Annotated in this window: 52 protein-coding genes (1 of these 52 running past the window's edge); 36 read left to right on the forward strand and 16 right to left on the reverse strand. The window is 53.5% G+C overall.

Features of this window, described 5'->3' with window-relative positions; translation table 11 throughout:
- Positions 1 to 164 precede the first annotated feature (164 nt).
- The 5 genes from hsdR (at position 165) to RJ53_RS05320 (ending at position 7535) form a co-directional block, all read left to right on the forward strand.
- Positions 165 to 2471: an EcoAI/FtnUII family type I restriction enzme subunit R gene (gene hsdR / locus RJ53_RS05300; RefSeq protein WP_211530578.1), complete on the forward strand. Its 2307-nt coding sequence runs from the start codon at positions 165 to 167 to the stop codon at positions 2469 to 2471.
- A gap of 9 nt (positions 2472 to 2480) precedes the next feature.
- Entirely contained in the window at positions 2481 to 3944 is a 1464-nt protein-coding gene (locus RJ53_RS05305; RefSeq protein WP_211530579.1) for an HsdM family class I SAM-dependent methyltransferase, read from the forward strand.
- A gap of 182 nt (positions 3945 to 4126) precedes the next feature.
- Entirely contained in the window at positions 4127 to 4327 is a 201-nt protein-coding gene (locus RJ53_RS05310) for a hypothetical protein (protein ID WP_211530580.1), read from the forward strand.
- A complete protein-coding gene (locus RJ53_RS05315) occupies positions 4324 to 6045 on the forward strand; it encodes a restriction endonuclease subunit S (protein ID WP_211530581.1) in 1722 nt (573 codons plus the stop codon). The genes RJ53_RS05310 and RJ53_RS05315 overlap by 4 nt, the downstream gene beginning before the upstream one ends.
- A 383-nt stretch (positions 6046 to 6428) precedes the next feature.
- On the forward strand, positions 6429 to 7535 hold the full coding sequence (locus RJ53_RS05320; protein WP_211530582.1) for a DUF362 domain-containing protein: 1107 nt from the start codon (positions 6429 to 6431) through the stop codon (positions 7533 to 7535).
- A 1-nt stretch (position 7536) separates the two neighbouring features.
- Here the strand turns inward: RJ53_RS05320 and thiC are convergent, their stop codons facing one another.
- From thiC to RJ53_RS05335, 3 genes are all read right to left on the reverse strand, one after another.
- Entirely contained in the window at positions 7537 to 8907 is a 1371-nt protein-coding gene (gene thiC, locus RJ53_RS05325) for a phosphomethylpyrimidine synthase ThiC (protein ID WP_211530583.1), read from the reverse strand.
- 27 nt (positions 8908 to 8934) lie between these two features.
- Positions 8935 to 9414 (reverse strand): HEAT repeat domain-containing protein, encoded by a 480-nt coding sequence (locus RJ53_RS05330; RefSeq protein WP_211530584.1) that lies wholly within the window; start codon positions 9412 to 9414, stop codon positions 8935 to 8937.
- A gap of 104 nt (positions 9415 to 9518) precedes the next feature.
- Positions 9519 to 11450 carry a PAS domain S-box protein gene (locus RJ53_RS05335; RefSeq protein WP_211530585.1) on the reverse strand — a complete coding sequence of 644 codons (1932 nt, stop codon included), beginning with the start codon at positions 11448 to 11450 and terminating at the stop codon, positions 9519 to 9521.
- Positions 11451 to 11707: 257 nt separating this feature from the next.
- Here RJ53_RS05335 and RJ53_RS05340 point away from each other — a divergent pair, with 257 nt between their 5' ends.
- Entirely contained in the window at positions 11708 to 12856 is a 1149-nt protein-coding gene (locus RJ53_RS05340; RefSeq protein ID WP_211530586.1) for an iron ABC transporter substrate-binding protein, read from the forward strand.
- Positions 12857 to 13040: 184 nt separating this feature from the next.
- The gene (locus RJ53_RS05345) at positions 13041 to 14183 is read left to right on the forward strand and encodes an iron ABC transporter substrate-binding protein (RefSeq protein ID WP_211530587.1); all 1143 of its coding nucleotides are present in this window, start codon (positions 13041 to 13043) and stop codon (positions 14181 to 14183) included.
- 35 nt (positions 14184 to 14218) lie between these two features.
- Here the strand turns inward: RJ53_RS05345 and RJ53_RS05350 are convergent, their stop codons facing one another.
- Positions 14219 to 14974, reverse strand: coding sequence for an ABC transporter permease (locus RJ53_RS05350; RefSeq protein WP_211530588.1), 756 nt, complete (start codon positions 14972 to 14974; stop codon positions 14219 to 14221).
- Positions 14971 to 15921: an ABC transporter ATP-binding protein gene (locus RJ53_RS05355; RefSeq protein ID WP_211530589.1), complete on the reverse strand. Its 951-nt coding sequence runs from the start codon at positions 15919 to 15921 to the stop codon at positions 14971 to 14973. The genes RJ53_RS05350 and RJ53_RS05355 overlap by 4 nt, the downstream gene beginning before the upstream one ends.
- Positions 15922 to 16094: 173 nt before the next feature.
- Between RJ53_RS05355 and RJ53_RS05360 the strand changes: the two genes are divergently transcribed.
- Positions 16095 to 17246 (forward strand): iron ABC transporter substrate-binding protein, encoded by a 1152-nt coding sequence (locus RJ53_RS05360; protein WP_211530590.1) that lies wholly within the window; start codon positions 16095 to 16097, stop codon positions 17244 to 17246.
- Between the two features lie 43 nt (positions 17247 to 17289).
- Here RJ53_RS05360 and RJ53_RS05365 read toward each other — a convergent pair whose 3' ends face one another.
- Positions 17290 to 18327, reverse strand: a complete 1038-nt coding sequence (locus RJ53_RS05365) for a radical SAM protein (RefSeq protein ID WP_246496002.1) — start codon at positions 18325 to 18327, stop codon at positions 17290 to 17292.
- A gap of 300 nt (positions 18328 to 18627) precedes the next feature.
- On the opposite strand from RJ53_RS05365, the gene RJ53_RS05370 reads away from it, so the two are divergent.
- From RJ53_RS05370 to RJ53_RS05430, 13 genes are all read left to right on the forward strand, one after another.
- A complete protein-coding gene (locus RJ53_RS05370; protein ID WP_211530647.1) occupies positions 18628 to 19698 on the forward strand; it encodes a FecCD family ABC transporter permease in 1071 nt (356 codons plus the stop codon).
- Positions 19695 to 20522, forward strand: coding sequence for an ABC transporter ATP-binding protein (locus tag RJ53_RS05375; protein WP_211530591.1), 828 nt, complete (start codon positions 19695 to 19697; stop codon positions 20520 to 20522). The genes RJ53_RS05370 and RJ53_RS05375 overlap by 4 nt, the downstream gene beginning before the upstream one ends.
- Positions 20506 to 21141, forward strand: coding sequence for an FmdE family protein (locus RJ53_RS05380; protein WP_211530592.1), 636 nt, complete (start codon positions 20506 to 20508; stop codon positions 21139 to 21141). Before RJ53_RS05375 ends, RJ53_RS05380 begins: the two co-directional genes overlap by 17 nt.
- A gap of 85 nt (positions 21142 to 21226) precedes the next feature.
- Positions 21227 to 22159: a glycine betaine ABC transporter substrate-binding protein gene (locus tag RJ53_RS05385; RefSeq protein WP_246496003.1), complete on the forward strand. Its 933-nt coding sequence runs from the start codon at positions 21227 to 21229 to the stop codon at positions 22157 to 22159.
- Between the two features lie 89 nt (positions 22160 to 22248).
- Positions 22249 to 23325 carry an ABC transporter ATP-binding protein gene (locus RJ53_RS05390; protein ID WP_343221841.1) on the forward strand — a complete coding sequence of 359 codons (1077 nt, stop codon included), beginning with the start codon at positions 22249 to 22251 and terminating at the stop codon, positions 23323 to 23325.
- Positions 23326 to 23336: 11 nt separating this feature from the next.
- Positions 23337 to 23972: an ABC transporter permease gene (locus tag RJ53_RS05395; protein ID WP_211530593.1), complete on the forward strand. Its 636-nt coding sequence runs from the start codon at positions 23337 to 23339 to the stop codon at positions 23970 to 23972.
- Entirely contained in the window at positions 23966 to 24577 is a 612-nt protein-coding gene (locus RJ53_RS05400) for an ABC transporter permease (RefSeq protein WP_211530594.1), read from the forward strand. Before RJ53_RS05395 ends, RJ53_RS05400 begins: the two co-directional genes overlap by 7 nt.
- An 80-nt stretch (positions 24578 to 24657) precedes the next feature.
- A complete protein-coding gene (locus tag RJ53_RS05405; protein ID WP_211530595.1) occupies positions 24658 to 25851 on the forward strand; it encodes an META domain-containing protein in 1194 nt (397 codons plus the stop codon).
- Between the two features lie 539 nt (positions 25852 to 26390).
- Positions 26391 to 28463, forward strand: coding sequence for a formate dehydrogenase subunit alpha (gene fdhF, locus RJ53_RS05410; RefSeq protein WP_211530596.1), 2073 nt, complete (start codon positions 26391 to 26393; stop codon positions 28461 to 28463).
- A 5-nt stretch (positions 28464 to 28468) separates the two neighbouring features.
- A complete protein-coding gene (locus tag RJ53_RS05415) occupies positions 28469 to 29623 on the forward strand; it encodes a Coenzyme F420 hydrogenase/dehydrogenase, beta subunit C-terminal domain (RefSeq protein WP_211530597.1) in 1155 nt (384 codons plus the stop codon).
- A gap of 408 nt (positions 29624 to 30031) precedes the next feature.
- Positions 30032 to 31207, forward strand: a complete 1176-nt coding sequence (locus tag RJ53_RS05420; protein WP_211530598.1) for a hypothetical protein — start codon at positions 30032 to 30034, stop codon at positions 31205 to 31207.
- Positions 31208 to 31243: 36 nt separating this feature from the next.
- On the forward strand, positions 31244 to 31516 hold the full coding sequence (locus RJ53_RS05425; protein WP_211530599.1) for a DUF4405 domain-containing protein: 273 nt from the start codon (positions 31244 to 31246) through the stop codon (positions 31514 to 31516).
- The gene (locus RJ53_RS05430; RefSeq protein WP_211530600.1) at positions 31509 to 31796 is read left to right on the forward strand and encodes a hypothetical protein; all 288 of its coding nucleotides are present in this window, start codon (positions 31509 to 31511) and stop codon (positions 31794 to 31796) included. The genes RJ53_RS05425 and RJ53_RS05430 overlap by 8 nt, the downstream gene beginning before the upstream one ends.
- Before the next feature lie 31 nt (positions 31797 to 31827).
- On the opposite strand, the gene RJ53_RS05435 is transcribed toward RJ53_RS05430, so the two are convergent.
- The gene (locus RJ53_RS05435; protein WP_211530601.1) at positions 31828 to 32706 is read right to left on the reverse strand and encodes a proline iminopeptidase-family hydrolase; all 879 of its coding nucleotides are present in this window, start codon (positions 32704 to 32706) and stop codon (positions 31828 to 31830) included.
- Between the two features lie 133 nt (positions 32707 to 32839).
- Between RJ53_RS05435 and RJ53_RS05440 the strand changes: the two genes are divergently transcribed.
- From RJ53_RS05440 to RJ53_RS05485, 10 genes are all read left to right on the forward strand, one after another.
- Positions 32840 to 33463: an SdpI family protein gene (locus tag RJ53_RS05440; RefSeq protein WP_211530602.1), complete on the forward strand. Its 624-nt coding sequence runs from the start codon at positions 32840 to 32842 to the stop codon at positions 33461 to 33463.
- The gene (locus tag RJ53_RS05445; RefSeq protein WP_211530603.1) at positions 33456 to 34700 is read left to right on the forward strand and encodes a RecQ family ATP-dependent DNA helicase; all 1245 of its coding nucleotides are present in this window, start codon (positions 33456 to 33458) and stop codon (positions 34698 to 34700) included. Before RJ53_RS05440 ends, RJ53_RS05445 begins: the two co-directional genes overlap by 8 nt.
- Before the next feature lie 108 nt (positions 34701 to 34808).
- Complete coding sequence (locus RJ53_RS05450; protein ID WP_211530604.1) at positions 34809 to 36167, forward strand: TrpB-like pyridoxal phosphate-dependent enzyme; 1359 nt, start codon at positions 34809 to 34811, stop codon at positions 36165 to 36167.
- Positions 36167 to 37297 carry an ATP-NAD kinase family protein gene (locus RJ53_RS05455; RefSeq protein ID WP_211530605.1) on the forward strand — a complete coding sequence of 377 codons (1131 nt, stop codon included), beginning with the start codon at positions 36167 to 36169 and terminating at the stop codon, positions 37295 to 37297. Before RJ53_RS05450 ends, RJ53_RS05455 begins: the two co-directional genes overlap by 1 nt.
- A gap of 58 nt (positions 37298 to 37355) precedes the next feature.
- Positions 37356 to 38888 (forward strand): class I adenylate-forming enzyme family protein, encoded by a 1533-nt coding sequence (locus RJ53_RS05460; RefSeq protein WP_211530606.1) that lies wholly within the window; start codon positions 37356 to 37358, stop codon positions 38886 to 38888.
- A complete protein-coding gene (locus tag RJ53_RS05465) occupies positions 38885 to 39409 on the forward strand; it encodes a hypothetical protein (protein ID WP_211530607.1) in 525 nt (174 codons plus the stop codon). The genes RJ53_RS05460 and RJ53_RS05465 overlap by 4 nt, the downstream gene beginning before the upstream one ends.
- 3 nt (positions 39410 to 39412) lie before the next feature.
- Positions 39413 to 40813, forward strand: coding sequence for an ABC transporter ATP-binding protein (locus tag RJ53_RS05470; RefSeq protein ID WP_211530608.1), 1401 nt, complete (start codon positions 39413 to 39415; stop codon positions 40811 to 40813).
- A 2-nt stretch (positions 40814 to 40815) separates the two neighbouring features.
- Positions 40816 to 41598 carry an energy-coupling factor transporter transmembrane component T family protein gene (locus RJ53_RS05475; protein WP_211530609.1) on the forward strand — a complete coding sequence of 261 codons (783 nt, stop codon included), beginning with the start codon at positions 40816 to 40818 and terminating at the stop codon, positions 41596 to 41598.
- 6 nt (positions 41599 to 41604) lie between these two features.
- The gene (locus RJ53_RS05480) at positions 41605 to 42186 is read left to right on the forward strand and encodes an RAD55 family ATPase (RefSeq protein WP_211530610.1); all 582 of its coding nucleotides are present in this window, start codon (positions 41605 to 41607) and stop codon (positions 42184 to 42186) included.
- A gap of 398 nt (positions 42187 to 42584) precedes the next feature.
- On the forward strand, positions 42585 to 44252 hold the full coding sequence (locus RJ53_RS05485) for a PKD domain-containing protein (protein ID WP_211530611.1): 1668 nt from the start codon (positions 42585 to 42587) through the stop codon (positions 44250 to 44252).
- Between the two features lie 126 nt (positions 44253 to 44378).
- Here the strand turns inward: RJ53_RS05485 and RJ53_RS05490 are convergent, their stop codons facing one another.
- The 7 genes from RJ53_RS05490 to RJ53_RS05520 all read right to left on the reverse strand — a co-directional run bounded on the left by RJ53_RS05490 (position 44379) and on the right by RJ53_RS05520 (position 50799).
- Positions 44379 to 44666 (reverse strand): type II toxin-antitoxin system RelE family toxin, encoded by a 288-nt coding sequence (locus tag RJ53_RS05490; protein WP_246496005.1) that lies wholly within the window; start codon positions 44664 to 44666, stop codon positions 44379 to 44381.
- Positions 44663 to 44863, reverse strand: coding sequence for a hypothetical protein (locus RJ53_RS05495; RefSeq protein ID WP_211530612.1), 201 nt, complete (start codon positions 44861 to 44863; stop codon positions 44663 to 44665). The genes RJ53_RS05490 and RJ53_RS05495 overlap by 4 nt, the downstream gene beginning before the upstream one ends.
- 66 nt (positions 44864 to 44929) lie before the next feature.
- Positions 44930 to 45814 (reverse strand): methionine synthase, encoded by an 885-nt coding sequence (locus tag RJ53_RS05500; protein ID WP_246496006.1) that lies wholly within the window; start codon positions 45812 to 45814, stop codon positions 44930 to 44932.
- A gap of 30 nt (positions 45815 to 45844) precedes the next feature.
- Entirely contained in the window at positions 45845 to 47137 is a 1293-nt protein-coding gene (gene aspS, locus RJ53_RS05505; RefSeq protein WP_211530614.1) for an aspartate--tRNA(Asn) ligase, read from the reverse strand.
- Positions 47138 to 47228: 91 nt separating this feature from the next.
- Positions 47229 to 47885 (reverse strand): response regulator, encoded by a 657-nt coding sequence (locus RJ53_RS05510; RefSeq protein WP_211530615.1) that lies wholly within the window; start codon positions 47883 to 47885, stop codon positions 47229 to 47231.
- A gap of 39 nt (positions 47886 to 47924) precedes the next feature.
- Positions 47925 to 49628 carry an adenosylcobalamin-dependent ribonucleoside-diphosphate reductase gene (locus RJ53_RS05515; RefSeq protein WP_211530616.1) on the reverse strand — a complete coding sequence of 568 codons (1704 nt, stop codon included), beginning with the start codon at positions 49626 to 49628 and terminating at the stop codon, positions 47925 to 47927.
- Between the two features lie 4 nt (positions 49629 to 49632).
- Positions 49633 to 50799: a hypothetical protein gene (locus RJ53_RS05520; protein WP_211530617.1), complete on the reverse strand. Its 1167-nt coding sequence runs from the start codon at positions 50797 to 50799 to the stop codon at positions 49633 to 49635.
- A gap of 59 nt (positions 50800 to 50858) precedes the next feature.
- Here RJ53_RS05520 and RJ53_RS05525 point away from each other — a divergent pair, with 59 nt between their 5' ends.
- The 3 genes from RJ53_RS05525 to RJ53_RS05535 are packed head-to-tail and all read left to right on the forward strand — an operon-like array spanning position 50859 to position 52937.
- A complete protein-coding gene (locus tag RJ53_RS05525; RefSeq protein WP_211530618.1) occupies positions 50859 to 51725 on the forward strand; it encodes an MBL fold metallo-hydrolase in 867 nt (288 codons plus the stop codon).
- Positions 51726 to 51750: 25 nt separating this feature from the next.
- Positions 51751 to 52296 carry a pyruvoyl-dependent arginine decarboxylase gene (locus RJ53_RS05530; protein ID WP_211530619.1) on the forward strand — a complete coding sequence of 182 codons (546 nt, stop codon included), beginning with the start codon at positions 51751 to 51753 and terminating at the stop codon, positions 52294 to 52296.
- A 38-nt stretch (positions 52297 to 52334) separates the two neighbouring features.
- Positions 52335 to 52937 (forward strand): DUF2179 domain-containing protein, encoded by a 603-nt coding sequence (locus RJ53_RS05535; protein ID WP_211530620.1) that lies wholly within the window; start codon positions 52335 to 52337, stop codon positions 52935 to 52937.
- A 4-nt stretch (positions 52938 to 52941) separates the two neighbouring features.
- Here the strand turns inward: RJ53_RS05535 and RJ53_RS05540 are convergent, their stop codons facing one another.
- Both RJ53_RS05540 and cofD read right to left on the reverse strand, forming a co-directional pair.
- Entirely contained in the window at positions 52942 to 54117 is a 1176-nt protein-coding gene (locus tag RJ53_RS05540; protein ID WP_211530621.1) for a HEAT repeat domain-containing protein, read from the reverse strand.
- Between the two features lie 75 nt (positions 54118 to 54192).
- Entirely contained in the window at positions 54193 to 55098 is a 906-nt protein-coding gene (cofD, locus tag RJ53_RS05545; protein WP_211530622.1) for a 2-phospho-L-lactate transferase, read from the reverse strand.
- A gap of 26 nt (positions 55099 to 55124) precedes the next feature.
- Here cofD and RJ53_RS05550 point away from each other — a divergent pair, with 26 nt between their 5' ends.
- Together RJ53_RS05550 and RJ53_RS05555 are read left to right on the forward strand one after the other, a co-directional pair.
- A complete protein-coding gene (locus RJ53_RS05550) occupies positions 55125 to 57533 on the forward strand; it encodes a PAS domain S-box protein (protein ID WP_211530623.1) in 2409 nt (802 codons plus the stop codon).
- Between the two features lie 8 nt (positions 57534 to 57541).
- Positions 57542 to 57671, forward strand: the 5' portion of a protein-coding gene (locus RJ53_RS05555; protein WP_211530624.1) for an HD domain-containing protein. The gene runs 1121 nt beyond the window's last position; the window shows 130 of its 1251 coding nt (coding positions 1-130); the start codon lies at positions 57542 to 57544; its stop codon lies beyond the right edge, outside the window.

Here is a 57671-nt window from a genome sequence, read left to right on the forward strand (position 1 = left end):
ATGTGTGGAAAAGTTTGGGTTAAATGATTCCCTCTGGGGGATCAGTATCATCGTTCTTAATGATCCATGGATGATCGATTGGATCCGGTTCTGTTCCGAATCCCGGAGAAGAAATCTAATAGAAAACTATTAGATGATTGTCCGTCAAAGTCTGAATTGAACCAATGGACAAACCTGATAAAAAGAAATTAAGTGAGAGGGATATCTGTACGAAATTCATCACTCCTGCCCTCATTCATTCGGGATGGGATATTCAGTCACAGATTCGTGAAGAGGTGAATATCACGGATGGCCGTGTCCTCGTCAGTGGCGAGACGGTGAGCCGGGCAAGACCGAAGAGGGCGGATTATATCCTCTCCTATAAACAGAATATTCCGATCGCTGTCATCGAAGCAAAGGATAATACACATATTGTCGGCTCCGGCATGCAACAGGCGCTTGTGTATGGAGAGATGATGGATATCCCGTTCGTCTTCAGCTCCAATGGGGACGGCTTTTTGTTGCATGACCGCTCCGGCACATATGAGCCTATGGAGCATGAGCTCTCACTCTCCGAATTTCCTTCTCCTTTTAATCTCTGGAGCCGGTACCGGATATGGAAAGGCCTTGATGATACGAAGGAGCGTATCATAACAGAGAGCTATTATTCCACAGACTTCAGGAAGACTCCCCGGTACTACCAGCTGAATGCGATCAACCGGACTGTTGAAGCGATTGCGAATGGGAGGGATCGGATCCTGCTCGTTATGGCGACTGGAACCGGCAAGACATATACTGCGTTTCAGATAATCTGGAGGCTCTGGAAGTCCGGGACAAAGAAACGTATTCTCTTCCTTGCGGATCGGAATATCCTTGTTGACCAGACGAAAACGAACGATTTCAAACCGTTTGGATCGGCGATGACGAAGATCACCAACCGTCAGGTGGACAAGAGTTATGAGATTTATCTCTCCCTTTATCAGGCAGTTTCCGGAAACGATGAGGAGAAGAATATCTATAAGCAGTTCTCACCCGACTTCTTTGACCTGATAGTCGTTGATGAATGCCACCGGGGGAGTGCGGCCGAGGATGCCATGTGGCGGGAAATTCTCGACTATTTTACCAATGCAACTCAGATAGGGCTGACAGCGACCCCGAAGGAGACGAAGTACGCCTCAAACATCCATTACTTCGGGGAACCGGTGTACGTCTATTCCCTGAAGCAGGGGATCGAGGATGGTTTTCTCGCACCCTATCGGGTCTATCGGATCGATCTTGATAAGGATCTCCAGGGGTGGCGGCCGAACAGGGGGCAGGTTGACAAGTATGGTACCCTCATCGAGGATAGGATCTATAACCAGAAGGACTTTGACAGGAGCCTTGTTCTGGAGAGGCGGACGGAACTGGTTGCCAGGAAGGTATCGGAGTTCCTGAAAAATACCGGCAGGTACGACAAGACGATCGTCTTCTGTGAGAATATCGATCATGCGGAACGGATGCGGCAGTATCTTGTGAATGAGAATGCGGATCTGGTGCAGGAGAACAGCAGGTATATCGTCAGGATCACCGGGGACAGCCCGGAGGGGAAGGCCGAACTCGATAACTTCATCCTCCCGGATTCACGATATCCGGTGATAGCGACCACCTCACGACTGATGGGTACCGGGGTGGATGCCCAGACCTGCAAGCTGATTGTAATCGACAAGCGGATCGAATCGATGTCCGAGTTCAAGCAGATCATCGGGCGCGGAACACGGATCAACGAGGATTATAACAAGTACTTCTTCACGATCATGGACTTCCGGAAGGTGAGCGAGCTCTTCGCTGATCCTGACTTTGATGGTGAACCGCTGGAGAACACCGAGTTTGACCCTGTTGCCTCACCGCCTTCGATAAAGCCCGTGGTCCCGGCCTCCTCAGGAGGGAATCGGTATGTGGTGAACGATGTTGCGGTTGAGGTGATTGCCGAGCGTGTCCAGTACTATGGTGCGGATGGGGCATTAATCACTGAATCGCTTGAGGATTATACAAAGAAGCACGTCACACGGCAATATGCGACCCTGAACTCTTTCCTCACATCATGGACGAAGGCTGAACAGAAGACGGCGATCCTGGAGGAGCTGAAGGAGCAGGGGGTATTGTTTGATGCCCTCCAGGAACAGGTCGGAAAGGATTACGATCCCTTCGATCTGATCTGCCATGTCGTCTTTGGACAACCGCCCCTCTCCCGGAAAGAGCGGGTTGAAAAGGTACGGAAGGCCGATTATTTCACGAAGTACGGAGGCCCTGCCCGAAAGGTACTGGATGCCCTCCTCTCGAAGTATTCTGATGGCGGAATTGCTGATATTGAGAGTATGGAGGTGCTCCGGGTGGATCCATTCACAGCGATTGGAACCCCGATGGAGATTGTGAACACTATTTTTGGAGGGAGTGCCAACTATATATCAGCAATACGGCAACTTGAGCAGTGTCTCTACACGGCTGAGTGCTAAACAGAGAGGATGAAAGGGCAGATTAGTATGGCAGTCGGAACGACGATCAAAACGATTCAGGATATCATGAGGAAGGATGCGGGTGTCGATGGCGATGCCCAGCGAATCAGCCAGTTGAGCTGGATGCTCTTCCTGAAGATCTTCGATGATAAAGAGATGGAGTATGAGCTCTTCCAGAAAGGGTACAGGTCACCGATGCCGGATCGCCTCAGGTGGCGGAGCTGGGCTGCTGATCCGGAGGGGATTACGGGCGAAGCGCTCATGAAGTTCATCGATGATGATCTTTTTCCAACGCTCCGTGACCTCTCTCCCGATGCCGGATCGAATGGCTCGGCAATCCTGCTCCGTCGGGTCTTTGAGGATTCATACAACTACATGAAGAACGGAACACTGATCCGGCAGGTAGCAAATAAGATCAATGAGATCGACTTCAACAAGACCGAGGATCGCCATCTCTTCGGCGAGATATACGAGAAGATCCTCAAAGACCTTCAGAGTGCCGGGAATGCAGGTGAATATTATACACCCCGTGCCGTTACCCAGTTTATGGTGGATCAGGTGGATCCCAAACTCGGCGAGCAGGTTCTCGATCCCGCCTGCGGAACCGGGGGATTCCTTGCCTGTGCGATTGAGCATATCCGGAGGTCCGTGAAGACGGTCGATGACGAGGTTCTCCTCCAGAAATCAATCCACGGTGTCGAGAAGAAACCGATGCCCCATCTCCTCTGCGTCACGAACATGATGCTTCATGGCATCGATGTTCCGATCCAGATCAAGCATGACAATACCCTCGCCCGGCCGCTGAAGGATTATACGGTTCGGGATCGGGTGGATGTGATCGTCACGAACCCACCGTTTGGGGGGGTGGAGGAGGACGGGATTGAGACAAATTTCCCGGCATCTTACCAGACACGGGAGACGGCTGATCTCTTCCTCGTCCTGATCATGCATATCCTGAAAGATGGTGGCAGGGCGGCGATTGTCCTCCCGGATGGAACGCTCTTTGGTGAGGGGGTGAAGAGCAGGATCAAGGAGAAGCTCCTGACCGAATGCAATCTCCATACGATCATCCGACTCCCGAACGGGGTCTTCGCTCCTTACACCAGTATAAAGACGAATCTGCTCTTCTTTGAGAAAGGAAAGCCAACCAAAGAGATCTGGTATTACGAGCATACCTATCCCGAGGGCTATAAGTCGTACTCAAAGACAAAACCGATCCGGATCGAGGAGTTCGATGCTGAGAAGGCATGGTGGACGAACCGGATCGAGAATGAGCATGCATGGCGGGTTCCGGTTGAGCAGGTGATTGAGAACGGGTTCAACCTGGATATCAAAAATCCGAATGTTGCACCTGAAGAGAACGGTGATCCTGTGGAGATACTCCGTGAGTACGAGCGGATACAGGCAGAGGCGGCAGCCACACGCGAGGCGCTGAAGCGGGAGCTGATGGCGTCCCTTTCAGTAGGGAAGTAATTCTGGTGGGGATTTTTGATGAGCGAAGAGGTGTCTGATGTTGGATCTGTGCCGGGGCGGAGTTGGATTTATTTCCTGCCTTTGCATGCTTCTGATCACTGAATCATCTCGAATACAAGTGAATTCTATATTTTAGTTGGAAATTAGTTGGATAAATGTTGGATAATCTGAAGGTTTGAACGATGGAAGAAAGAACATATATTCCCGAATCTGAAAAAGAGGCAAAACCGCTTTACGCCGATGTCCGGAATGGTTGTACCGGGGGTCTATTGGGGATCGATTGGGGAAATATAGCCCCCATCCCCGGCTGCTTTTGTGAATTAATCAGAATAAAGGCGGGAATCGCATTCTTCGATGCGGCTCCGATTGGGGAATTACCATGATGACAGAGACAACCACACAAGAAACGGATCTTCTCTTCCAACACTTCGCCACCCTCGCCACCGGACCGGATGGGATAGCCCGGCTGAGGGAATTGATCTTGCAGCTTGCAGTGCAGGGGAAGCTCGGGACGCAGGATCCGGGGGATGAGCCGGCTGGATTTCTGATGGATAGAATCAATTTAAAAAAAGCGAGACTCGACATAAAAACAAGGAAAAAAACACAGAATGATTTCCCTCCATTTTCTGATGAAGATTCCCCATTTCATATTCCTAATAATTGGATATGGACACAATTAGGTGAACTTTTTGAAATCACATCGAGTAAACGAATTCACGAAAGTGATTGGAAAAGTAGCGGAATTCCATTTTTGCGAGCGAGAGAGATCGTTTCTTTATTAAAAGGCGAAGTCTTCAGCTCCCCAATCTTTATTTCCGAAGAATTATACGAAAAAGTAAAGCTACAAACCGGAGTACCTGAGCCAAACGATATTCTTGTCACTGGCGTTGGAACTGTCGGCATTCCCTACATTGTAACCGGAAAAGAGAAATTCTATTTTAAAGATGGAAATGTTGTCTGGTTAAAAAATTCATTTTCTATTTACGCAAAATTCATCGAATTGGTGGTAAAATCCCCGTATATTTCTAATGTTATTAATGAAACTCATGGAACAACCGTTAAAACATTTACAATAATTAAAGCGAAATCGCTTGTAATCCCCCTCCCCCCTCTCGCCGAACAGCACCGTATCGTCGAAAAAGTTGACCGGCTCATGGCGCTCTGCGATGAGCTTGAACGACAACAGCAGCAGGAACGTTCAACCTGCCTTCGACTCGGCACCGCGAGCTTTGCGGGGTTGCAGAACGCGGAGAGCCCGGGAGAGTTCGGGGGGCAGTGGGCGCAGATCTGCGATACATTTGACCTGATGCTGGACTGCCCGGAGAATGTGGCGGTGCTCAGGCAGACGATCCTGCACCTGGCGGTGCAGGGGAAGCTCGGGACGCAGAATGAGAGGGATGAGCCTGCGAGTGTGCTTTCAAAAAAAATTCTCGATGAAAAAAAGAAACTTCAAAAACAAGGAATTATTTCAAGGTCGCGTTCATTTCCTGAAATAACATCCGAAGAAAAAACATATGCCATACCAAAAAAATGGCTTTGGTTGCGCCTTGATGACATTGGACATAATTGGGGGCAGAAAGAGCCAAATAATTCTTTTACTTATATCGATGTTGCTGCCATAGATAATAAGAAAGGGGAGATCGGTGACTATGTTGATGTACTATTACCAGACGAAGCACCTTCAAGGGCTCGAAAACTTGTGAGAAAAGGAACTTTGATCTATTCGACAGTTCGCCCGTATCTTTTAAATATCGCAATTATTGAAAAAGAGTTCAATCCAGAGCCTATTGTTAGTACGGCATTTGCTGTCTTACATCCATTTGAGGGTATCTCCAATCGATACCTATTCTATTATCTCCGTTCCAAGCCTTTTATCGCTTACGTGGAGTCACAGATGAAAGGGATGGCATATCCTGCAATTAATGATCAAAAATTCCATATGGGACTTATTCCAGTTCCACCAACTGCCGAACAGCACCGAATCGTCGAAAAAGTGGATCGGCTTATGGCACTCTGTGATCAGCTTGAAGCGCAGCTGAAGGGGCGGGCAGGGGTGCAGGAGCGCTTTGCGAAAGCTGTTGTGGGGGGTATTACTCCATAATCGCTTAATATTGAGGGTTTAAGCAAGAGATCAATCTCAAATAGACTTAGATTGCCTTCTCAATCGCCAGTTGTTTCCAAAATGGAAATAACTGCCTCACACTCCAATGATTCTAATCTCTCCTTAAGATATCGTAAAGATAATTTTCTCGTAGAATATCCGCTAAAAATTAAAAAAGGGGCGAAATATTTGCGCTTGAGTGTCGGTACCCTGCTCTCCTTTAGATAGTATTGGATAATTTTTTGCCAGTGGGTGGTGGATATGCGTAAAACCCTTGCGTTACTATTCCCCTCCTTCCGGACGAACTGTTTCCTAATTGGAAATAGTTGCCACCTCACCCCCCTCCCCAAGTATCTTCTCCCATGAACGCCTCACCTTTCTCCATGGCTGCGAAGGTATGGTTCGCCTCGTCTGAGGCGGGATGTTGTGGCGAGAGCCTCCAGGCAAAGATCCTCAGGATCCTTGACGAGGCCGGGCTGAAGGAGATAATCCCGGAACAGGGGCTTGTTGCGGTGAAGACCCATTTCGGCGAGGAGGGCTGTGACAGCTTCGTCTCCCCCCTCTATATCCGGCAGGTCGTCGAGAAGGTGAAGGAGGCGGGCGGGGTGCCGTTTGTGACCGATACGAACACCCTCTACCGGGGGATGCGGTTTGATGCCGTCTCCCATCTCGCCCTTGCGATCCGGCATGGGTTCGGCTCCGAGGTGATCGGTGCTCCGGTCTTTATCGCAGACGGGCTTCGGTCAAAAAATGATGTGGTGGTGGAGATTCCGGGAGTACACCATAACGAGACCCGGATTGCTGCGGGGATCGCCGAGGCGGATGCTTTGATCGTCGTCTCGCACCTGAAGGGCCACGCCGTCGCCGGGTTTGGCGGTGCGATCAAGAACCTTGCGATGGGATGTGCCTCCGCAGAGGGGAAACGCGAACAACACCGGGCGATGCCGGCCATCGTCAGGGATGAGGAGTGTGTCGGCTGCGGCGGCTGCATCTCTGCCTGCCCGGAGGGGGCGATCAGGTTCGAGGGCTTTGCACTGGTTGATTCGCACCGGTGTATCGGGTGCGGCATCTGCGTTGAGGTCTGCCCGGAGTCTGCGATCTACTTCGATTACAAACGTGATGCGGCACGCTTTTCAGAACACCTCGCCGAGTACGCCCTCGGTGCCGCCTCCCTCTTCCCAGAAAAGGCATTGTACCTGAATGTCCTCCTTCGGATCACCCCGGACTGTGACTGTGCTCCCTTCAGCGACCGGCCGATCGTCCCGGATATCGGCATCCTTGCTTCAACAGATCCGGTCGCAATCGATGCAGCAAGCCTTGATCTCGTCGATGGCCAGCAGGGATTTACCGGGACGAGACTTGCGGCACATCATCGCCCCGGCGAGGATAAGTTTTCCGGGGTCTGGCCGGAGATACCGATCAGAACCCAGATTCGCCATGGGGAGCGGATCGGGCTTGGAAGAAGTGAGTATGACCTGATCCGGATCTGAATCAGCGGGAGAGTGACTCCCGCATGATCTTGATGGCACAATATTCGCCGCACATCGAGCAGGGGCCCTCATCCGGGATCCGTGTAGAGAGTCCATCCGGATCAATGGCTTTTCCGATCTGTCCTTTCCAGTCGAGCTCTGCCCGGCATGCCGAGAGTTCTGCATCCAGATAATCTGATCCGATTCTGACCGTGTCGCCGATATGAGCTGCTATCTTAAAGGCGATCAGCCCCTCCACCACCTCTTCTTCGGTCGGAAGACCGATATGTTCTGCCGGAGTGATCGCACAGAGGTAGTCTGCCCCTGCCGATACGGCGATGCTCGCACCGATTGCCCCTGCAATCTGGTCATGACCGACGGCCCGGTCGGTTGCCAGGGGTCCGGCGACGAAGAGGGGGTACGGGCAGGCATCCTTGTACAGCTGGACACAGAAGGGGATGCGGTCGATTCTGACATGACCGCCGCAGCCTTCAATGATCACTTGAACACCATGCTCATGACACCTGCCTGCGATCTCAATATTCTGTTTCCGTTCAACCGTGGCGGCTGCATCCCCTCCATCCACTATACTGCCGCCTCGCATGGTATTTCCAAGTGAGATGACGATTTCGTGCCGCCGTGCGATTTCCACCACCTCATCGAAATATTCGAGGAACGGGTTTTCGCGCCCGGTATGGAGCATATACGCGGCGGTCATGGAGCCACCTTTTGAGACGACGCCGAGGATTCGCTGGCTCCTCCCGAGTGCTGAGAGGGTTTTCTGATCCGTCATGTGAAGGACACAGGAGCTCACCCCTTCAGCTGCATGAGCCCTGAATGTATCAATCAGATCATCCGCGCTCAGGCAGTCGATCCCCCCTGCATCGACGACCGCCTGGTAGATCGGCACGGTGGTGAGGGGAAGCGCTGTTTCTCTCAGGATCGCGGATCGGATCTCTCTGATACCACCTCCCATTGAGAGGTCGGTTAAGGTGTCTGCCCCATACCGCCCGGCTACCGCTGCCTTCCTCAACTCGGCTGCGAGATCAGACCGGACGGTTGAGGTGCCGATATTGACATTCACTTTTGTAGTAAATCCTTTGCCTATCCCAACAGCCCTTTTCTTTCCAACCATCACGGTGGTGCGCCCCTGGGCGATGTTTTGGATGAGATCATAGGGATCGAGCTCCTCCCGCTCTGCTGCAGCCATGACGGCGGGTGCAATTCGCTCCTCTCGTGCCTCTTCAATGATTGTCCCCATCTGCTGGATCCTCCGGTTTGTACATATCTTCTGCACCAATCCTGAATGAAGGTACGTATTATACTCCCGGATCTCTCGTTTCATCTCGCGGATGAGTAACCGGTTCTTCGGAAAGGGGAGATATCCCCGCATGCCAGAAAAATAAGATTGTGCCCGATCTCAGGTGCCATGCAAAGCTACTGAGACGGTATCCTGGAATTCCGGATCCGCGGCCTGCATCTTCCTTTCAACAGCGGCCACTGCGGCCGGAGTATGAATCCTGAGAAGTGCAGCTGCGGTTAATGCCTGACAGGACTCTGAGGAACTGCAATTGAGATTCTCAATGAGGCAGTCAACACAGCGTTCATCTCCGATCTCAGCAAGAGCCCATACCGCAGCTGTTCGCAACTGTTCGTCATCCCTCTTCAGAGCGTCAATCAGTGCCGGGACAGCCGGGCTCCCCACCCTGGCAAGTCCCATCACCGCTCTCCAGCGGGCGGCGGTCTTTCCTGAGGCAAGCTCCTCCATAAGCGGACTGACTGCCGGGGTGCCTATCTTCCCAAGCTCTGCTGCCTCCATAAGGCTGTGGTATATGTCCCGTTGCATCAGGTTCTTTACATGCGTTGAGACCTCATCCTGCTTCTCTTCTCCATCTGCCATCTTTCATCACCTCCTGTATAGTTCCTCATTAATATTAATTATAAAAGTAAATTTATAAATCAACGACGATCTGCGATAGAGATTTACATACATTTATTAATATATTATGGAAGTTCTCTTCCATCGGGAACCTTTGATCGTCTTCCGATCGTATTATCCAAACCCTCTCCTGCATTTCTTCTCCTTTGGAGTGATGCGATTTCACTGACCAGAATCCTGTATGCAGTCCTCTCTTCCGTGACATCCGTATAGGTGATGTATTCGGTGCCATCGGAGAGCTCGACCGGCTGGAAGAGGATCATCCGTGTATCGCCATCCTTGCACCGGACCGGATATGTCCGGGGCCTCACCTCGCCCCGGCGTATCCGCTCATGATCCTCCTTCCATGAGGTGATCACGGTCTGCCGTGTTTCAGGGTCCGGAAATGCCTTCTCAAACCAGTCTCTTCCGGTTGGTATATCCTCAGGTGTGTACCCGAATATCCGGGTGAACTGGCGGTTGACAAAGATGTACGTCCCGTCGGCATCGATGATAGCGGTCGGGAAGGGTGAGAGATCCACGATCTCCCGATACAGCCTCTCACTTCTCCGGAGCTGATCCTCTGCATTCATCCGGTTGATAGCAGCCCCAAGCTCCCTCCCGATGGAGAGGAGTATCTGCTCTTCGTGTGGTGTAACTCTCCTCTTTGTTCTGCTTGCAACATTGAGGGCGCCAATGATGCCCCCTCCGGCAACAAGGGGGGCACATACAAGAGATGAAAATCCGGAGAGGCTTCCATGAAGAGGGCAGACATCAGAGTAGGCGTCTGTTATCAGTGGTTCGCCGTTGAGAAAGAGGATGCTGTTTGGAGGATCATGAATCCTGATGGTTCTGACGCGGGTGAGAAACTCTTGTGGCAGATTATCTGAATGAATGATTGAGGCTGTCTCTCCACCGGGATCGAGGAGATAAATTCCCCCGGCATCATACCCAAGGAGCTGGATCGTCATCGTCAGAAGTCTCTCCAGTATCTCCTGGATATTCTTACACCTGTTTGCGGTGATTATAATATCATTAAGGATGGAGAGTGCAGCTGACTGCTGGTGCAATGTCTCTTCAGCCTCTTTCTGGATTGTGATATCACGGCCGACAGACTGAAATTCAGTGACCTTTCCTGATGAGTCAAAGATGGCACGGTCACTCCATTCCTGCCACCGGATAGAGCCATCAGGCATGATGATCCGGTGTTGTATCCTCCCGACCGCCGTCGCTTCTGTCAGTGAGGTGAAGAAGGTCCGGAGCCGATCCCGGTCCTCCGGAGGGATCACCGGATGATACCCATGCTCGAGGATAGCATCCCTCTCAAGGCCGAAGTACCGGCAGTAGGCTTCATTGACGAAGAGATATCTTCCATCCGGTCTGAAACGGCAGATGAACTCTGTCTGATCCTCAACAATATTCCTGTACCGCTCCTCCCCCTCCCGCAACTCCTCTTCCATCCGTTTCCGTTCGGTAATATCCTCTAAAATGATGGTTATTCCCTTCTCTCCATCCTCAAAGGTCGTGGGGATGACCTCCATCCGGAAGATGAACCCTCCACCATCTCGTGTAAACCGGATCTCAGTGACGGAATGCTCATCAGCTCCATTCCTCTCAATCATCGCCAATGCCCCGGGTGTGGTGATCACAGGAAGGGCTGTATCCTGTATCGAGAGGCCGATCAGATCCGGAATTGAAGCAGAGAAGGTTTCTGCGAACTGATCATTGGCATGGACGATCCTCTTCTCACTGTCAAGGACCAGGATCAGGTTCCTGGTAAAACAGAGGAAGGCGGAGAGTGGAACCCGCCTGGCGATCGAGTAGAGCTTTGCATTGCCGATGGATCGCATCTCAACCCTTCCAGTGATCCGGAGGATCTCCAGGTGCTTTGAGACCGAATTCCGGGTTGCACCGATACGCCTGGCCACTTCGGTGATGGTCATCCCCTTCGGTCGGAAATGGAGTCCACGCAGGACTCTTGCCTGCAGGTCATGCTCTTCTTCCCGGCGGGGTTGCATATTGTTTCTATAGGGATATAATATATAAATTGATGGCTATCAAAAATCTCCTCTGCTTTCTGCCTCTTGTTTGTTGTTAACCCGTACATCCTCTTGTACGATCCCGCTTCCCGTTTGATAGTCCCGACTATTCTGTGTGCGATCTGCTGAAAAACCCGGATATTTTATGGAAGAAATTTCCTATTTTGAACGTGATTTATACCATAGGCTGTTATAAAGCGATATCTTCATGTATGCTGATATCTAACTAAAAAATAATGGATTATAGTAAAATTAACTTTGTCTTGGGGGGAATTCCCCTCCTGCTCCTGGCAATTCTGGCATTCTGCGCAGCAACCGGATGTGTTGCGGATGTCTCCTCTGAGAATACGGTCACCATCACCGACCAGTATGGACGGGAAATCTCAGTTCCATCAGATGTGGAGTCAGTCCTCTGCTCGGGTGCAGGATCGCTCCGGTACCTTGTCTACCTCCAGGCAGAGGATCTGGCTGTCGGGGTGGATTCTGCCGATAAAGTACAGAATGATGTCCTCGGCAGGCCATATTCCATTGTACATGGTGAGAAGTTCTCCGCTCTTCCGCTCTTTGGCGAGTGGCGGGGCAACGATGATCCTGAGAAGGTCATTGCAATCGATCCTGATCTTGTCTTCAAGGCAGGGTCATCCGGCATAGCCTCCGGGGCGGATGCTGCTGATGCCGAGGCACTCCGGCAGAGGACAGGGGTACCGGTCATCGGGTTCCAGTATGGATCGGTCCGGACAGAGGCCGACCGGCTCCTGATGTATGACTCCCTCCGCCTGATGGGCAGCGTCATCGAGAGGGAGGCACGTGCCGAAGCGGTGATCGCCTATATTGAGGCGACAATTACCGATCTGGAGGATCGAACCCGGGATATCCCTGTATCTGAGAGAAAGCGGGCTTATATCGGTGGTGTCGGGAGCAGGGGCGCCCACGGCATCATCTCGACCGAGCCTGCGTATGGACCGTTTGTCTGGGTGCATGCGGAGAATGTGGCATCCGGTCTCGGAACTGCACATGCCAGTGCTGCCAAAGAAGCCCTTGTGGACTGGGATCCCGACTATCTCTTCATCGATGTGACCACCACACATCTCGGAGAGGGTAATGCCCTCGATCAGCTGAAGACCGATCCCGCACTGAAGGGGATCTCCGCTGTGAAGAGCGGGAATGTCTATGGTGTACTCCCATACAATGCCTATACCACAAATTATGGGACCGTGCTTGCAAATGCGTATTTTGTCGGGAAGGTTCTCTATCCCGATCGGTTTGCGGATATCGATCCGGCAGAAAAAGCTGATGAGATCTATACCTTCCTTGTCGGGGAGCCGGTATTCTCAGAGCTGAACAGCCAGTATGGAAACCTTGGGTTCTCGCCGATCCAGCTCTGAATCATACTGTCTCTTCTCTCCACAAGGGGGGGGTTCTCCCCCTTATTTTCTCATCGTGATTCCTGAGTAATCTCTTCACTTTATTTGGTTAAACATCAAAAAAATTTGTTATTCTGTACTACAATCCTGAATGAATAGGTTGTTTTAAGTAAGGGCATCTCCCACTCTCATACGATGTGGTGCTATGAATAGCCGAATTGGTATTATTTTCTGTGGGGCGGTACTCCTCTTACTCCTTGCAGTTGCCGGATGTACGACAGATGTTCCGGGTGGTGCCTCTTCCGAATCGGAGATCACCGTCACTGATGGATTTGGCAGAACCGTTACTCTCCCATACCCTGTTCGGAGTATCCTCTGCTCAGGTTCAGGCGGTGTGCGGTATGCCGTGTACCTGGAGAGCATTGATCGAATCGTCGGCGTGGACAGTCAGGATAAGAATTATCGGGAGTTAGAGGGGAGGCCTTATGCCCTCCTGCACCGGGATCACCTGATGACGCTCCCGCTCTTTGGTGAGCTCCGTGGGAAGGACGATCCCGAGAAGATCATTGCGATTGCACCTGATCTCGTCTTCAAGACCGGATCGACCGGGACAAGCTACGCGACGAGCCGGCCTGAAGCAGATATGCTCCAGCAGAAGACCGGTGTCCCGGTCGTTGCGTTCCCCTACGGCTCTCTCAGAAATGATGCCGAGAAGGCTGAGATGTTTACAGCCCTCCGCCTGATGGGAACTGTTCTTGGCAGAGAGGATCGTGCCGAAGCCGTGATCGCCTATATCGAGGAGACGATGGCGGATCTCGAATTACGCACCGGTGATATCCCTGCGGCAGAACGAAAGCAGGTCTATATCGGGGGTGTGAGCAGTGCCGGTACGCATGGTATCATCTCGACCGAACCCGCGTACCCGCCATTCCTCTGGATACATGCCGATAATGTTGCGGCAGGCCTTGGCGCTGGACATGCCGATGTTGCCAAGGAGGCAATTGTTGACTGGGATCCTGAATACCTCTTCATCGATGTCAATACGATGACATCGGATGATGAAGGTGCAATTGGTCAGTTGAAGCATGATCCGGCACTGAAAGGCCTCACTGCGGTGAAGGAAGGCAGGGTCTATGGTGTTCTTCCATACAACTTTTATAATGTGAACCATGGTACCGTGCTTGCAAATGCGTATTTTGTTGGGAAAGTTCTCTATCCCGACCGGTTTGCGGATATCGATCCGGCAGAAAAAGCAGATGAGATCTATTCCTTCCTGCTGGGAGAGCCGGTATTCTCAGAGGTAAACAGCCAGTATGGAAACCTCGGGTTCTCGCAGATCCCGATCTGAATCCTTCATTTATCGCTATTTTTTTGTAGGATTGATCAGATCCGCCTGCTCACCGTCCTTGCATGGAGTCTTATCGCAAGCAGGGCGAAGATGATGGAAAATACCGCCAGTGCAGCGAAATTAACAGAGAGCGGGAAGCTGTTCGTTCCCATGATACAGTAGCGGGCGATATCGGTGAAGTAGGTGAGGGGGGAGCAGATCGCAAGCACCTGTCCCGCAAAGGGGAGCTGCTCTACCGGGATGAAGACACCGCTGATGAAGATGAGCGGGAACTTCAGGAGGGATGAGAGCATCATGATGTTTGATGGCACATTCGTTGCCGGTGTCGAGAGGAGGAGGCCGAGTGCCGAGAAGCAGAAGGAGGCGAGGATGATCCCGGCTGCGAGAAGAAGGGGATAGAGCGGCACAACCCCGACCAGCACTCCGATCATGATGGGTACGATGGCAATCCCGACAGCAAAGAGGAAGGAAGCGAACATATCGCCGGCAATCAGGGTCTTCATCGTGACTGGACAGGCGATCAGCCGTTCCAGGGTCCTTGCCTGCGCCTCCCAGGGCTGGATCACCGGCGAAACAGCGGTTGCCGTGAAGAAGACGGTCATTGCGAGGAGGCCGGAGAGGAGAAACGGCATCGGGAGATTCCTGTTTCCAAGAGCAAATGCCAGGAAGAGGAAGAGTGGCATGAAGAGGCCGAAGATGACGACCGGGCCTTTGGCATAGTAGATCCGGATATCCTTCTTCGTAATCGCAAAGGCCCGTTTTGCCTGTTCGATAATACTCTCCGGGTTCATGCAGAATCAGCTCCGGTGAGCCTGAGGAATGCCTCGTCCAGTGTCGGTGAGAGTGTCCGGAGCATCTCAATCTTCAGATTGTGTTCTCTTCCAAACGTGGTGATCGCGTGAATGGCAGAATCAACATCCTCGGTGGTGATCACCAATTTGTCCCCTTCCCGGCGGGCAGATTCGATCCCCGGGAATGTGATGAGATCATCAGCCGACCTGGCCGGATCGAAACTGACCTCGATGGTATGCAGCCGTTCAATCGCCATCTTCAGCCGCTCAGGCGAGTCAATGGTAACTATTCTTCCCTTTTGTATGATCGCGACCCGGTCGCAGAGGCGGTTTGCCTCTTCCATATTGTGGGTGGTGAGAAAGATCGTGGTTCCGTTCCTGTTCAGTTCCCGGAGCATCCCGGTGATCAGGTGGGTGCTCTGGACATCGAGGCCGGATGTCGGCTCATCAAGGAAGAGGAGCTCTGGTTTATGGAGGAGTGCCATTGCAAGGATCAGCCGTTGTTTCATCCCTTTTGAGAAGCCCTGCACTTTCTGGTCCTTTCGTTCAATGAGGCCGAGGGCTGTCAGAAGTGTTTTTGCACGCTCTTCTGCATAATGTTTCGGGACGCCATAGAGTTCTCCCATCAGCATCAGGTTCTGCCAGGCGGAGATGTCGGTATAGGCGTTTGCGGTCTCCGGTACCACCCCGCACCGCTGTTTTGCGCGAACCGGGGCATGCACGATGTCATGGCCGAAGATCGCAGCAGATCCTCCATCCGGCTGCATCACCCCGGTCAGCATCCGTGCAGTCGTCGTCTTCCCGGCACCGTTTGGACCGAGAAAACCGAATATCTCCCCTCTTCTGACCGTAAACGAGATCGAATCGACTGCGACGATATCGGAGAAGGTCTTCCTGAGATCTGTTGCGTGGATGGCGTCTTCCTGATAGCTATCTGCTTCTGACATGCATCTCTCCAGTATTTCTGCCCTCTTTTGATTTTTTTGTAGGGGGTGGGAACTGATTATGGTTGCTTCCATGCCATGTTAATAAAAAAATTTTTTGTAACACGAATGTTTAAGGAATTTCAAATAGTTATGTTAAAATATAGCTTGCTACTATCTTCATATGATGTGGTATTATGAATAATTACATTCGTTTGATTATGTGTGGGGCACTTCTTCTTGCCCTCCTCGCAGCCGCTGGCTGTGTCGATGAATCAGGTTTATCCGCTACTCAATCGGCAGAACCTCAAGAGATGACCCTCAACGACGGCTTCGGCCGCACGGTGACGATACCGCAACCCGTGGAGAGCGTCCTTTGCTCCGGCTCCGGCACGCTCCGGTATCTTGTGTATCTCCAGGGCGAGGATCTCGTTGTCGGTGTCGACAGCATCGAGAAGCAGCACCGTGACATAGAAGGGCGCCCCTATGCGCTGGTGCACCGGGAGAGGTTCCAGCAATTACCTCTCTTTGGTGAGTTCAGAGGAAAGGACGACCCCGAAAAAGTCATCGGTATCGGTCCCGATCTGATCTTCAAGGGGGGATCAAGCGGGACTGCATATGGCACAAGTATTGCTGAAGTAGATGATCTCCAGACAAAAACCGGTGTACCGGTGATCGGGTTTGCCTATGGTTCGCTCAGAAACGATGCGGAAAAGACCGAGATGTACACCGCCCTCAGGGTGATGGGCAAAGTTATCGGGAATGATGATCGTGCCGAAGAGGTGATCGCATACATCGAGACGACGATAGATGATCTTGAGGCACGTACCCGCGACATTCCTCCTGAAGAACGGAAGCGCGTCTATATCGGTGGTGTGAGCGCTGCCGGAGCCCATGGCATCATCTCGACTGAACCGGCATACCCGCCATTCCTCTGGGTGCATGCAGATAATGTCGCATCCGGCCTCGGGACCGCTCATGTTGATGTTGCCAAAGAGGCGATTGTGGACTGGGATCCCGACTATATCTTCATTGATGCCGGTACAACCCGGATGGACAATGAAGGAGCAGTCGGGCAGCTGAGGGATGATCCGGCTCTCAAGGGCCTCACCGCCGTGAAAGAGGGGCGGGTGTATGGAGTGCTTCCGTACAACTTCTACAACACAAACTACGAAACGGTACTTGCGAATGCCTACTCTATCGGCAAGGTGCTCTATCCCGACAGGTTTGAGGATATCGATCCTGTAGAGAAGGGTGAGGAGATCATGGCCTTCTTCGTCGGAAAACCGGTCTTTTCCGAGCTAAACAGCCAGTTCAACAACTTTGGATTCCGGCCTGTATCGCTCTGAGGGAAGATCTCCATTTCTTCCCTCTTTTTGTGCAGGGGTGTCTTCAGTGGTTCTCTTCTTCCTTTGGATCGCCTTCATCCGGGAGCGAGCTGCTGTAAAAGGTGCCACGGGTGCCGCGGTAGGATCTGATCTCGCCTGCATTCTCAAGATCCCGCAGTATCTTCGCCACCTCGCCTCCGGACATGCCGGTTGCCGTGATGATATCCTCGATTGTCGAGGGGCGGCGGGAGAGCATCGCACTGATCATCTCTTTCTCTTCGCCAGGTACGGTTCCTGATTTTGGTGCAGACGGTGAGAGGTTGACAATCTCTACCTTCTCTCTGCCAAGAATCTCTCGTACCATATTCAGTTCTGCCTCAGATGCCGCCTGCACCCAGCTCTCCGGAGCGGGCCGGTCAAGCGTGTTCAGTTGTACACGATCGGGATTTATTCTGGTGATTGCGTCACGGAGTGAAATGAGTTCTTCTTCTGAGGTATTGACCCCCGGAATGATGAAGATCTCAAGCCAGATCCCGCCCCGGTACTCTCTCCTGAACTCTTCCATCCCTGCGATGATTGCATCGATCGAAAGTGAGGGGTGGGGCCTGTGAATACGTTCAAATGTCTCCTGCCTGGCGGAGGTGAGGGTGGGTATCACCCGGTCTGCACGCATGAGCTCTTCTCTGACATCCGACCGGGTGAGGAGGCTTCCGTTCGTGAGGACGCTTATGATGTACTGTGGAAACTCCTCTTTCACCATCGCAATCACATTACCAAGCGAGAGTGAGAGGGTTGGTTCCCCCGATCCCGCGAAGGTGACCGAGTCGAGTTGCGGACTGGTGGAAAGGGTACTCCTGAGCTCTTCCATCACTTCGTTCTCAGGAATGATTATGGATCGTTCTATCGTCTGGATGGTAGTCTCACCGCATTCGCAGTAGACGCAGTTGTATGAACAGGTCTTATACGGGATGAGATCGATCCCAAGCGATCTGCCGAGCCGATGTGACTGAACTGGTCCAAAGATATGTTTTCTTCTCATGATTCTCTCTCTTCCGGTCGTCAGCGATTCGCTGGTGGATCGCTGTTTCATCTGTGTGTTCATTCTTGTCAATTATAGCTCCTTGTATTGATGCAGACCAACTCTTCAGTTCCATCGGAGATCCGGTAGTGTACACAGAATTACAAAAAGCAGGCTGTGGTTATATGCTCTATAAATTATATTTTGTTGAATTGTTCGGAAAATGATTAAAATAGGTAATCTTATGTATTCGTAAAATACATTTGTATCTGAAGAGGTATACAGTTATTTCATATTCGTATGAAGTACTGAAAACTCCCACCACCACACGAAAACCCGAGGGATCCGAAATGACAGAGAAGAAGATACGGGGTGAATCCTGGTTTGCACTTCGCTGATGGCGAATTACCAGCGGACTATCTTAAGTATACCTACCGGAAGGTTCTCTGGATACTTGGTGGGATCGTCGCTCTCTTCCTCCTTCTTATCCTCTCGATCTCGGTCGGGGCTGTGACAATACCTCCCTATGAGGTCTTCCTGACCCTTATCGGGCAGAATGTCACCGATAAATGGGATCGGATCATCTGGAATATCCGGCTCCCCCAGGCACTGACGGCGATCGTCTGTGGAGCCGGGCTTGCGGTTGCCGGGGTTGCGATGCAGTCGATCCTCCGAAATCCGCTTGCCTCACCCTTCACCCTTGGTATCTCAAACGCGGGTGCGTTTGGTGCTGCGGTCGCAATCATCTTCCTTGGAACAGGAAGGATGACCTCGACGACTGCGGGTGCGGTTATGATAAATAATCCGTACCTGACGACGATCGTCGCCTTCATCTTCTGTATGCTCGCAACGATAGCGATCATTACGATAGCGAAGGTCAAGGCCTCCTCTCCGGAAGTTGTGATCCTCGCTGGTGTCGCCCTTTCGTCACTCTTTACGGCAGGTGTGATGTTCCTCCAGTACTTCAGTGATGATGCACAGCTTGCAGCGGTCGTTCACTGGACATTCGGCGATGTCGGGCGAGCCGGATGGTCGGAGTTTTACCTTATGGCAGGTATTGTCGTGCTCGCCTGCATCTACTTCATTGCAAACCGCTGGAACTATAATGCGATGGATGCCGGGGATGAGACCGCCAAAGGGCTCGGTGTCAATGTGGAGCAGCTCAGGAATGTCGGAATGATCGTCGCTGCCCTCGTCACAGCCGTCCTCGTCTCCTTCCTCGGGGTGATCGGGTTCGTCGGCCTTGTCTGCCCCCACATGGTCCGGCGGATCATCGGGGATGAGCAGCGGTATCTGATTCCCGGATCAATTGTGATGGGCGGCATCCTCCTGCTTGCCTCTGATACGGTTGCACGTCTGATTGTAGCTCCGTATGTTCTGCCGGTTGCAATCCTGACGGCGTTTATGGGTGCCCCGGTCTTCATCTATCTCCTCCTCAGGGGGTATAACCGATGATCCTTGGTGTTGATGAACTGAAGTTTATGTACCGGAACAAGGGGATTCTCGACGAGATCGCCTTCTCCATTAATGAAGGTGAGATCGTTGCGATCCTCGGGCCTAATGGTGTCGGGAAGACGACCCTCCTCAAGTGCTTAAACCGGATCCTTGTCCCGAAGCAGGGTGTCGTTACCGTTGGTGGCGATACCATCACCTCCCTTGACCTGATGGAGATCGCCCGGAGGATCGGCTATGTTCCCCAGCGGGTCGAGACAGGGAGATTAACCGGCTTCGATGCCGTCCTCCTCGGGAGGCGGCCGCATATTGGCTGGGATGTCACCGAAAAGGATCTCCGGATCGTCGAGGCGGCATTTCGGAGCTTTGGGATTGATCGCCTCCGCCTCCACTACATCGACGAGATGAGCGGGGGAGAACTCCAGATGATCGCCATTGCACGGGCCTTTGTCCAGGAGCCGAAGATCCTCCTGCTGGATGAGCCGACGAGTGCGCTTGACCTGAAGAACCAGATCGAGATCCTGCAGAGAATCAACGCAATCGTGGCAGAACACAATATCGCTGTTGTAATGACGGTCCATGATCTCAATACGGCCCTCCGATATGCAGATCGGTTCATCTTATTGAAGGATCAGTATGTCCATACCTGCGGGGATAAGAGCGTCGTTACTGCTGAGGTGATCGAGGCGGTCTATGGCGTCCCGGTGATGATCGGAGAACTTGCCGGGGTTACCTGTGTCATCCCACAATGTCTCTGCAATGGGAATGGAAGGAAAACGAAGATACCCACAGACGAAGAAGGTACTACCTATGTGCGAAACTCATGATCACCAGCATTTTGAAGCAACCGGGAAATACCCGGAATTTGAAGAGTGTGTAAAATTTCACGGTCATTCATGCCCAGGTCTTGCGACCGGCTATCGTGCCGCCCTCGCAGCGATGCAGGCGCTCGGTGTCGCCCGCCCCTATGATGAGGAGCTCGTCACCGTCGCAGAGACTGATGCCTGCGGACTCGATGCGATCCAGTTGGTGACCGGTTGCACTGCAGGAAAGGGGAACCTGATCATCAATGATTATGGGAAGCACGCATTCAGCTTTTATGCCCGTGAGAAGGGAAAAGGCGTCCGAATTCTCATTAAGAACCGGGATATGCCGGGGAAGGCCGAGCTTGATGGCCTGAGGAAGAAGGTATTTGGAGGTTCTGCAACCGAAACCGAGCAGAAGCGGTTTTATGAACTGATGGCGGCAGCAACCGATGCACTCCTCTTGATTCCACAGGATGAGTTGTTGACGGTTGTCGAGATCGCGTATAACCCGCCGCAGAAGGCACGCATCTTTGCCACAGTCACCTGCCCTGACTGCGGGGAGCCTGTTGCTGATGGGAAGATGAGGACGGTTGATGGAAAGACTGTCTGTATCCCCTGCTCACTTGCATCCAGGCAGTAAGCATCATTCATTTTTTTAACCGGGTTACTTGGAAATCCATTCATTGAATACTATTATTCAGAATCAAAAAAATATATATTCCCTGATGACCCCTCTCTCATCAGGTGCAATAATGGTGAAAAAATGCATGTATGGTATTCTTGGAGCCCTCATTCTCATCAGCTGTCTGGTGGCAGGGTGTATAGGGGCTGACCAGGCCGGAACGAGTGAGACGATCGTCATCGGCGGAAAACCCTTTAATGAACAGTATATTCTTCCCCAGATGATAGCACTCCTTCTTGAAGATGAGGGATACCGGACAGATATCCGGCCAGGAATGAATGATGCGACCCTCTTTGCCGGGATCAAAAGGGGCCAGGTTGATATCTATGTTGAGTACACCGGAACTGCGTACTCCCAGTTGTTGCAACGTGAACCTCTTGAGACCTGGGACCCGGATCTCGTCTTTGCAGAGGTCCGGTCAGGCATGGCTGAAGAAGGGATCCATGTCCCGTTCAGGCTTGGGTTCAGGAATGACTATGCAATCGCGGTGAAGGAGTCATATGCCACAGAAAATAATATTGAAACCATCAGCGATCTTGTCCCATATGCAGACACCCTTGTCTTTGGCAGCGATCTCGTCTTCCATGAACGTGAAGACGGCCTCCCACGACTGGCAGAGGTTTATGGCCTCTCCTTTGCGGATGTCAGGCCGATGTCGCCGACCCTGATGTATGAGGCGATCGACAAAAACCAGGTTCAGGCGATCCCTCCGTATACCACCGACTCACGGGTGGATCTGTACAATCTGGTCGTCCTTCGGGATGATCAGGCGGCTCTCCCTCCCTATGAGGCGATGCTCTTCATCAGATCCGATCGGATGGCCGATGTTCGTCTCATCAACGCCCTTTCTGTCCTTGAGAACCGGATTGATACCGATGAGATGCGGGCACTGAATGCAGAGTTTGATAATGACAAGCGGGAGGCACGGGATATTGCACGGGATTATCTCATCAGGGAAGGATTGATCTCCTCTTGATTCTGGTGTATCTGCAATAGTCTTCGGAGTGTGATGATCTGGATCAGGGACGGCCGTTTGAGCGTATCGATACCATCACGATACGAGGGATAACGAAGAGGTTTGGAGAGACGGTTGCCGTTGATGATGTCAGCCTTGAGGTACAGGGTGGCGAGCTGCTCATCCTCATCGGAGGATCGGGGTCCGGGAAGACGACGACACTCCGGATGATCAACCGGCTGATCGATCCCGATCAGGGCTCCATCTCGATCAACGGGACTGCTATCACCAGCATCGATGAGATCATTCTGCGGAAGAATATCGGGTATGTGATCCAGCAGATCGGCCTCTTCCCCCATATGACTGTCAGGGAGAATATCGGCCTTGTCCCAAAGATCGAGGGGTGGAGCCATGATCGGATCGAAGAGCGGGTGAAAGAGCTCCTCACCCTCGTTCATCTTCCCCCGGAGATCTTTATGGATCGATATCCAAAGGAGCTCTCCGGCGGCCAGCAGCAGCGGATAGGCCTTGCCAGGGCACTTGTCATGGATCCCCCCCTCCTTCTGATGGATGAGCCGTTCGGGGCCCTTGACCCCCTTCTCAGGCGGCAGCTGCAGGATGAGTTCATCGGGATCAAGGAGGATATCGGCAGAACGATCGTCTTTGTGACCCATGATATCAATGAGGCGTTCCGGCTTGGCGATCGGATCGCGATCATGCATGAAGGAAGGATTGTACAGGTGGGTACTGCACGGGATCTCATCCTGAGTCCTGCTGATCCGATGGTCGCCGGACTCGTCGGGTCTGATCACCTGTACAGACATCTTGAGAACCTGACCGTACAGGATATCATGCGGCCGGTCTCCCGGGTATGCCTTCTTCAGGCTTCTACCTCAATCAGTTCTGCGATTGTCCTGATGACCGATGGGGGTGAGGAGGTTGCGGTCATCAGTGACGGGTCATCCCTCTCCGGAGTTGTCTGGATCTCTGATCTTCTGCGGGGTGGCCGGCTTTCGGGGACGGTTGGATCCTATGCCCGATCCCCCCCCATCCTGAGACCGGATGGCACAGCCCTCTCGGCAATCTCCGGCATGAAGGCTGATGGAGATTCCATTGCCCTTGTTATGAATGGTGAGGAGCTGCTTGGCATCTTCACCCCTGATGAGGTTCTGCGGCGGCTTGTATAGGGTGACCCCGGATGATCGATGAGATACAGACGGTCTGGATCAGATATAATCTGACCGAACGGACGATAGAGCATCTTCAGATATTCACCATCGCCCTCCTGCTGGCAATCACTATCGGGGTGGCGACCGGACTCTTTCTCTACCGGCGGAGGAGATATTCACCACCGGTCTTTTCGACCCTGAATGCGGTGCAGACCTTCCCTGATATCGCCCTTCTCATTCTTCTCATTCCTCTTGCAGGAATAGGGACTGTCCCGACGATCATCGCCTGCGTCCTCTACTCGATCCTCCCGATTGCACGAAACACCTATACAGGGCTTATCTCTGTCGGCCCCGAGCTCCTTGAGGTCGGGCGGGCGATGGGGCTGGTTGAACGGGATATCCTCATGAAGATCCGGTTTCCCCTCGCCTTCCCGATGATCGCCGGTGGGATCCGGATTGCCATCGTCTTTACGATGGGGATCGTCACCCTTGGCGGGATCTTTGGTGCAGGGGGGCTCGGAGCACCGCTCCAGACCGGGATTAACCTGATGCGGCCCGATATCATCTTTGTTGCGGGTATCTGGGTCGGGCTTCTTGCCGTCATCCTTGATGGTATCGCAGGCGGTATCGAGGCGGAACTGAAGAGGAGGTTTGGATCATGGTGAGCCTTGAGCTGCTTGGAACCCCGGTTCTTCAGCATATCATCCTTGCATATATCGCTCTCATTGCGAGCATTCTCCTTGGAATACCACTTGCCATCCTTTCCCTCTACAGCCGGTCCTTGCAGAAGGTCGTCATGGTCATGGCAAACCTGATGCAGGCGGTTCCAACATTTGCCGTTGTTGCCTTCGTCGTTCCGCTCATCGGGATCGGGTTCTGGCCCGCGATCATCGCCATCCTCCTCCGGGCTCTCCTCCCGATCATCAAAAATACATGGGTCGGGCTTTCGTCCCTGGATCCTGCACTCATCGCCTCTGCCGAGGGCATCGGCCTCTCCCAATGGGAGATCATCAGGTATGTCCGGCTCCCGAATGCCTATCCTGCAATCTTTGCAGGGGTGAAGTTCGCCGCGATCCTTGCAAACAGTGTTGCGATACTGACGGCGATGATCGGGAGCGGCGGGCTTGGAACAGTCGTCTTTGAAGGGCTCGCCGGGGTGAATATGATGAAGATGATGTCCGGGGCCCTCCCCGCCATCGGGATCGCCCTCTTCCTCGATACCTCATTTGGATGGCTGGAGAAGAGGATGGTGCCGCCAGGGATGAAGTGATTATGCCTCCCCGGTGATAGATGCGAAGAAATTTGAAGTAATCGCCATAGTATTATTAAAGGGTGGCCGATACTACTGGTATGAGAAGACTTCTTACAATAACAGCCCTCCTCCTTGGGGCATCCATTGCCCTGGTTGCAGCAGGCTGCGTATCTGTTCCTCCGCCTCCACCGGATGATGAGATCGGATCGAATCTCCCCGGAACAACATGGCAGCTCTCCACACTCTATGTTGATGGATCGGCATCCCCGGTCCTTCCGAATACGACAATCACAGTTCGGTTCGATGAAGACACCATCGCCGGATCTGCCGGCTGCAACCAGTACTTTGGATCGTACAGTCTGGTTGGTTCCGAGATCTCCATCGGAACAATCGGCTCAACCCTGATGTACTGTGGAGAACCCGGTGTTATGGATCAGGAGGCGCTCTATCTCTCCCTCCTCGGCGATGCAGATGTAATTGCTGCCGATGAAGAGAACCTTACCCTGTCGGCTGCTGACGGTTCATTCCTCCTCGTCTTTGATCGCTTCAGGGAGATCCCCGCAATCCCGGATGAGGGGCTGGCAGAGTACATCAAAGGATCAGAATGGCAGCTTACCGCTCTCCATTATGATGATGCGGTCTCCTCCGTCATCTCAGGCTCTGAGATTACTCTCATCTTTGATGAAGAGAGCATCTCCGGCTCGGCAGGATGCAACCGGTATATGGGATCATACAGTGTGGATGGAGCCGGGATCTCCATAGGAGCGATCGGAGCCACGAAGATGTTCTGTGGGGAGGCTGGCATTATGGCACAGGAGACACGATACCTCTCCCTCCTTGGCGAGGCAGAAGCCATTGCAGTCGATGGTGAGAGGCTTGTCCTCTCTGCCGCAGACGGTTCCCCGCTTCTCACCTTCAAGCGTGCCATTGAGTCGCCCGCCCTCTCCCTGACCGGAGTGCAGTGGAGGCTTCTCTCCATCACTGAGAATGGCACTCGTACCGAGGCCATCCCTGAACGGGCAGTAACCGCAACCTTTGATGGTGAGCGGATCGGCGGTTCCGGTGGATGCAACAGTTACTCTGCGGGCTACCAGATAGACGGTTCGATGCTGGTGATCGATCACCCGGTCTCGACCCTGGTCTACTGCCAGTCTCCTCCGGGCCTGATGGACCGGGAGAGCCGTTTCTTCTCTCTTCTGCCGAAGATGGATCTGTACATCATTGAAGATGGCTCTCTCACCCTCTCCTCGGCCGATGGAGATATTTCTCTCTCATTTGTCAGTGGAATATAAGATTCCTCATTCCGCTGATGAGGGGGTGGGGATGATTTCCCTCTCCCATGCAGCTTTTTTCTGAACTATCTGGGTATTCTCCATAATATTCGTTTGTTCATGATTTAATCCGCGAAGAAGTCTTTTTACGCCGTCTACTCCTCCCCTCGGGAGGATGATGCATTTCCCTTCATTTCTGATTCATGAGTTACCGATACAGAAAAAGCAGAACCTCTGATATTTGTATATAATTCGCGATATGCCGCGCACTATACCTCTCCTTTATATTCCGGTGTCCATGCACGTAATATATCTTATCAAAACCTATAAAAAGGTTAGAAAAGCTCATCTCTCAAAGGAATACTCTTTTCTCTCCAAAGGTGATCTCGTCGGATTTGGTACCTGCTCTCTGTTCGCAACATGCAAAACAAAATCGTATGAACGTTAACTAAGTTAAGTTTACAGCCAATTTCCAAATAGGGGTGCATTAAAGCAATAAAATTCAAATCAACATATTTAAGCCATGAATATTACACCACTCTATTGTCCGAGGTTTAACCATGGCAATGAAATATGTACAAACCACCTGCCCGTACTGCGGGACAGGCTGCAGCATGAACCTGGTCGTCAACGACGGCAAGGTCGTGGGCGTCGCCCCATACCAGCGCTCCCCCGTCAATGAGGGGAAACTCTGTCCAAAGGGCGTCTATGCTCACGAGTTCATTAACAGTGAAGACCGGCTGACCACCCCGCTCATCAAGAAGGACGGGAAGTTCGTCGAAGCCAGCTGGGACGAGGCATACGACCTCATCGCCCAGAAGCTGAAGTCCTACAAGCCGAGCGAGCTTGCAGTGCTTGCCTCTGCCCGTGTCAGCAACGAGGAGAACTATGCGATCATGAAGTTCGCCCGTGGTGTACTGAAGACGACGCACATCGATCACTGTGCCCGTCTCTGCCACTCCTCCTCCGTCGCCGGGCTTGCAACGACGTTCGGCTCCGGTGCAATGACCAACTCGATCGCCGACATCGCCGAATCGAAGTGTATCTTCATCATCGGGAGCAACACCTTTGAGCAGCACCCGCTCATCGGCCGGAGTGTCGCCCGTGCCCGGAAGAACGGCGCCAAACTGATCTACGCTGATCCCCGTCTCACCGCCACCGGCAAGCAGGCCGACCTGTACATGCAGTTTAGAAGCGGCACCGATGTGGCCATCTTCAACGCAATGATGCAGGAGATCATCAAAAACGGCTGGGAAGACAAAGAGTTCATCGAGAAGCGTTGTGTCGAGTATGACGCCCTGAAGGGCGAAGTCATGAAGCCCGAATACTCGCTTGAGAACGTCGAGAAGATCTCGGGTATCCCCGCCGCCCAGCTGAAGCAGGCCGCAGAATGGTACGCCACAAGCGGCGCCTCCTCGCTCCTCTTCTCGATGGGTATCACGCAGCACACCACCGGTGTGGATAACGTCAAATCGACCGCCAACCTCGCCATGCTCACCGGCAACATCGGTCGGCCCGGCACCGGTGTGAACCCGCTCCGTGGCCAGAACAATGTCCAGGGTGCCTGTGACATGGGCTGTCTCCCTGTCGTCTTCACCGGCTACCAGAAGGTCATCGATGAAGCCGCCCACAAGAAGTTCTCCGATGCCTGGGGCTTCCCGGACGGCATCTGTGCGCCACAGAACGGGTATGAAGTCACCATCATGCTCAAGACGCTCAATGAGAAGCCCGGCGAATTAAAGGGCATGTACATCATGGGCGAGAACCCGATGCTCTCTGATGCAAACCTCTCGCATGTAAAAGAAGCAATGGAGAAGCTTGAGTTCCTCGTCGTCCAGGATATCTTCATGACCGAGACCGCCGAGATGGCCGATGTCGTCCTCCCCGCCACCTGCTATGCAGAGAAGGATGGATGCCAGACCTCGACCGAGCGTCGTGTCCAGCGTTTCAGAAAGGCGCAGGACCCACCCGGCCAGGCAAAAGTCGACTGGCAGATCATCGCCGAGGTTGCCGCAAAGATGGGCTATGCAGAGCAGTTCGCCTGGCAGTCTGCTGAGGATATCTTCAACGAGATCACCAGCCTGACCCCGTCCTATGGCGGTATGTCGTATGAGCGTATCAACAAACCCGAAGCGCTCCAGTGGCCCTGCCCCGCAGCCGACCACCCCGGCACCCCGATCCTGCACACCGCGGCATTTGCCCCCGCAATGCCCGACAGCAAGGGTCTGATGACGGCCATCCCGTTCAAATATCCGGCAGAAGTTCCTGACGCCGAGTATCCGTTCATCCTGACGACCGGGAGGAGCTTATTCCACTGGCACACCGGTGGTATGACCCGGCGTTCCGAGTCGCTTGACAGCGAAGTACCAACCGGCTGGATCGAGATCAATGTCGATGATGCCAAAGAACTCGGTATCGCTGACAACGAGATGATCGTCGCAAAGACCCGGCGTGGCCAGGTCAATGTGCCTGCCCGTGTCACAAAGGATATCATGAAAGGCGTGATGTTCATGCCATTCCACTTTGTCGAATGTGCAGCCAACATCCTGACAAACGACGCCCTCGATCCGGTCTCGAAGATTCCGGAGTTCAAGGCCTGTGCTGTCACCGTTGAGAAGATCCAGGAGGCCTGATTACGATGGTTGCAAAAGGCGATATGTTATATGCATGGGCATCTGACGCAGCATGCCTTGAGAAAGGCGAGTGCGGAGGAGCAGTTACTGCTCTCTTAAAGTATGCCCTTGAGAGCAAGATGGTTGATGGTGTCCTCACCGTGAAGAAGGGGGCCGATGTCTATGATGCCAGTGTCGAGATCGTCACCGATCCGGCTGATGTGGAGAAAGGAGCCGGCTCACTCCATTGTGGAACCCTTCTCCTCTCAAAGATTCTCACAAAATATCAGGATGGAGCAAACAACAAGAAGCTCGCCCTCCCTGTCAAAGGCTGTGACATGATGGGTCTCCTTGAGCTTGCACGGAGAAACCAGGTCAATCTTGACAACCTTGTCCTGATCGGGCTCAACTGTGGAGGATCGGTCGCTCCCGTCAATGCACGGAAGATGATCTCCGAGAAGTTCGGAATCGATCCCTCCGATGTCGTGAAAGAGGAGATCGACAAGGGCCAGTTCATCGTCATCACAAAGGATGGCAACCACAAGGGCATCTCCATCGATGAGCTTGAGGAAGAAGGATATGGCCGGAGGAGCAACTGCCGCCGCTGCCTGTATAAGGTTCCACGCCAGGCAGATCTCGCCTGCGGGAACTGGGGTGTCATCGGCGACAAGGCAGGCAAGGCAACCTTTGTTGAGGTCTGTTCCGAGAAGGGAGCCGATCTCGTCAGTAAGGCAGAAGCTGCAGGAGCTGTTGCCACATCGGCAGCTGATCCAAAAGGTATTGCGATTCGTGGCAAAGTCGAGAATGCCATGCTGAAGCTTGGTGAGAAGTGGCGCAAGCATGACTTTGCCGCCCTCTCCGGGAACCTCTGGGATGATATCCAGAAAGAGACCTCCCGGTGCATCAAATGCTACTCATGCATCGAGAACTGCCCGGTCTGTTTCCCGAAGGAAGAGGATCTGAAGAAAGCGACTACGATGGTTCCCACAGGGCAGGTTCCGCCAAACCCCATGTTCCACATGCGGCGACTTGCCCATATCTCGGACTCGTGTGTCAACTGCGGCCAGTGTGAAGAGCTCTGCCCGATGGACATACCGCTTGCGCTCTACTCTCATGCTGTGAGGGCAGAGGCGGATACGACATATCTGCCAAAACTTGGTGAAGCTCCATATAAAAATTAGAAAATCTGTGCGGAGTACTATGACACGGAATCGGTGAGGGTGGCGTGTACCCTGCCGATCACTTTTTTCCCTCTTCAAATCATTGACTTCTCTTGGATTCGATTGGAAATCCATTGGTATATTCTTCTATCCATGGTCTCGTTCGTTATTTTCGTCAATTTCCACGATATTAGGTTTTGACGAATCATTTGATCGGTACAATGCAATATTCTCTTCAAAACCGAATTATTTGAGATTTTACATCCTTTTTCCGAATCTTGTTTGGAGACGCTTCATACCAACCGAATAACCAAATACATCAGGTATCCCCTGATCTGGAAGGGTGGATATGAAAAGGTATGTCAAAGGGCGATTGTTGCCAGATTGTTTCGTGTAACAACCCTATTGACATGACAGGAATGAAGGACTATGATAAAGAAATTATGTGTACTATTTGTATGTGCTCTCTGTCTCTGCGGCTTTGCATCTGCCCACCCGCATGACGATGGTGATACTCCGGATGTGAATCTGCCTCCGATTGTACTTGCTGAAGACGGAAGAACGATATCGATCACCCTTGATGATATGGCCCTCTATTTTGCAGAACTTGATGGCAAAGACAACCCGCATATCGGTTGCTGCATGGTGGTAACCTATCGGGCTTTTGCTGCGGGAATATCCGAAATCTGGGGAGATGGGATCCCGGAGAGATCAGACATTGAGTTTACGTCCGCTCTCGTCTCCAGAGGTAATGTTCGGTCGGCAAAGTATCTCACCGGCAATTTCAAGGATATGAATCCGGCTCATCGCGGGAAGGCCTGGTTCACCGGAGCTGATGGATCATTGATCTCAGATCCAAAGCAGGATGATCTCCAGCACGCATCACGGGAGCGATCTGCTGATTCGTACCGGTTTACCATGACCCGGATCTCGACCGGTGAATCAGTAACGCTCACATTTGCCGATCATGTCTTTCCGGAAGGATACTTTGAGCTGAGGAAGAAAGTGGAAGTCGAAAAAACAGCGACTCCCGAGGAGATTCTCAGGTATGCCGAAGAGCATGCGCTTGTGGATGGGCATTTTATTGATAAATCAGATGCCTGGCTCTTCAATGAGATCTCAAGCGTCCACCCGGTTGTTGTGGAGCTTGAGATCATCGACCGGAGTACCGGCAAAGTTGTTGCCGATTTCCATTATGATCACTGGCATGGAGGGCTCCCGCATATCCATGAAGGCGAGGATATCGAGCTGATGGCACGGTATATCGATGAAAGCGGATCAGTTATTCCGCTCTACCATGGAACCCGGAACCCCGGTGCAGCCTATGCGATGTCCGCAAGGATTGCAGACGGGGCTCCGGCAGGATTTGCCCGGGTCTCGGATCACGGGGATCATGTCCATATCTATGGGGATCATGATGGCGACACCTATGTCGTCTTCCAGCTGATCGACCGTGACACCGGTGCTGTTATCTGGGAATCAGGCAGAATCGAGGTTGAGGTTGAGGAGGGGCACCTGAACATGAAGATGCTCGCTGCAATCGGTGGAGGATTGGTTCTCCTGATTGGTGCGGGCATTGTGATGATGAAGAGAAGGAAGGAGTAAAGCCCTTCCTTCCGCCTTGAATCTCTCTTGAGTACCATGAAACGGAGATCTCTTCTCTATGTCGTCAATATGGGGATGCTCATCTCATTCATCCTCTGTGCTCTGACAGGGATAGTAAAATGGCCGGGGCTCATCCCGAAGCTTGGGCTCACATATCAGACCCTGCCGTTTCCTACGATTACGCTTATCCATGACTGGAGCGGGCTTGTACTCTGTATTCTGGCTGCCATCCATCTTGGTATGCACTGGAACTGGATGATTATCATGACAAAAAGAATGTTCCTCGAACGGAGGCGATCTGATGAATAGTACTATGCTGACCGCAGTCCGGCTGATGCTTCTGGCTGGTCTCTTCTGTGGCGTCTCCGGATGCGTTGATGAACAACCAGGAGGGGACCGACATCTCATTCCCCCGGAAGAGGGTGACTCGATCCAGCAAAGTGAGATGACCCCTGATGAAGCCGCCGCCGCCCTTGCCGGTGCCTGCCCGTTTGGGAAGATCTGCTGTGGTGGTCGTGGTGACTGTTCTTTATTTGCCGATCTGAATGGTGATGGGTGTTGTGATCTCGGTCTCCGTGATGATCCATAGTCGATACTGTTTGGGAGTATCTCTATCTCCCCTACTTCTCCGTCCCTTTGAGAAAAGCGCTCAAAAAAGCTATATACTCCTCTTCTGCCTCAAGAAAATGCATATGCGATGCGCCGGCAAAGACGTGTACTATCGCCCCCTCGGTCATAGCTGCATAATCCCGAACGGTCAGCGGTAGTGCCTCATCGAACTCGCCGCAGGTATAGAGGACAGGCAGCCTGAGGTCGGGGAGCACGCCGGTTGTATCTACCTGCCGGAGGGTCCCCCGGACCGTGAACTCGGACGGCCCCCACATCGCCATGTAGATCGGGACAGCCAGCCGCTCAAACATCCGGTTCAGGCAGTCAGGCCAGGGCTCCATCCGGCAGACGTGACGGTGGTAGTAGCTCATCATCGCCTCCTGGTATGCGGGGGAATCATAGGTCTCAGATGCTTCATGCATCTCGATCACCGCCCGATTATCCGGTGGCATCCGGGCAAGCAGCTGCCGCTGATCTGCTTCCCAGCGGGGTGACGAGATCAGTGGTCCGGCAAGGATCAGTGACGATATCCCGTCCTGGCCAAACCGTTCGAGGTATGCTAAAGCGAGCATCGCCCCAAATGAATGGCCAAGGAGATGCACCGGCCCCGGAGCAAGTGCCTTCCTGACTGCATGCAGCTCATCGGCGAACCGTTCGAGTGTCAGAAACGATGTATCAGGCCTGCCAGGAGAACGGTATGATCCAAGCTGGTCATAGAAGATCACCGGCCGGGCATCGGCAAGAGAACCGAACGGCTCGAATGCATCATAGCTCCCTCCCGGCCCTCCATGGATCAGGATGAGCGGGGTGCCGTTCGTCTCTTTCCCTGCAATACAGTAGCCGACCTCGCCGCCTGGAACGGGGATTGTCCCCTTTGTCCGGGTGTACATAAGAGTAATTCGGGTTTGTGTTATAAATCAGTTGAGTGCGATAGATCCCCTGTCCCTTGGATACGCCGGGACAGTATCTCTTTTGAAGGGAAGCGATCAATATGAATGCATCACAATGGAAACCCATCGGTTCGTGTTATATGCAGTCATAGCACTCTCACTTCTCACTGCAGCCCTCATCCATCCCGTTGCCCCGGAGATTATCCCGACACACTGGAACCTCTCGGGCGAGCCTGATGCATGGTCTGATACAGCATACGGACTCGCAATCATCCCGGCAATTATCATTGCATCCGCTCTCCTCTTCGGAATGTTGATCCGGCACTTCGGCTCCGGGGATATGAGGACGCAGAGAGCAGCCGGGTGGTTCATCGTCTTACTGCTCGGTCTCCTGTATGCAATCCAGATCAATCAGGCGTTCACCGTACTCGGCCATCCGGTTGATCCTCTTCTCTTCTTCCCGGTCATCTTCGCTCTCTTCTATCTCGGCATCTCGTTCCTCCTCCCCCGTCTCTCCAGCCAGAATCCTGTCATCGGAATACGAACACCCTGGACGATGAAGAATGCAATCGTCTGGGAGAGGACGCATCAGGCAGGTGCACGGACCTTCCGGATCGCTGCGGGGCTGACACTCCTTGGTGCCTTCTTCCCTGATTACCTCTTTCTCTTCATCATCGGTTCAGCTCTCGGAGCCACGATATGGCTTGTCATCGTCAGCTACCGTGAATATCGACGACTGGAGACGATCCATGGGTGATGAGACGACAACCCAGAAGACCCTCGAAGCTTTCTTTGGTCTCACCTCGTTTCGGCCGAATCAGGAGGCGATCATCTCTGATATCCTGGCTGGCCGCGATGTTCTTGCGATCATGGCGACCGGTGGCGGCAAATCCCTCTGTTACCAGTTGCCTGCTGTGAAGCTCGGTGGTCTCTCAGTCGTCGTCTCTCCATTGATCGCCCTGATGAAGGATCAGGTTGACAGCCTCCTGGACCAGGGGATCGAGGCAGCCCTTCTCACCTCCGGCCAGACCTATGACCAGAGGAAGGCGGTTGAGGCGGATATTAAAGATGGAAAAATCCGGATTCTCTATGTATCTCCCGAACGGATGGCGCTTCCGGCATTTCAACAGCTTCTCAGAGAGGCCGGACCGAGGCTCTTTGCCATCGACGAGGCGCATTGCATCTCCCACTGGGGTCATCAGTTCCGGAAGGACTACCGCTCCCTCTCGCTGATCCGGGATATCTTCCCGGAGGTTCCGATCATCGCCCTCACCGCGACCGCGACAGAGGAGGTCCGGGATGATATTGTGAGAGAACTGAGGCTCCGATCACCATCCCGGTACATCGGGAGCTTTGATCGGGAGAATATCAGGTATACTGTCAGGGAGGTGCCAACGGAGAAGGAACGGTTCCGCCGTCTCGTCCAGTTCATCTCAAATAACCATCCCGGCTCCGGGATTGTTTACTGCCGCTCCCGGAAAGCTGTTGAAGAGACCGCGGAAAATCTCAGGGAACGCGGTATTCCTGCCCTCCCCTATCATGCCGGACTCTCTGCAAACGAGCGGACCCGTGTACAGAATGCCTTCCTGAGAGGGGAGATCCGGGTCGTCTCTGCAACCATCGCCTTTGGGATGGGGATCGACAAACCCGATGTCAGGTTCGTCGCCCACTACCATCCGCCAAAGGATATCGAATCCTTCTATCAGGAGAGCGGGAGGGCAGGCAGAGACGGAAAGCCCTCCGAATCCCTTCTTTTATACTCAAGGAGTGACTTTAAAATCGCAGAGAAGCTCATCAAACAGGAAAATTCGGAAACTGTGGATCATCCGGCCCGGCTCGCCAAACTCTCCCAGATGGCCGTCTGGTGCTCCGGAGATACCTGCCGGAGGCGCACGCTCCTCGCTCTGTTTGGTGAAAAATATCCCGCGACTCTCTGCGGATATTGCGACTGCTGTGATGCCCTGAAACGGCAGAAGAGAGCAGGGAAGCGATAATATCATTTTTTAGATCTCTTTGCCGGATTGTAGGATACATTTATCATTTAGATGTACATATATATTCATCATACCACAAATTTGTATTTGAATGGAGGTTTTTGTAAGATGCAGACCAAAATATACCTTGATGAGGAGAGCATTCCCAGAACCTGGTATAATATCCAGGCCGATCTCCCTACCCCGCTTGATCCGCCGCTCCATCCGGCGACCGGCAGGCCGGTTATCCCTGATGATCTCGCCCCGATCTTTCCAAAGGAACTCATCCTTCAGGAGATGAGTCAGCAGCGGGATATTCCGGTCCCTGACGAAGTCCGGGAGATCCTCAAACTCTGGAGGCCTGCCCCGCTCTATCGTGCACACCGGCTTGAGAAGTATCTCAAGACCCCGGCAAAGATCTACTACAAGTACGAAGGAGTCAGTCCGGCAGGGAGCCATAAGCCAAATACCGCCATTCCCCAGGCATACTACAATATGAAGGAGGGGATTGAGCGGATCGCCACAGAGACCGGGGCCGGACAGTGGGGGTCAGCCCTTGCCTTTGCAACGAATATCTTTGATCTGGAGTGTACCATCTACATGGTCAGATCCAGCTATGCCCATAAACCATACCGAAAATCGATGATGCATGTCTGGGGTGCAGAATGTATCCCGAGCCCGAGCACCAAAACCGCAGCAGGAAGGGCGGTCCTTGAAAAAGATCCGGAGACGACCGGGAGCCTGGGCATTGCCATCTCTGAAGCGGTTGAGGATGCCGCGATCAATGCAAACACCCATTACGCCCTTGGATCGGTCCTAAACCACGTCTGCCTCCATCAGACGGTGATCGGCCTTGAGGCACGGGAGCAGCTTGCGACGGTTGATTCCTACCCGGACGTCGTCATCGGCAGTGTCGGCGGGGGATCGAACTTCGCAGGGATTGCGTTTCCATTTGCTGGAGATATCCTCACCGGGAAGGCGGAAGGGACGGAGATCATCGGTGTCGAGCCTGCCGCCTGCCCGACGATGACGAAGGGACTCTATGAGTATGACTATGGCGATGTTGCCGGGCTGACACCAATGCTGAAGATGTACACCCTCGGCCACGAGTTCGTCCCGCCATCACTTCACTCAGGTGGACTGCGGTACCATGGAGACTCCCCGATCGTCTCCCGCCTCGTCCATGACGGTATCATCACCCCGGTGTCGTACTTCCAGAATGAGGTCTTCGCCGCCGCAGAGGTCTTTGCCCGGACTGAGGGGATCATCGTCGCACCCGAAGCTGCCCATGCGGTCAAAGGGGCGATTGATGTCGCCCTAGAATGCAGGAAGACCGGTGAGGAGAAGACGATCCTCTTCTGCAACTCCGGCCATGGCCACTTTGACATGACGGCATATGATGCCTACCATGCAGGCGAGATCATCGATTATGAATGTCCGGACGACCTGATCAGGGAATCCCTCTCCCATCTCCCGAAGGTTCGGTGATGCAGAGGATCGGGCTTGTCATCAATCCCATTGCCGGCCTTGGGGGGACTGTCGGTCTGAAGGGAACAGACGGCCTCTCTGAAGAGGCATTGAAGCGGGGAGCAGAGCCCCGCTCCCTCCTTCGTGCGGAAGAGACCCTCTCCCTTCTTCAAAATGAACCGATCGAATTTCTGACCGCATCCGGTTCGATGGGTGAGGATGCCCTCCGCAATGCCGGAATCTCCCGGTATACGGTCCTCTATGAATGCAATGCCTCGACGACTGCGGAGGATACTGTGGCGGCATGCAGGAGATACGCAGAGGCGGGAGCAGCCCTGATCCTCTTTGTCGGTGGTGACGGAACCGCCAGGGACGTCCTTGCCGCGATCGGCACCCGTATTCCTATCCTTGGCATCCCGGCAGGGGTCAAGATGTACTCGGCGGTCTTTGCAACAGATCCGCAGGCGGCCGCCCCTCTCATCCGGGATATCGGTTCGCTCCCGCTCCAGGATGCAGAGGTCCTTGATGTCGATGAGGTGGCATACCGCTCCGGCCGGCTCAGCACCCGTCTCTATGGCATTGCGAGGATTCCTTACAGGAGCGGCTTTCTCCAGCATGCGAAGGAGACGTACGCAACTCATGGAGATGAAGAGCGGCAGAGGAGAGAGATAGCCCGCTTTATGGCAGCCGTCCTCTCCTCAGGCCGTCCGTTCATCCTTGGTGCAGGATCGACGACAGAGGCGATAGCAGATGAGATGGTGCTCCCAAAGACCCTCCTTGGTATTGATGCGTATGCTGGAGGCACCCGCTTTGCAGGCGATCTTGATGCACGTTCCCTCCTTGCATTCCTGGAGAGACACCCGGATGCACGCCTTATCATCAGCCCGATCGGATCCCAGGGATTCATCATCGGCCGTGGGACACAGGTGATCACCCCGGCTGCAATCTCCCGGATAGGTGTGGAGAATATTATCGTCGTGGCAACACCGGAAAAACTCAGAGGAACGCCTCTTCTCCATATTGATACCGGTGATCGTCTCTGTGATGCAGCATTTCCTGAAACGATCCGCGTCATCTGCGGATATGGCATCGCAGAACGAAGACGACTCGCCAGTTCCTGCTCTTCTCCTCCCGGTGATCGGTCAATTTAAATGACTATTGTACAAATATATACATCAGAGAACAGATATTCTTTCCATGGAGCCGGAGATGCCAAACATCACTACATTTCTTGATATCGGTGCCGCAAGGTCAGACGATCCAGCTCTGATTCTTCCAACAACGGGTGAATCCTATACGATGCGGGATCTCCTTGATGCAACCTGCAATCTTGGATCGATCCTCCTTTCCCATGGAGTCTCAACGGGGGAGAGGATCACCATCTGCCTGGAGAGTTCTGCAGGCTATCTCGTCTCATACTTTGCCGCATGGCGGATCGGTGCCGTTGCTGTCCCGGCAAACCGGGTGTCGACGAGGGAGGAACTTGCCTATGCCGTATCGGACTCAGGGAGCCGGGTGATCATCACCGACCCCGAAGGTTCAGAGATGGCATCTTCCATCCCGGGCGTCACTGTCATCGTCGCAGGGGGGGAGGCTTTGGAAGGAACTGTCCCATGGAGACTCCTCCCCGATGAAAGGGTCTGGATTGAGCCTGCCAACTGTCTGGGTTCAGACCTCTGCCATATTCAGTATACCTCCGGAACCACCGGACGGCCGAAGGGTGCGATGCTCACCCAGGGGGGATGGATGGCAGCACTCGATGCCGAGGCTGAGGTCCTCACCCTCCGCCCGGATGATATCTATCTTGGTATCTACCCGATGGGCCATGTCGGCATCTCCTGGGGGATAGCCGCCCTGAAGGCCGGTGCCAGCTTCGTTGTGATGGAGCGTTTTGATCTGGAGACATATCTCCGACTGGCTGAAGAGTACCGGGTGACCATCCTTGCAGGGATGCCCCCTGTGATTCATTCACTCCTCACCTCCCCACCAGGAACGGAAAGAAGGCTTGCATCGGTCCGGGAGATCATCTCCGGGGGCGGCCCGCTTCACCCTGATATCTGGAAACCCTTTCATGAGCGGTTTGGCATTCCGATCATCAACGCCTACGGCCTCTCGGAGACGATCGTCGTCGGGACAGGGACTGCTATCCGTGCAGATGATTATCCGCTCGCTGACCGGTTCCTCTCTGTCGGCCATCCTGCCGGATACTCCGAAGTGCGGATCGTTGATACAGAGGATCCATCACAGGTCCTCCCCGCAGGTACGGAGGGTGAGATCGCCCTTCGCGGTCCTTCTGTCGCTCTCGGCTATTATGGGATGCCCGAGGAGACGGCGGCGGTCTTCCTTCCGTCGGGATGGTTCCTGACCGGTGATATCGGATACCTGGATGAGAACGGGATGCTCTCGATCACCGACCGGAAGAAGGATATGATCATCATGTCCGGCTGGAAGATCTACCCCACAGAGGTTGAAAACGTCCTCCTCAGCCACCCCGATATCGCAGACGCCGCAATATTCGGCGTTCCTGATCCACGGCGGGGGGAGATCCCGGTCGCGGCGGTCGTTCCGAAGCGTTCCATCCGGATCGAAGAGATCATCGCCTACTGCCGTCGGTATCTCGCAGGATACAAGGTTCCGCGTGAGGTGCAGATCGTCGATCACCTGCCGCGGGTCAATGGCTGGAAGCTGATGAGAAAGAGTCTCAGGGAAACGTATTCAAAGAATTTAAGGCAAATACCATGAAATCCAGAGATATAGCAATCGTCGGCATCCTGCTTGCGGCAGGGGCCATCGTCCGGTTTATGTCACTTGTCATCCCGGGCCCGATCGTCGCAAACCTTGTCATCGCGTTCTATTCACTTGCTATCCTCCTTGTTGTTCCGAAGGTGAATGAAGCCCTTGGAATCGGGGTGATCGCCGGCCTGATATCCGCATTGATCAGCCATTCAATCTTCCCGCCGGCAAATCTTATCTCAGAGCCCGTCGGAGCCGTCGTCTGTATCCTCGTCTTCATGATAGTGAAGGATCGGATCAAAATCGGGGCTCCGGGTATCTCAGCGACTGTTGCAACGCTTGCATCTGGATTTACCTTCGTGGGGGTTGTTGTTCTCCTCCTCCTGGCAGCACCCGGAATGCTTGCAAAGGCAGTAACGCTGACCGGCTTTGTCATGGCAATCGTTCCGATTGTTGTCCTCACCGCTTTCGTCAACGGAATCATCGTCCAGATGCTCTATCCGTCAGCCTCAAGAATCCTGGAGAGATGATCGATGCCTATTGATATTCAGAATCTCAGTTACACATACCTGAGAGGGGACAGGCCGGTTCTAAACGATATCTCCGTCTCTCTCCCCGCAGGATCAATGCTGGTCATCACCGGCCCTTCAGGATCCGGGAAGACCACCCTCTGCCGGGCGATGGCAGGAATCCTCTCCCATCTCTACTCGGGCAGGCTCGAGGGTTCAATCTCCGTCAAAGGAAAGGATATTATGGCGTATGACGGCGTCGAAGAGCTTTATTATGAGGTCTCGATGGTCTTTGATGACGCCGATGCCCAGCTGATCTTCACAACCGTCGGCGAGGAGATCTCGACCAGTCTCCGGAATCGGGGTTTCTCCCGGAGTACGACGGAAGAGGAGCTGGTTCGGATCCTCGGTCTTCTTGAGATCGAGGACCTGGTTGATCGCCCCCCTTATACGCTCTCGGGTGGCCAGAAACAGAAGGCGGCACTTGCCGCAACGCTGGCACTCGGAACCGATATCCTGATCCTCGATGAGGCGACATCAGAACTTGATGAAGCCGCCAGAGGGGTCGTCTTCTCCCTCCTCCGCCAGCTTGCTGATGAAGGGAAGACGATCATCCTTGTCGAGCATATGATCGATGAAGCCGCGTTATATGCCGATGCCTGTATCCTCCTTGAGGATGGGCGGATCACCGCTTCGGGATCAGCCGAAGAGGTCTCACGCCGGATACAGGAATCACTTCATCCGGTCAGGAGACGTACAACAACTGCGAATGGGGACCGCCTCATCGAGATGCAGGATCTCGTCCACTGTTATGGGGATCTCCGGGCCGTTGATGGCGTGAATCTGACACTCAGGCGTGGTGAGATCATCGCGATCATCGGGGAGAACGGCTCCGGCAAGACGACTCTTGTGAAGCATATGAATGGCCTTCTCCGCCCGACTGAAGGATCGCTACTCATCTCCGGGACCCGGTGCCATGACCAGTCGGTCTCTCTCCTCTCCCGGCATACCGGCCTCGTCTTTCAGAACCCGGATACCATGCTCTTTGAGGATACTGTCCGGAAGGAGGTCGCCTTCGGTTTGAAGAATATCGGGAGAGATACCGGATGTATCGAGGCGGTCCTTGCGGAGGTCGGCCTTGGAGGCAGAGAGGAGGTTAATCCACGCCATCTCAGCAGAGGTGAACGGCAGCGTCTTGCCCTCGCATGTGTCATCGCGATGGGACAGGATGTCTTCGTCCTGGATGAACCGACAACCGGACTTGATCCGGTGGAATCGCTTCAGATTATGGAGATACTGATGCGGCTTGCCGATGAAGGCCATGGTATCGTGATGATCACGCATAATCCCGGACTTGCGACAACCTACGCGGATCGGGTCATCAGGATGAACAACGGCCGGATCGTATCGATCGAGGAGGCCTGACGATGCAGGAGATTATGCAGTATATCCCGGGTGATGGCATCTTCCATCGGATCCATCCCCTGACAAAGCTTGTATTTACCGTGATCCTTGTCGGGCTCGCCGTCCTGACCGGAGATCTTCTCATCCTCTCCGGTCTCCTCATTGCGGTCTATCTTGCTGCATTGGTGGGAGGACTTTCCCGTGGTCTGACAGAGCAGATCCCGCTCCTCGTGATCCTCGGTGGGATGCTCGTTCTCTTCACCGTCCTGACGATGCAGGGGGGCGAGGTGATCCTGACGCTCATCCCGGCTGCCGTTCCATTGATCGGTGGTGCGCTTCCGGTGACGAGCGGGGCACTCCTTTTTGGAACCATCCTTGCCCTCCGGTTTTCTGTGATGCTCTTTGCATTCCAGCTTCTGGTCATCTCGACCAGGCCGGGCGAGCTGGTCATGACGCTCCGCCAGCTCCGGATGCCGATCGATTACACACTGATGTTCCTCATCGCGCTCCGCTTCATTCCAACGCTTCAGAGGGAGGGAATCCGGATAAGCGAGGCACAGCTTGCACGCGGGTACTCCCCCGGAGACGGATTCATCGGGAAGGTCAGGGGACTCCGGCCTGTTATTCTCCCCCTCATCTTTAACTCTCTCGGAAAGGCTGATACCCTTGGAATGACGATCGATATGCGTGGATACAGACGCGGGAAGGCTGAACCGGATCCGATCTCGTTTGGCCGTCTTGACGGGATTGTTATCACTGCGGTATCGCTCCTCGCCATTATGGTGGTTGCCGTACCCCTGATGTAGGATACGATGATGGATGAATCTCTGATGAGAACAAGCGGTGTGCCGGGCCTTGATCCGGTCCTCGGTGGCGGGTACCGGACTGGTGCCCGGATCATCGTCTATGGATCTCCCCTCTCCGGGATTGAGATACTTGCAGCCCGGTTTGCAGAGGCGACAGGAGGTGTCTACCTGAGCCTTGATGAGGAGCCCGTCGGGCAGGCATTCGCCGCAGCAGGCCTCTCGGTCGAGGATATTGCTCATGATATCAGGGGGCCGTCCGCAGTCCTCGACTCACTCTCGTCGGTGATTCTTGACAGGGGTATCTCCCAGGCGATCCGTCTCCTCACCATCGCTACCGATTCGTTCCGATCAGAAGGGGGGTGCCTCCTCTGTACGCTGTACGAAGGCCTGCATACCCCCTATGAAGAGATCCTGATCTTCCGGCAGGCGGATATTGTCATCTATCTCAGGACAGAGGTTCATCAGTCCCAGGTGGAACGACGGCTCCAGGTGATGAAGTACCGGGGGATGCGAATCCCTGATCGGACCGTCCCCTTCATCCTCACCGGGGATGGCATCGAGCTCTCGACGACATCAAGGGTGGTGTGAGGAGAAGGGCATTTGGGGGCTCCTGCTCATATCTGGGTCGGATATACAATCCACCTGGTTGATACATCCCCATTGACTTCGCTGGATATCCTGCAGCGTTGCCGGAATGCCTGACCCGATTATGCACTATCTCGCCGGAATATTAAAAATTCTACTGATATAAATCCTTATCTCTGGTTATTTGTATATTTTTTTATTCATTAATTATAATATTTTTAGATATATTTATTGCTGGAAAAACCAAGCAACGTCTGCCGTCGATACTTCACATACCAGATCATACCGCAGAGATGTCATGGAACAGATAAGGGCCATCCTCCCCCTTATCACGATACAAATGCTATAGCGGGAGACCACTACAGCTCCTCGGAGGGATCGGCGAATCGGACGTGAAGGTTATGAAACATCGTATTTTCTCCTTAATGGCACTGCTCATCCTCATGGTTCTTTTTGTGCCACCTGCTGTTGCTGATGAACCACATCAGAATGACGACATCCTCCTCTTATCTGATAACTCCCTGACTCTGGATGGACAGATAAGTGGTTCACGGGTTATTCAGGTTGAATCTCCCCACCCATATCCGAATAACTATGACTACACCTGGACAATAACACAGCCTGGTGCCGACCAGATGCGTATACATTTCGATACACTCGGGCTGTATGATTCTGTTGATAGGGTAAGGCTCTATGATGGCGGCAACCAGTTACTTACCACGTATTATGGCTCCCGAGCGAATGAAGATTTATGGTCGGAATGGTATACCACTGATACAATAAAGGTACGACTAGAAACCGGTGGTAGTGGTACTGCTTATGGCTTTTTAATCGATTTTATTGAGACCGGTAACGGGCTTATCTCTCCGATATTTTCGATAGGTGATAGTGTATATGTGCAAAACTCCGATTCTGGGTTAAATGTCCGTGATTCCCCGGGCCATGGGACAATAATCCTTGGAGAGGTGCATAATGGCGATAGAGGTACGATACTTGAAGGGCCAATTCGGGCCCCCATTGGGGGTGTTGTGCATACATGGTGGAAGGTTGCATGGGATGGTGGATTGAATGGCTGGTCAACTGAGAGATATCCTCGCGGTGATTTCTATCTCAAAGTTATCACTTCATCTCCATCGAATCCGCCTGTGGCTGCATTCACCGGAACCCCGGTTACCGGACAGGTCCCGCTTGCTGTGAGCTTCACCGATCAGTCGACAGGCACTCCGACAGAATGGCAGTGGAACTTCGGTGATGGAAACACTTCCACAAATCAACATCCGATGCACACCTACACGTCAGCTGGAACGTACACCGTCAGTCTTACCGTAACGAATGCCGATGGTACCGCCACCGAGACGAAGACAGATTATATCATCGTTGATTCCTTGGTACTTCCAGGCGCGAACTTCAGCGCCACTCCTACCTTTGGAAGAGTCCCTCTTGCTGTGAGCTTCACCGATCAGTCGACAGGCACTCCGACAGAATGGCAGTGGAACTTCGGTGATGGAAACACTTCCACAAATCAACATCCGATGCACACCTACACGTCAGCTGGAACGTACACCGTCAGTCTCACCGTAACGAATGTCGATGGTACCGACACCGAGACGAAAAAAGATTACATCACTGTTGATCCACTGGTACTTCTAATAGCGAACTTCATTGCAAACACCACGAACGGATATGCCCCGCTTGCGGTTCAGTTCAACGATACCTCCACCGGGACACCCGGCTCCTGGCTATGGGACTTCGGTGACGGAGGAACCAGCACGGATCAGGATCCGCTCCATACCTACACCCGAATCGGGACAAACAATGTGACACTCACCATATCCAACGAGCATGGAGAAACCACCGAACACAAACAGGACTACATCTCCGTCCACCTTCGTGCAGACTTCAACCGAAATGGCAGAATCGATATCGGGGATGTGGCAAAAGTTGCGTATATGGCAGTTGGCCTGATCGCAGATGATCCCGAGGCCCGGCTCATGGGTGGTGCCCAGGTCACAGGAGCCGATGCGGCAAAGATCGCCTATTTCTATGTAGGGGCGATCCCAGCATTGTGATCTCTTATCAGTGTCTTGTGGAGCAGAAACGAGATGATATAAGATGAGGGTGTCGAAACACCTTCATTGAATATTTTCAGGTTCTCCGGCTGGGTTGCGGCCTCATCATCAAGGACGGCGAAGCCTCTAATAACCGTATCTTTTATGAGCCTGTTCGATCGGCAGGATCTCATGGATAATTACGAGTTTTTCTTCTTTATCGATCTCGTAAAAAACAGTATACCTGCGGGAGATGTGAAGCCGGTATATGACAACGCCGCCCCGTAGAATCAGCTTTTCTTTATCTCCATGGTTTCCTGGAAAAGGATCTTCTTCCAGCCGCATTAAAGCAGTTTTTATGATTCTACGGGTTTTTTCCGGGAGATGATTGATCTCATCAGCCAACTCATGCCAGAGAATAAGGGAAAATGTCAATCCTTAATCTCCGATAATGAAACATAGCTATCTTTCCGACGACTGCTCCAGGTACTGACATCTTCCTCAAGCCTGCGTCTCTTTCGGTCCTCGATCATCTCTGACAGGAGATCTGTATAGGTCTGACCTGCCGCTCTCATTTCAGCAAGCTCCTTCCAGACATGTTCTGTTACCGGGATCCGTTTTACTGCTGACATGAACGCAATGTAAGTATTGTAAGTATGAATACTTTTGGTTTGTTCTTGATCTTCAGCCCCCGCATTCTATTTATACTCCCTTCTCACCAGCCTGACCGCCTCGCACATCCGGGAGAGCTTTGCAGCCGCCCCCTCCGGGGTATGCATCCGCAGGCCGCAGTCCGGGTCGATCAGGATCGTCTCAGGTGAGAATACATCGATACATCGTTCTATCCGCTCTTTGATCAGCCCAACCGGTTCAACGTCATGGTCTGAAGATGCCACACACCCGCACCCGATCATCTTCCCACGGAGATCCTTTTCATTGAATATCCCAAGGTTCTCCGGCTGGGTTGCGGCCTCGATATCAAGGACTGCGATCGGCAGGCGGAGGAGGTCATCGATGATTCCGGCGAGCGGCCCGCAGACATGCACGCAGACAGGAATCTCCACTGCGCCTGCGATGATCCCGATCGCCTCCGTCCCGGTTGCTATATCGGCGGCTCCCGTCGAGAGGATCGGCTCATCGATCTGGATCATACAGACCCCTTCCCGTGCAAGCGCCTGCGCCTCGGCGGCGAGGGCAGCGGCGATATCAAGGACAACTTCGTCTCTGTTCCTGTACTCAGGCGTTTTGATCCTGAGTGCATGGGCAATGGAGGAGGGACCGGTGAGGATGCCTTTGACCAACTTTGCCTGTGAGAGTGCATATCTGGTATCCCCGACCGTGATCCCGGATGCCGCAGGGAGAATACGGGAGATGATGGTATCATCCCGGATCCCTGGCAGCTTCCCGGCGAATGCCTGGATCATCCCTTCACGGACCTGTCCGTCCGAGATGATATCGATGCCCGCACGGATCTGCTCGGCAACAGCAAACCGGACCGCATGCCGATAGGGATCGATGATCGCGCCAAGTCCGGTCCCCTTCACTGCAGGGAAGCTCCCGACGACCGTCGTCGGGAGGATCATACCGGGATCGAATAGAGGCGAAGACATGGCTTATGGGGTGACGCGGTGGCGGTCACGCGGGAAGAGGACCGCTTCACGGATGTTCTGGAGTCCGCACATCGTCATAACGAGCCGCTCGGCCCCAAGACCCCAGCCTGCATGGGGCGGCATCCCATATCGGAATGGCTTGAGATAGAACTCAAATCCTTCCGGCGAGAGTCCTTTGCTCCTGATCTGCTCGACGAGCTGGTCATGGATATGGCATCGCTGGGCTCCTGATGAGAGCTCCATCCGGGGATGCATCAGATCAAAGGCATTGCAGATGGAGGGATCACGCTCGTTTGGCATCGCATAGTAGGGGCGGATGGCCGTCGGCCACTCGGTGATGAAGTAATGGGCTCCCATCTCCTCGCCGATTATCCGCTCACTTGCCGTCCCGAGATCATCGCCATAGGCGATCGGATCCTCGCTCTTCCTCGCCGCGATTTCGATCGCTTCGGCATAGGGAAGCCGGGGAAGCGTTGTGTCAGGGATGGCAGGGTCGGTTACCCCGAGGTGGGCGAGCTGGTCAGCACAGTCGTCGGCGACTGCCTGATAGACCGTTCTCATCAGCCGTTCGAGGAGCTGCATCACATCTTCATGGTCGGCAAAGGAGACCTCGACATCGATCGATGTCGCCTCGTTGAGATGGCGGACAGTATTATGCTCCTCGGCACGGAAGATCGGGCCGATCTCAAAGACCTTCTCACAGCCGCCGGCCATCATCATCTGCTTGTACAGTTGCGGGCTCTGGCCGAGGAACGCCTCCTTCTCAAAGTATGCAATCGGGAAGAGCTCTGTTCCCCCTTCGGTTGCTGCAGCGACCACCTTCGGGGTGGTGATGTTGATGAACCCCTCATTGAAGAGGAATGAGTGTGTTGCCTCCATCACCCGGGACCGGATCTGGAAGATCGAGGCGATCCTCGGCCGCCTGACATCAAGGAACCTGGCATCAAGGCGTGTATCAATCTCAGCAGGCACCTTCTCTGCAACATCGAGCGGCAGGGGTGAGGCCGCCTTTGCCAGGATCTCAAAGCTTTCCGGGACGAGCTCGCGGCCACCGGGGGCCTTTTCGGTCGCTTTGATGATCCCTGTCACCCTGACAACCGATTCGCGGGAGACCTCTTTGATGGCATGAAGGACCGCTTCAGGAACCTTCTTCTTGGGAACAGTCACCTGCATGATACCGGTTCTGTCCCGGATGAGGAAGAATGCGAGCCCGCCGAGGTCCCGCTCTTCATGTACCCATCCGGCTATCGTTGCCTTCTCCAGATCAGGAGTGACCTCTTGTATTGGTATGCGCATAAAATCGAGTATTTGTATCTCTTACAAGGCAAAGAGGTTAACCCATCGTGGCTATCATAGCCTTTCAGGGGATGATGGTGAGAAAGAAACCTTATCCATCATCTACGAGGATGCCATGCTCCCGGCACCATCGTTCTTCTTCGGCGATGAGATTCTCCATATCTTTCGTCTCATCCCCCCATCCTGCAGAGATGGATCTCGCGGGTGAGAGGCACTGGCAGATGATACCATCATAGACCTGTGGCAGGACCCTGAGCCTGCGGTGATGAATAGCGATCTGGCGGCGTTCCTCAGGGGTGAGAGAGTCCCCCATCCTCTCTGCAATAGTCATATCCTGCCGGAGATCTGCAAAGACCTTGTTTAATAAGCTGATGAACTCTCCCATACGGACCGGTTTCTTGATCCAACCGACGATCTCAGGTCCATATCTGATCATCTCGATCGGGAGGAAGACCTTGCCGGTGAGGATGAGAATCGGAATATCCTCATATGCGGGCACGTTCCGGATTGCTTTGAGTGTAGCCCATCCATCCATCGGTTCCATCATAATATCCAGGACGATGAGGTCGGGAATCGTCTCGGAGAGGATTTCAAGGCATTCTTCTCCACCGCCAGCTGTCATGACATGATATCCAAACTGGCTGAGGACATCCGGGATCATCAACCTGAGGGCCGGGTTATCATCGACGAAAAGGATCAGTCTCTCGGTGTCACCGCTCTTCTCGCCGGGCTCAGGGTCACCACGCATATTTGCATTATTATACTACATATTATTAAAAGGTTGCAATTATTCTTCAGGTTCATATGTGCCACAGACAGAACAGCCATGGGGTCTATATACGGTATCCCGCCTGCTTCCGATCCGATAACATGTCACCCCCTTGAGACCAAGAGTCCAGGCTGATATGATAGCATGGGTGATCTCATCCATTATTGTATCTGATCTGAGATTGATTGTCTTGGCAATGGCTGCATGGGTATGGCGCTGAAACGCCGCCTGCATCCGGAGATGGTCATCCGGGCTGATATCCCCGGCAGAACGATAGAGCCTCCGGAAAGAATGATGGAGCCAGTCTATATTCCGGAGTGTCCCCGTCGCTCTGATATGATCGATCACCTCTCTTCTCTTCACCTCTGCTGCACTCTCTGTGTACCCGCATCTGGCGATCTCTTCATCGAGTGCTCTTTTGAATACCGGATGAATCATCTCAAATTCCCGCCCTGCCGTATGACGGCGTATAGAGACAAAAGAGTAGACCGGCTCAATCCCCGGCGAGACTCCGGCAATGAGGGAGATGGTCCCGGTCGGCGCAATCGTGGTCAGCGCTGCATTTCGGATCGGTTCATGCCATATACTTCCTTCCCATGCTGGAAATACCCCCAGCTCTGCTGCACAGCATTTCGACTCATCGATTGCAGTCGCCGTGATGAATCCCATCACCTCTTCAGCAAAGGTTCGTGCCTCCTCTGAATCATACGGGATTCCTGCAAGAAGGAGGGTGTCATGGAGCCCCATCACCCCAAGGCCGATCTTTCGCGTCCTCCTTGTGGCTTCTGCAATCTCAGGGAGGGGATGGGTCGTCTGGTCGATGGCATTATCCAGGAAACGGACTGCAAGGCGGGTGATCTCATCGAGCTTATCCCAGGCAACCGATTGATTCTGAAGGAAAAGTGGCAGATTGATACTCCCGAGGATACAGGATTCATACGGGAGAAGAGGCTCCTCGCCACAGGGGTTTGTTGCCCTCATCGATCCAAGTGCCGGTGTCGGATTTGCAGCATTGATGGTATCGGCAAAAAGAACTCCAGGCTCCCCGTTCCGATGGATCCCCTCAACAATTGCTGAGAATACCTCCCGGACGCTGATCACCTCTCCGGAGATTGGGTGGATGGTGAGGATCTCATCATGAGATCCCTCCGTAAGCGCCTGCATATATCGATCAGGGATCATCACCGAGATATTGAAGTTCTCAAGCACCCCCTCCTCTTTTTTCGCAGTGATAAAGGAGAGGATATCCGGGTGGGCGATATCGAGGACACCCATGTTCGCTCCCCTTCTCCTCCCGCCTTCACGGATGACACGGGTCGCGGTGTCAAAGATCTCCATAATCCGGACCGGTCCGGGTGAGATCCCCCCACCTTCTTTAATGGGAGTTCCGCAGGGTGGAATTTCTGAAAATGAATACCCCGTTCCGCCATCGTTTACCTGGATGATCGCTCCTTCCCGCAATGCTCTGAAGATTTCAGGGATGGTGGGCCCAACCGGAATGACAAAACAGGCGGAGAGCTGGGGATTTCTGGTCCCTGCGTTCATCAGGGCAGGAGAGTTTGGGAGGAAGAGGAGATCCTCCATCATGTGGAGAAACTGCTCACGCTCAGCCTCATCCTTTCCGATGGCAGATGCGACACGGGAGCAGATATCAGAGAAGCTCTTCTCTCCCGGCTGGAGGTACCTGCTCTTCAGGATATGATCCCGTATCGCTCCGTTCATGCGGTTACCCTCCTATTCCTGAGATGATCCGATGTATATGTGGTACAATAAATTCGATGAAGGAATCGATGAGGGCCCCAATCTTTTCAAATGAGATGAGATCAGGATATATTCCCCCGGTATCATCTGGTGCAGGGAGGGGATCCGGGGTATGGGCCGGTGTCGTATCGGTCGTTGGTACCGGAGTTGGTGAAGGGGGTATGACGGGTATCTCTTCAGGTTCTTCCAACAGATCTGCTATAGATGCCGGATGAATAAAGATTGCTCCTTCACGTGCGTACCCGTCAGGGCCGCACTGGCTGATCTCAAGGAGGGGAAAACCTGCGTCTGGAGGAACCCCTCCGGTGACGGCAACCCTGAGGCCGACATTCTCCCGCTGTGGATAGGAGAGCTCAAAGCCGGGTATGGTGTAGTAAGGGCTCCTCCGTGTTGATGATGGCATCTCCGCACCATTCCGGATGAGGGTCACTTCCCATGCCGGGTCGATGAGTGCCGACCTGAGCCGGAGGGTATCTGTTCCAGGAAACGATGTTGAACGGAGGCGATCGAAGGAGAGCCGGGTTCTGAGGGTAACTGTCTCCCCGGGTGTCACCTCCCCTGCCGGAGTGGTGTATCGGGGTGAAATGGTGAAGGCGGAGAGATCCGGCGGGGGTGGTGCAATGATGACCGGATCCGGTATCCCTCCGGAGGGGATGATCCCTGATGGAGAGACGATCTGTGAGACCGAGTATTCATTATCTTCCCGGAGCTGATAGGATCCGTCAAGCTGCCGCACCCTGATGATGGATAGCGGTGCATCTGAGCCGTTTCCAGGAACCGTTCCCCTGAGACTGATTGAGAGAGTGACATCCTCAGCTGCCGGGTATGAGAGTTCCCACCCGGATATCCTCTCCCGGGATCTCACCGACTGCCTGAGCGTGCTCTCTCCCCCACCCCTTCTCAGGATCACGGTCCATTCCGGATTCGTGAGATCGGTTTGGAGCTCCAGGATGTCTCCTGACGGGAAGGAGAGGAGTTCGAGTCCAGGAAAGCCGAGATTGACAAGAACAGTCTTTTCATCTCCCAAAATGAGATATCCATCCGGAATTCCATCAGAATCCAGAACGACAAATCCTGCTGCTGAAGGGATGAGGAGGATGAGGATTGCACAAGAGATGATTCCCCGCATCATACATGATCATCATCGCAGGAGATGAAAGATGCTTTCGTTCTTGAGTTCTATTATGGTCTATGCAACTGATCGTTCTTGTTGATAACACAACCCTCATCGACAGATACTATCGGGCTGAGCCCGGCCTCTCCTTCATACTCCGGGATGGCGACACCAGGATCCTCTTTGACTGCGGATATTCTGATCTCTTCATCGCAAACGCAGATGCAATGAAAGTCGATCTCAACTCCATCAACAGCATTGTCCTCTCCCATGGCCATATCGATCATACCGGGGGTCTCATTCCGCTCATACGATTCTACCATGCGATCCCGGATGGGGATACCCCCGGGACGAGGCCATCCATCATCACGCATCCTGCGACATTCGGACGGAAGGTTTCAGAAAAGGAGGGGGATGTCGGCTGTCCGGTGACGAGAGATCAGCTTGCCGCAATCGGGGACCTGCACCTCTCTGAGCGCCCTCTCAGGATAAGTGATCGTATCTGGTTCCTTGGCGAGATACCACGTACCGATCCCTCCCGAACCCAGAAGAGTACCGCTTCTGTTGAAAGCCCGGCCGGGTGGGTTCCGGATCCGGTGACCGAGGACTCCGCACTTGTCTATTGCGGGGATGAGGGGCTTGTCATCATCTGTGGCTGCACCCATGCAGGGATTGAGCATACCGTCTCATATGCGCGTGAAATCTGCGGGGATGAACGTGTTGCGGCTATTATCGGGGGGCTTCATCTCTATTCAGCATCTCCTGAACGAATTGCCGGAGTTGCTGACTGGTGCGCGGAGGAGGGGATACCGGAGATCTATCCCTGCCACTGTACCGGCCTCCCAGCGACGATCGCCTTTTCAAAACATCTTACGGTCATACCTATCGGGGTTGGAAGTCACCTCACATGGGATGAGGAGCCGGTATCCCTTGACAAAGTTTAAACTCCGTCGAAAACGAATGATGCTTATGGTTGTTCCCCAGAAGGTTTTCTTTACAAAGGGTGTCGGCGTCCATAAGGACAAACTCGCTTCTTTTGAGCTTGCCCTCAGAGAGGCAGGCATCGAGAAATATAACCTCGTTTATGTGTCGAGCATCTTTCCACCCAACGCCACAACCGTTTCACGTGAGGAAGGGTTAAAAGAGCTTAATGCAGGCGAGATCGTGTACTGCGTCATGGCACGTAACGAGACGAAGGAAGCCAACAGGCTCTCTTCAGCTGCCATTGGACTTGCACTTCCAAGGGATGCCAACGAGTACGGATATCTCTCAGAGCATCATGCATATGGTGAGACCGCACTTGTATCCGGTGAGTATGCTGAGGATCTCGCCGCGACGATGCTTGCCACGACACTTGGTATCGAATTTGATCCGGATAAGGCATGGCAGGAGCGGGAGCAGATCTATAAGGCGAGCGGTAAGATCATCGAGACGACACATATCTGCCAGTCGGCTGAGGGCGACGCTGAAGGCCGATGGGTGACCGTCATCGCCGCTGCTGTCTTTGTCCTTTAATTTCATTGCAATTTCTTTTTTAAGGGGATGATGCTGAGATGGAGATCGCTGGTATTCCTCTCGTCGATCTCTATACATGGGTAATCATTCCCCTTTTCATAGTCGTTGCACGGATCATCGACGTGAGCATCGGAACGATCCGGATCATCTTCGTATCACGTGGATACCGGTTCCTTGCCCCGGCGCTTGGATTCTTTGAGGTGATCATCTGGCTGCTCGCAATCGGTGAGATCATGAAGAACCTGAATAATCCGGCGGCATATATTGCATATGGGCTTGGTTTTGCTCTCGGAAACTATCTGGGGATTCTGCTAGAGGATCGCCTCTCAATCGGCCAGGTTATCGTCCGTGTGATCACCAAACGGGATGCATCCGTCCTTGTCGAGATGCTGAAGCAGGGGAATTACGGTGTCACCACCATTGATGCTGAAGGGGCGACCGGTCAGGTGAAGCTCATCTTCCTTGTGATAAACCGTTCCCGCCTGACTGAGGTGATCGAGCTGATCAAGCACTTCAATCCGGCTGCTTTTTACTCGGTGGAGGATGTCCGATCGGTGAAGGAGGGGGTATTTCCTATGGAACGATCGGGCTTCCTCAGCTCCCGGATCAATGCGATGAAGGTCAGGCGCAAGCAAAAATAGGATATTATTTATTGAGGCGTTCAAGTGCCTCAAAGGCCTCCCTCCGGACGGAAGGATCATTGTCGCGGAGGAGATCGGTGAGTGGCTCGTGAGCCTCATGACTTCCGATTTCGCCGAGAACGGTGGTTGCCTGCCTCCGGACGACGGGATCCTCATTCCTGAGGTAGGTGATCAACGTTCGTACTGCCGGCTCTCCGATTCCGGCAAGAATCTCCATTGCACCTTCACGGATTCTGCTCTCCCGGCTCTCAAAGGCTGCCGTGACTTCGGGGAGGGCAGCATTCCCGAAAGCCGCGAGGGCGATGATCGCCCCGTCTCTGACTTCCGGATCAGGATCAGCCAGAGCTCCGATGAGGTGCGGAACAGTATTGAGATCCCTGATTCTGCCGAGAATGCGAATCCCGGTCTTTCTCATTGTTGGATCTTCATGCTGAAGGAGTGGAATGATTTTTCCGCATGCAGGGGATCCGATCTGTGTCATCGCCTCCTCTATCCGTAGTCTGATCTCTGGATCAGCTTCCTGGAGTGCCTGAATGAGGGGTGGTACAGCGGTCGTTCCAAGTTGAGTGCAGGCATGAATGGCAGCATTTCTGACCCGTTCGTCATGATCTCCAAAAAGAAGAAGGAGTGTTGGTATTGCACGATCATCAGGGAGATATCCATATGCCCGTGCAGACGCGGCACGGACTTCCGGATCCTCGTCACTGAGTGCTTTATTCAGGGGTTCAATCCGTCTCTCCCCGCCCATCAGGGCGATCGTCTCAATCGCACCTGATCTGATCGCCGGGGACGGGCTGTTGAGTGCCGATACGAGTGAGGGGAATGTGGTATCGCCGATGAGATGCAGGGCTCTGATCAGCTCCCTTCGTACATCGCTTCTCCCTCCCTCAAATGTCTGGATCATTGGTGTGACTGCCGGTTCCCTGATCCTGATAAGCCCGGCAGCTGCCCCCCTCCTGACCCTCCAGCTCTCATCATGGAGGGCTGTGATCAGGAGGGGTATTGCTGCCTTGCCGATCTCTCCAATCGCCGAGACTGCATGAAGGCGGACCTCGGGATCCGGGCTGCCGAGGGTCTCATCGAGAGATAGCCTTGGAAGATGCGCTTCTTCCTCCCCCCCTTCCTCAATCTTCTGACTGTCTGATCCAATTCGTGATCTGAGATTCCTCAAAAAACCCATAGACTTCCTCTGTATGTTGGTATCGGTGGACGGATTGTATATATTTACTCTTTTTTATCTACAGTTAATTTTTCCTCATCGGCGCCCCTGGATGATCGAGAGGAGATCCCAGGCGAGGGACTCGCTCTGCTTTACCCCTGTCATCATCGTGTCGAGCCGGAGGCTCCCCGGAACCTCGATGGGATCGCGGACATCCTGAACGAAGAGATCGATGACATCCCCGTATGCATCGCGTGTCCCTTGTGAATCCGGGGGATATCCCCATGCTTCCATCAGCGCTGCTGCCGGCCCCGAGATTGGTCTGCTCCCGATAAAAGGACTGATGGCGATGACGAAAGCTTCTCTCAGCGCCTCCTGCATTCCTTCACATTCAAGGATTGGACCGATGCTTGTGACAGGATTGGACGGACCGATGATCACCGCATCGCTCTTTCTGATCCGCTCAATGGCTGCATCCGTTGCAACCGGGGGCGTTTCTGCCTCCCGTTTGATCCCCGAGATGGCGACATTCCCCCGATGCTTCACCCAGTACTCCTGGAAATGCATCGGCCCGTCTGCGGTCTGCACATGCGTTGCTACGGGTGTGTCGCACATCGGGAGAACCTCCGCTTCGACACCGAGAACAGATCCGATTGCCCGGGTTGCTTCAGTCAGGGTCTCTCCCCGCCTGAGAAGCTCCCCACGTGCAATATGAATGCCGCGATCCCGGTCTCCGATGGAGATCGATTCGGGCATTCCGATCCGCTCAAGGTACCTGTTCGTCTCAAAGCTGTCCCCCCGGATACCCCACCACGTCTCGGTATTGAGAATTCCGGCAAAGAGGTACAGCACTGTATCGATATCCGGGGAGAGATGATTTCCTGAGATCCAGAGGTCTTCAGCAGTGTTGACGATGACGGTGATCTCGCTGTCATGGAGCACCTGGCGGATTCCGCGAAGCAGCTTTGGTGTCCCTGTTCCACCCGAGAGAAGGGTAATCATGGTGATAACATCGTGTCTCAGGATAGATGAGTCTTATCAAAGGGATCGAATGGGTAGATTTTTCGTCTCGTCTCACCTGCCTATCAATAGTAACCCTTTCTGATATGCAGAACAATCCGGACTCGCACCTGGCCTTCTTTGCGGAGAGGACAGAGGATCTGGTGTACCGGCTCCGCATCTCCCCTGACGGCACTCCTGAAGTGCTGTACATCTCACGATCCGTCAGGAGTATCCTTGGATATGATCCCGCTGAATTTTACCAGAATCCGTCTCTTCTCTTCAGCCTTCTTCCCCCCGAAGAGCGCGGACTCTTTCTAACGATTGATGGCGGTGAAGTGGAGTGTGTCTGGCCGCTCAGTCTCATCCGCAAGGATGGCAACATTCGGTTCATCGAGACGAAGAATGTGATTCATCGTGATCCCGTGAGTGGATACTTCATTGTCGAAGGGATCGGCCGCGACAGGACAGAGGAGCGGCAGAAGGAATCTGATCTCCGCTCCCGTGACAGAATCCTTGAAGCAACCTCCTATATGGCATCCGAACTTCTCACCGGAAAAGAATGGCTGGACCGGATCAAGGGGGCGATCGGGAGGCTCGGCGGTGCTGCGAATGCCTCCCGTGCATATCTCTATCAGATGAATAGTGGCTCGCCCCGTCTCTCTGCTCATCTCGTGGCTGAGTGGGCCGCGGATGGGGTAAAGGCAGGGTCGCCCCCATATCTCGATGAGAAGGATTTTGAGGGTTCTGTCGAAGCGATCTTCTCCGGGATGACGATCGGAGGGCCTCTCGGGGCCCTCGGCCCCTTCGGTCTGACGGCGCTCCGTGCTTCTCCGGATCTCCGTTCGATATTGATCGTCCCGATTGCAGTGCAGGGTATGGTCTCGGCCGTTATCGGGTTTGATGAGTGCCGGTATGATCGGGTCTGGAGTTCCTCTGAGGTTCTGGCACTCGAGACGGCAGCAAGGATCATCGGGGCTGCAATGGAAGGCGAAGCCCATCGACATGCCCTCATGCAGAGTGAGAGCCGGTTCCAGCGTCTCTTCCAACAAGCACCACTCGGGATGGTCATCGCAGATCATGATCTCCGGATAACCGATCTCAATCCCGCATTTTTGACGATGACCGGCTATACGGCACCTGATCTGATCGGTCGGACATTCCGGGATATCACCCATCCCGATGATCTCCCCGGCAATGAAGCAGGGATACAGGAGCTTACCAGAGGAGTGCTGGATCATTACAGAATCCAAAAACGGTACATCAGAAAGGACGGAGGCGAGATCTGGACACAGACGGACGTCGCACCCTTCAGAGTGAAGGGGGGTCTTGGATATATAGCAATGATCGAGGATGTCACACTCCGCAGGCAGGCAGAAGAGAGGCTCTCAGAGAGCGAAGAGATGCACCGGTCCTTTTTGCAGCACTTTCAGGGGATTGTCTACAGGAGCATTGAGGGAGAACCTGTCTTTCTTCATGGCGCTGTTCTGGAGATCACCGGGTATACTCCCGAGGAGATTAAAACCGGAAACCCCCTCTGGGAATCTCTCATTCACCCGGCTGATCTCGCCCATATCCGGTCACGCTATGCAGCATTATATGCAACACCGGGAGATCGGTTCGATGAAGATTACCGGATCATCATACGAGATGGCAGGGTCCGATGGGTGCATGAGATGCTCCAGCACCGTATCGGGGGCGATGGTCGTTTGATGATCGAGGCTGCAATCTATGATATCACTGATCGCCACCGGATGGAGGAGGAGCTTTCCAGGTCCAATGAGAAGCTGAACCTTCTGCAGAGCGTCACCCGGCATGATATCCTCAACCAGGTGATGATGATCTCTGCCTATACCTCCCTCCTCTCTGACAGTATCACAGATACCGAATGTTCCAGGTATTGTGCGGAGATGGAGAGGGCAATCGACCGGATCCGGGATATCGCCGGATTCACCTATGATTACCAGAGCGTCGGCCTGAACGGTCCGGTCTGGCAGGACCTTGATGCGGTTGTAAGGCGTGCGTTTATGATACGGGATCCGGAGTCCGTGGCCCTCGAGATGGATCCGGGTGGCTATGGGATCTACGCCGATCCCCTCCTTGAGAAGGTCTTCTACAACCTCATCGATAACAGTAGAAAGCATGGTGGAGAGGGGATATCCAGGATCATGATAACCTGCATCGAAGATGATGGTGATCTCTGCATCCTTTGTGAGGATGATGGTGCAGGTTTTGATCCCACCCTCATACCCTCCCTCTTCCTCAATGGAAAGAGGGAAGGATCCGGACTTGGTCTTCTGCTGATACGTGAGATTCTTTCCATCACCGGTATATCCATTGAAGCTCTCCCCTCGCAGATGGGTGGTGCAGGGTTTCGGATCCGGGTCCCACATGACCGGTGGCGGAAGGAGATATATATCACCCCTCCTGCATCATAGATCTGATCATGCTTAGGAACGGGGTTGCGGCCTCGCCCGGCAGGATAATCAAAGATCCTGTCCATGGCGATATTGAGGTCGATGCCGGTATAGAGAGCCTCCTGGATACCCCTCCTGTCCAGAGGCTGCGGATGATCC

It is taken from the genome of Methanocalculus chunghsingensis (assembly GCF_018132105.1).
GTDB classification, from domain to species: domain Archaea; phylum Halobacteriota; class Methanomicrobia; order Methanomicrobiales; family Methanocorpusculaceae; genus Methanocalculus; species Methanocalculus chunghsingensis.

Bases quoted from the DNA above. Each gene is read 5' to 3' on its own strand.
- hsdR (WP_211530578.1), top strand. From the start codon at position 165: ATGGACAAACCTGATAAAAAGAAATTAAGTGAGAGGGATATCTGTACG.
- RJ53_RS05305 (WP_211530579.1), top strand. From the start codon at position 2,481: ATGAAAGGGCAGATTAGTATGGCAGTCGGAACGACGATCAAAACGATT.
- RJ53_RS05310 (WP_211530580.1), top strand. From the start codon at position 4,127: ATGGAAGAAAGAACATATATTCCCGAATCTGAAAAAGAGGCAAAACCG.
- RJ53_RS05315 (WP_211530581.1), top strand. From the start codon at position 4,324: ATGATGACAGAGACAACCACACAAGAAACGGATCTTCTCTTCCAACAC.
- RJ53_RS05320 (WP_211530582.1), top strand. From the start codon at position 6,429: ATGGCTGCGAAGGTATGGTTCGCCTCGTCTGAGGCGGGATGTTGTGGC.
- thiC (WP_211530583.1), bottom strand. From the start codon at position 8,907: ATGCGGGGATATCTCCCCTTTCCGAAGAACCGGTTACTCATCCGCGAG.
- RJ53_RS05330 (WP_211530584.1), bottom strand. From the start codon at position 9,414: ATGGCAGATGGAGAAGAGAAGCAGGATGAGGTCTCAACGCATGTAAAG.
- RJ53_RS05335 (WP_211530585.1), bottom strand. From the start codon at position 11,450: ATGCAACCCCGCCGGGAAGAAGAGCATGACCTGCAGGCAAGAGTCCTG.
- RJ53_RS05340 (WP_211530586.1), top strand. From the start codon at position 11,708: ATGGATTATAGTAAAATTAACTTTGTCTTGGGGGGAATTCCCCTCCTG.
- RJ53_RS05345 (WP_211530587.1), top strand. From the start codon at position 13,041: ATGAATAGCCGAATTGGTATTATTTTCTGTGGGGCGGTACTCCTCTTA.
- RJ53_RS05350 (WP_211530588.1), bottom strand. From the start codon at position 14,974: ATGAACCCGGAGAGTATTATCGAACAGGCAAAACGGGCCTTTGCGATT.
- RJ53_RS05355 (WP_211530589.1), bottom strand. From the start codon at position 15,921: ATGTCAGAAGCAGATAGCTATCAGGAAGACGCCATCCACGCAACAGAT.
- RJ53_RS05360 (WP_211530590.1), top strand. From the start codon at position 16,095: ATGAATAATTACATTCGTTTGATTATGTGTGGGGCACTTCTTCTTGCC.
- RJ53_RS05365 (WP_246496002.1), bottom strand. From the start codon at position 18,327: ATGAACACACAGATGAAACAGCGATCCACCAGCGAATCGCTGACGACC.
- RJ53_RS05375 (WP_211530591.1), top strand. From the start codon at position 19,695: ATGATCCTTGGTGTTGATGAACTGAAGTTTATGTACCGGAACAAGGGG.
- RJ53_RS05380 (WP_211530592.1), top strand. From the start codon at position 20,506: ATGTGCGAAACTCATGATCACCAGCATTTTGAAGCAACCGGGAAATAC.
- RJ53_RS05385 (WP_246496003.1), top strand. From the start codon at position 21,227: ATGACCCCTCTCTCATCAGGTGCAATAATGGTGAAAAAATGCATGTAT.
- RJ53_RS05395 (WP_211530593.1), top strand. From the start codon at position 23,337: ATGATCGATGAGATACAGACGGTCTGGATCAGATATAATCTGACCGAA.
- RJ53_RS05400 (WP_211530594.1), top strand. From the start codon at position 23,966: ATGGTGAGCCTTGAGCTGCTTGGAACCCCGGTTCTTCAGCATATCATC.
- RJ53_RS05405 (WP_211530595.1), top strand. From the start codon at position 24,658: ATGAGAAGACTTCTTACAATAACAGCCCTCCTCCTTGGGGCATCCATT.
- fdhF (WP_211530596.1), top strand. From the start codon at position 26,391: ATGGCAATGAAATATGTACAAACCACCTGCCCGTACTGCGGGACAGGC.
- RJ53_RS05415 (WP_211530597.1), top strand. From the start codon at position 28,469: ATGGTTGCAAAAGGCGATATGTTATATGCATGGGCATCTGACGCAGCA.
- RJ53_RS05420 (WP_211530598.1), top strand. From the start codon at position 30,032: ATGATAAAGAAATTATGTGTACTATTTGTATGTGCTCTCTGTCTCTGC.
- RJ53_RS05425 (WP_211530599.1), top strand. From the start codon at position 31,244: ATGAAACGGAGATCTCTTCTCTATGTCGTCAATATGGGGATGCTCATC.
- RJ53_RS05430 (WP_211530600.1), top strand. From the start codon at position 31,509: ATGAATAGTACTATGCTGACCGCAGTCCGGCTGATGCTTCTGGCTGGT.
- RJ53_RS05435 (WP_211530601.1), bottom strand. From the start codon at position 32,706: ATGTACACCCGGACAAAGGGGACAATCCCCGTTCCAGGCGGCGAGGTC.
- RJ53_RS05445 (WP_211530603.1), top strand. From the start codon at position 33,456: ATGGGTGATGAGACGACAACCCAGAAGACCCTCGAAGCTTTCTTTGGT.
- RJ53_RS05450 (WP_211530604.1), top strand. From the start codon at position 34,809: ATGCAGACCAAAATATACCTTGATGAGGAGAGCATTCCCAGAACCTGG.
- RJ53_RS05455 (WP_211530605.1), top strand. From the start codon at position 36,167: ATGCAGAGGATCGGGCTTGTCATCAATCCCATTGCCGGCCTTGGGGGG.
- RJ53_RS05460 (WP_211530606.1), top strand. From the start codon at position 37,356: ATGCCAAACATCACTACATTTCTTGATATCGGTGCCGCAAGGTCAGAC.
- RJ53_RS05465 (WP_211530607.1), top strand. From the start codon at position 38,885: ATGAAATCCAGAGATATAGCAATCGTCGGCATCCTGCTTGCGGCAGGG.
- RJ53_RS05470 (WP_211530608.1), top strand. From the start codon at position 39,413: ATGCCTATTGATATTCAGAATCTCAGTTACACATACCTGAGAGGGGAC.
- RJ53_RS05475 (WP_211530609.1), top strand. From the start codon at position 40,816: ATGCAGGAGATTATGCAGTATATCCCGGGTGATGGCATCTTCCATCGG.
- RJ53_RS05480 (WP_211530610.1), top strand. From the start codon at position 41,605: ATGATGGATGAATCTCTGATGAGAACAAGCGGTGTGCCGGGCCTTGAT.
- RJ53_RS05485 (WP_211530611.1), top strand. From the start codon at position 42,585: ATGAAACATCGTATTTTCTCCTTAATGGCACTGCTCATCCTCATGGTT.
- RJ53_RS05495 (WP_211530612.1), bottom strand. From the start codon at position 44,863: ATGTCAGCAGTAAAACGGATCCCGGTAACAGAACATGTCTGGAAGGAG.
- RJ53_RS05500 (WP_246496006.1), bottom strand. From the start codon at position 45,814: ATGATCCTCCCGACGACGGTCGTCGGGAGCTTCCCTGCAGTGAAGGGG.
- aspS (WP_211530614.1), bottom strand. From the start codon at position 47,137: ATGCGCATACCAATACAAGAGGTCACTCCTGATCTGGAGAAGGCAACG.
- RJ53_RS05510 (WP_211530615.1), bottom strand. From the start codon at position 47,885: ATGCGTGGTGACCCTGAGCCCGGCGAGAAGAGCGGTGACACCGAGAGA.
- RJ53_RS05515 (WP_211530616.1), bottom strand. From the start codon at position 49,628: ATGAACGGAGCGATACGGGATCATATCCTGAAGAGCAGGTACCTCCAG.
- RJ53_RS05520 (WP_211530617.1), bottom strand. From the start codon at position 50,799: ATGATGCGGGGAATCATCTCTTGTGCAATCCTCATCCTCCTCATCCCT.
- RJ53_RS05525 (WP_211530618.1), top strand. From the start codon at position 50,859: ATGCAACTGATCGTTCTTGTTGATAACACAACCCTCATCGACAGATAC.
- RJ53_RS05530 (WP_211530619.1), top strand. From the start codon at position 51,751: ATGGTTGTTCCCCAGAAGGTTTTCTTTACAAAGGGTGTCGGCGTCCAT.
- RJ53_RS05535 (WP_211530620.1), top strand. From the start codon at position 52,335: ATGGAGATCGCTGGTATTCCTCTCGTCGATCTCTATACATGGGTAATC.
- RJ53_RS05540 (WP_211530621.1), bottom strand. From the start codon at position 54,117: ATGGGTTTTTTGAGGAATCTCAGATCACGAATTGGATCAGACAGTCAG.
- cofD (WP_211530622.1), bottom strand. From the start codon at position 55,098: ATGATTACCCTTCTCTCGGGTGGAACAGGGACACCAAAGCTGCTTCGC.
- RJ53_RS05550 (WP_211530623.1), top strand. From the start codon at position 55,125: ATGAGTCTTATCAAAGGGATCGAATGGGTAGATTTTTCGTCTCGTCTC.